The 57,671-nt window shown below is 50.8% G+C and carries 43 protein-coding genes (1 of these 43 running past the window's edge); 16 read left to right on the forward strand and 27 right to left on the reverse strand.

Annotation, left to right across the window (positions count from 1 at the left end):
- Nucleotides 1-134: 134 nt before the first annotated feature.
- The 17 genes from tssJ to tssB form a co-directional block, all read right to left on the reverse strand.
- A complete protein-coding gene (tssJ, locus tag HGO41_RS03480; RefSeq protein ID WP_013577843.1) occupies nt 135-677 on the reverse strand; it encodes a type VI secretion system lipoprotein TssJ in 543 nt (180 codons plus the stop codon).
- Between the two features lie 63 nt (nt 678-740).
- Nucleotides 741-1,823, reverse strand: coding sequence for a type VI secretion system baseplate subunit TssG (gene tssG, locus HGO41_RS03485; protein WP_250980768.1), 1,083 nt, complete (start codon nt 1,821-1,823; stop codon nt 741-743).
- The gene (gene tssF / locus HGO41_RS03490; protein ID WP_250980769.1) at nt 1,787-3,556 is read right to left on the reverse strand and encodes a type VI secretion system baseplate subunit TssF; all 1,770 of its coding nucleotides are present in this window, start codon (nt 3,554-3,556) and stop codon (nt 1,787-1,789) included. The genes tssG and tssF overlap by 37 nt, the downstream gene beginning before the upstream one ends.
- A 99-nt stretch (nt 3,557-3,655) precedes the next feature.
- Nucleotides 3,656-7,072, reverse strand: a complete 3,417-nt coding sequence (locus HGO41_RS03495; protein ID WP_217243751.1) for an ImcF-related family protein — start codon at nt 7,070-7,072, stop codon at nt 3,656-3,658.
- Nucleotides 7,069-8,280 (reverse strand): KPHS_23130 family T6SS system protein, encoded by a 1,212-nt coding sequence (locus tag HGO41_RS03500; RefSeq protein ID WP_013577839.1) that lies wholly within the window; start codon nt 8,278-8,280, stop codon nt 7,069-7,071. Before HGO41_RS03500 ends, HGO41_RS03495 begins: the two co-directional genes overlap by 4 nt.
- Before the next feature lie 2 nt (nt 8,281-8,282).
- Nucleotides 8,283-8,546: a PAAR domain-containing protein gene (locus tag HGO41_RS03505; RefSeq protein WP_013577838.1), complete on the reverse strand. Its 264-nt coding sequence runs from the start codon at nt 8,544-8,546 to the stop codon at nt 8,283-8,285.
- A 61-nt stretch (nt 8,547-8,607) separates the two neighbouring features.
- On the reverse strand, nt 8,608-9,123 hold the full coding sequence (locus HGO41_RS03510; protein ID WP_217243752.1) for a hypothetical protein: 516 nt from the start codon (nt 9,121-9,123) through the stop codon (nt 8,608-8,610).
- A 224-nt stretch (nt 9,124-9,347) separates the two neighbouring features.
- The gene (locus tag HGO41_RS03515; protein WP_250980770.1) at nt 9,348-10,214 is read right to left on the reverse strand and encodes a hypothetical protein; all 867 of its coding nucleotides are present in this window, start codon (nt 10,212-10,214) and stop codon (nt 9,348-9,350) included.
- Nucleotides 10,215-10,227: 13 nt separating this feature from the next.
- Nucleotides 10,228-13,305: a glycoside hydrolase family protein gene (locus tag HGO41_RS03520; RefSeq protein ID WP_250980771.1), complete on the reverse strand. Its 3,078-nt coding sequence runs from the start codon at nt 13,303-13,305 to the stop codon at nt 10,228-10,230.
- Nucleotides 13,306-13,321: 16 nt separating this feature from the next.
- Nucleotides 13,322-15,709, reverse strand: a complete 2,388-nt coding sequence (locus tag HGO41_RS03525; protein ID WP_250980772.1) for a type VI secretion system Vgr family protein — start codon at nt 15,707-15,709, stop codon at nt 13,322-13,324.
- The gene (gene tssH, locus HGO41_RS03530; protein WP_217243756.1) at nt 15,706-18,360 is read right to left on the reverse strand and encodes a type VI secretion system ATPase TssH; all 2,655 of its coding nucleotides are present in this window, start codon (nt 18,358-18,360) and stop codon (nt 15,706-15,708) included. The genes HGO41_RS03525 and tssH overlap by 4 nt, the downstream gene beginning before the upstream one ends.
- Nucleotides 18,361-18,522: 162 nt before the next feature.
- Entirely contained in the window at nt 18,523-19,014 is a 492-nt protein-coding gene (gene hcp / locus HGO41_RS03535; RefSeq protein ID WP_013577830.1) for a type VI secretion system effector Hcp, read from the reverse strand.
- Nucleotides 19,015-19,046: 32 nt separating this feature from the next.
- Nucleotides 19,047-20,588, reverse strand: a complete 1,542-nt coding sequence (locus HGO41_RS03540) for an OmpA family protein (protein ID WP_250980773.1) — start codon at nt 20,586-20,588, stop codon at nt 19,047-19,049.
- Nucleotides 20,589-20,724: 136 nt separating this feature from the next.
- On the reverse strand, nt 20,725-21,399 hold the full coding sequence (tssL, locus tag HGO41_RS03545; protein ID WP_250980774.1) for a type VI secretion system protein TssL, short form: 675 nt from the start codon (nt 21,397-21,399) through the stop codon (nt 20,725-20,727).
- Nucleotides 21,396-22,745, reverse strand: coding sequence for a type VI secretion system baseplate subunit TssK (tssK, locus tag HGO41_RS03550; RefSeq protein WP_013577827.1), 1,350 nt, complete (start codon nt 22,743-22,745; stop codon nt 21,396-21,398). Before tssK ends, tssL begins: the two co-directional genes overlap by 4 nt.
- 15 nt (nt 22,746-22,760) lie before the next feature.
- Entirely contained in the window at nt 22,761-24,308 is a 1,548-nt protein-coding gene (gene tssC / locus HGO41_RS03555) for a type VI secretion system contractile sheath large subunit (protein WP_250980775.1), read from the reverse strand.
- Nucleotides 24,309-24,339: 31 nt separating this feature from the next.
- Entirely contained in the window at nt 24,340-24,834 is a 495-nt protein-coding gene (gene tssB / locus HGO41_RS03560) for a type VI secretion system contractile sheath small subunit (protein ID WP_250980776.1), read from the reverse strand.
- An 847-nt stretch (nt 24,835-25,681) separates the two neighbouring features.
- Here tssB and HGO41_RS03565 point away from each other — a divergent pair.
- Nucleotides 25,682-27,229, forward strand: coding sequence for a methyl-accepting chemotaxis protein (locus tag HGO41_RS03565; RefSeq protein WP_250980777.1), 1,548 nt, complete (start codon nt 25,682-25,684; stop codon nt 27,227-27,229).
- Between the two features lie 72 nt (nt 27,230-27,301).
- Here the strand turns inward: HGO41_RS03565 and HGO41_RS03570 are convergent, their stop codons facing one another.
- Nucleotides 27,302-28,849: a methyl-accepting chemotaxis protein gene (locus HGO41_RS03570; RefSeq protein WP_250980778.1), complete on the reverse strand. Its 1,548-nt coding sequence runs from the start codon at nt 28,847-28,849 to the stop codon at nt 27,302-27,304.
- 404 nt (nt 28,850-29,253) lie between these two features.
- On the opposite strand from HGO41_RS03570, the gene HGO41_RS03575 reads away from it, so the two are divergent.
- A complete protein-coding gene (locus tag HGO41_RS03575; RefSeq protein ID WP_250980779.1) occupies nt 29,254-30,378 on the forward strand; it encodes a tyrosine-type recombinase/integrase in 1,125 nt (374 codons plus the stop codon).
- A gap of 146 nt (nt 30,379-30,524) precedes the next feature.
- A complete protein-coding gene (gene ovoA / locus HGO41_RS03580; protein ID WP_250980780.1) occupies nt 30,525-32,666 on the forward strand; it encodes a 5-histidylcysteine sulfoxide synthase in 2,142 nt (713 codons plus the stop codon).
- A gap of 297 nt (nt 32,667-32,963) precedes the next feature.
- Here the strand turns inward: ovoA and HGO41_RS03585 are convergent, their stop codons facing one another.
- The gene (locus tag HGO41_RS03585; RefSeq protein ID WP_013577820.1) at nt 32,964-33,131 is read right to left on the reverse strand and encodes a YhfL family protein; all 168 of its coding nucleotides are present in this window, start codon (nt 33,129-33,131) and stop codon (nt 32,964-32,966) included.
- Nucleotides 33,132-33,636: 505 nt separating this feature from the next.
- Between HGO41_RS03585 and HGO41_RS03590 the strand changes: the two genes are divergently transcribed.
- Together HGO41_RS03590 and HGO41_RS03595 are read left to right on the forward strand one after the other, a co-directional pair.
- Nucleotides 33,637-35,067 (forward strand): tannase/feruloyl esterase family alpha/beta hydrolase, encoded by a 1,431-nt coding sequence (locus HGO41_RS03590; RefSeq protein WP_250980833.1) that lies wholly within the window; start codon nt 33,637-33,639, stop codon nt 35,065-35,067.
- 420 nt (nt 35,068-35,487) lie between these two features.
- A complete protein-coding gene (locus HGO41_RS03595) occupies nt 35,488-36,354 on the forward strand; it encodes a helix-turn-helix domain-containing protein (RefSeq protein WP_013577818.1) in 867 nt (288 codons plus the stop codon).
- 64 nt (nt 36,355-36,418) lie between these two features.
- Here the strand turns inward: HGO41_RS03595 and HGO41_RS03600 are convergent, their stop codons facing one another.
- Nucleotides 36,419-37,198 carry a (S)-acetoin forming diacetyl reductase gene (locus HGO41_RS03600; protein WP_013577817.1) on the reverse strand — a complete coding sequence of 260 codons (780 nt, stop codon included), beginning with the start codon at nt 37,196-37,198 and terminating at the stop codon, nt 36,419-36,421.
- Nucleotides 37,199-37,427: 229 nt separating this feature from the next.
- Here HGO41_RS03600 and HGO41_RS03605 point away from each other — a divergent pair, with 229 nt between their 5' ends.
- The 4 genes from HGO41_RS03605 to HGO41_RS03620 all read left to right on the forward strand — a co-directional run bounded on the left by HGO41_RS03605 (nt 37,428) and on the right by HGO41_RS03620 (nt 40,654).
- The gene (locus HGO41_RS03605; RefSeq protein WP_119262438.1) at nt 37,428-37,841 is read left to right on the forward strand and encodes a hypothetical protein; all 414 of its coding nucleotides are present in this window, start codon (nt 37,428-37,430) and stop codon (nt 37,839-37,841) included.
- Between the two features lie 158 nt (nt 37,842-37,999).
- Entirely contained in the window at nt 38,000-38,188 is a 189-nt protein-coding gene (locus HGO41_RS03610) for a hypothetical protein (protein WP_037033048.1), read from the forward strand.
- A gap of 611 nt (nt 38,189-38,799) precedes the next feature.
- Nucleotides 38,800-39,957 (forward strand): porin OmpC, encoded by a 1,158-nt coding sequence (ompC, locus tag HGO41_RS03615; RefSeq protein WP_250980781.1) that lies wholly within the window; start codon nt 38,800-38,802, stop codon nt 39,955-39,957.
- Nucleotides 39,958-40,168: 211 nt separating this feature from the next.
- Nucleotides 40,169-40,654, forward strand: a complete 486-nt coding sequence (locus HGO41_RS03620; protein WP_013577760.1) for an RrF2 family transcriptional regulator — start codon at nt 40,169-40,171, stop codon at nt 40,652-40,654.
- A gap of 103 nt (nt 40,655-40,757) precedes the next feature.
- On the opposite strand, the gene HGO41_RS03625 is transcribed toward HGO41_RS03620, so the two are convergent.
- Together HGO41_RS03625 and HGO41_RS03630 are read right to left on the reverse strand one after the other, a co-directional pair.
- Nucleotides 40,758-43,910 (reverse strand): efflux RND transporter permease subunit, encoded by a 3,153-nt coding sequence (locus HGO41_RS03625; protein WP_013577759.1) that lies wholly within the window; start codon nt 43,908-43,910, stop codon nt 40,758-40,760.
- Between the two features lie 16 nt (nt 43,911-43,926).
- A complete protein-coding gene (locus HGO41_RS03630; RefSeq protein ID WP_223509661.1) occupies nt 43,927-45,063 on the reverse strand; it encodes an efflux RND transporter periplasmic adaptor subunit in 1,137 nt (378 codons plus the stop codon).
- Between the two features lie 443 nt (nt 45,064-45,506).
- Here HGO41_RS03630 and HGO41_RS03635 point away from each other — a divergent pair, with 443 nt between their 5' ends.
- The 3 genes from HGO41_RS03635 (at nt 45,507) to HGO41_RS03645 (ending at nt 47,715) form a co-directional block, all read left to right on the forward strand.
- Nucleotides 45,507-45,863 carry a helix-turn-helix domain-containing protein gene (locus HGO41_RS03635; RefSeq protein ID WP_013577757.1) on the forward strand — a complete coding sequence of 119 codons (357 nt, stop codon included), beginning with the start codon at nt 45,507-45,509 and terminating at the stop codon, nt 45,861-45,863.
- 383 nt (nt 45,864-46,246) lie between these two features.
- Complete coding sequence (kduD, locus tag HGO41_RS03640; RefSeq protein WP_013577755.1) at nt 46,247-47,008, forward strand: 2-dehydro-3-deoxy-D-gluconate 5-dehydrogenase KduD; 762 nt, start codon at nt 46,247-46,249, stop codon at nt 47,006-47,008.
- A gap of 68 nt (nt 47,009-47,076) precedes the next feature.
- Nucleotides 47,077-47,715 (forward strand): RpiB/LacA/LacB family sugar-phosphate isomerase, encoded by a 639-nt coding sequence (locus HGO41_RS03645; protein WP_013577754.1) that lies wholly within the window; start codon nt 47,077-47,079, stop codon nt 47,713-47,715.
- A gap of 68 nt (nt 47,716-47,783) precedes the next feature.
- On the opposite strand, the gene HGO41_RS03650 is transcribed toward HGO41_RS03645, so the two are convergent.
- Both HGO41_RS03650 and HGO41_RS03655 read right to left on the reverse strand, forming a co-directional pair.
- On the reverse strand, nt 47,784-48,104 hold the full coding sequence (locus HGO41_RS03650) for a cupin domain-containing protein (protein ID WP_013577753.1): 321 nt from the start codon (nt 48,102-48,104) through the stop codon (nt 47,784-47,786).
- Between the two features lie 3 nt (nt 48,105-48,107).
- On the reverse strand, nt 48,108-49,289 hold the full coding sequence (locus HGO41_RS03655; protein WP_112151357.1) for an oligogalacturonate lyase family protein: 1,182 nt from the start codon (nt 49,287-49,289) through the stop codon (nt 48,108-48,110).
- 292 nt (nt 49,290-49,581) lie between these two features.
- On the opposite strand from HGO41_RS03655, the gene proP reads away from it, so the two are divergent.
- Both proP and amyA read left to right on the forward strand, forming a co-directional pair.
- Nucleotides 49,582-51,084: a glycine betaine/L-proline transporter ProP gene (proP, locus tag HGO41_RS03660; protein ID WP_013577751.1), complete on the forward strand. Its 1,503-nt coding sequence runs from the start codon at nt 49,582-49,584 to the stop codon at nt 51,082-51,084.
- Between the two features lie 122 nt (nt 51,085-51,206).
- The gene (gene amyA, locus HGO41_RS03665; protein ID WP_250980782.1) at nt 51,207-52,688 is read left to right on the forward strand and encodes an alpha-amylase; all 1,482 of its coding nucleotides are present in this window, start codon (nt 51,207-51,209) and stop codon (nt 52,686-52,688) included.
- A 32-nt stretch (nt 52,689-52,720) separates the two neighbouring features.
- Here amyA and HGO41_RS03670 read toward each other — a convergent pair whose 3' ends face one another.
- Genes HGO41_RS03670 through HGO41_RS03680 form a run of 3 tightly spaced genes read right to left on the reverse strand, consistent with a single transcriptional unit; the run spans nt 52,721 to nt 56,355 of the window.
- Complete coding sequence (locus HGO41_RS03670) at nt 52,721-54,064, reverse strand: hypothetical protein (protein ID WP_250980783.1); 1,344 nt, start codon at nt 54,062-54,064, stop codon at nt 52,721-52,723.
- Nucleotides 54,065-54,092: 28 nt separating this feature from the next.
- Entirely contained in the window at nt 54,093-54,665 is a 573-nt protein-coding gene (locus HGO41_RS03675; RefSeq protein WP_153375341.1) for a J domain-containing protein, read from the reverse strand.
- Between the two features lie 4 nt (nt 54,666-54,669).
- Nucleotides 54,670-56,355 carry an Hsp70 family protein gene (locus tag HGO41_RS03680; protein WP_250980784.1) on the reverse strand — a complete coding sequence of 562 codons (1,686 nt, stop codon included), beginning with the start codon at nt 56,353-56,355 and terminating at the stop codon, nt 54,670-54,672.
- 201 nt (nt 56,356-56,556) lie between these two features.
- On the opposite strand from HGO41_RS03680, the gene HGO41_RS03685 reads away from it, so the two are divergent.
- Together HGO41_RS03685 and HGO41_RS03690 are read left to right on the forward strand one after the other, a co-directional pair.
- Entirely contained in the window at nt 56,557-57,168 is a 612-nt protein-coding gene (locus tag HGO41_RS03685; RefSeq protein WP_250980785.1) for a TetR/AcrR family transcriptional regulator, read from the forward strand.
- 113 nt (nt 57,169-57,281) lie between these two features.
- Nucleotides 57,282-57,671, forward strand: partial view of a type 1 glutamine amidotransferase domain-containing protein gene (locus HGO41_RS03690; protein WP_013577745.1) — the 5' portion only. Its footprint extends 291 nt past the window's final position; only the first 390 of its 681 coding nucleotides appear in the window; it begins with the start codon at nt 57,282-57,284; its stop codon lies off the right edge, out of view.

Here is a 57,671-nt window from a genome sequence, read left to right on the forward strand (position 1 = left end):
CTGAGCTGTTCCTCGCCGCGAAAGTTCAGCACGTCCAGACTGTAAGGGCTGTTCCAGATATCAAGTGAGTAGCGGGACAAACCTGTCGCATCAGGGAGAAGATTTTTCAGGATATCAACCACAGAAACCTCCATTTAATCTTTGAGTGGTAACAACGTAAGCTGCCCGTTACTGAGTTCCAGCGTGCGGGGCTTGTCGGGATCAAGCTCTTCCCGTTTCAGGACCACCCGCCAGGTATCATGTTGTCTGTCCGGGTTGCGAAACAACGCCACCACGGCGACAAACTGAGCATCGGGTTCCATGGGCATATCCAGTGATACATCACCGCCCGGCATCACCAGCACTTCCTTAGAGGCCAGGGCATCGGCTTTTAACAGGTTGTCGGCCTGAAGCAGCAGCTTTTCATAATCCGCAGCGTCAAAGGCTTTGCGATCTTTAAGCTGATAAACACGCACCATGGTGGCAAGTGATGACTGATCGCCTTCATCTGTGTTCATAGAAGTGCGCGGGGAAAAATCGAGATGCAGTGTTTTAATTTGCTTATAGAAAATCGCTTTGGTCACGCCTTTGGTGCCATCGACCACTTTCTGAGTCAGGCCACATCCGCTAAGCAGAACCGCGAGCAGAAACAGGCTGAAATACTGCCATCTTGTAGGTGAGGAAATTATTTTTGCCATCAGGGCATCCTTTTTCTTCATTCGCAAAAAATACTGTGTCCCTGCAATGTCTTGATTGCAGGGTTAACGGAACCGGTATTCTCCCGACTCAGCGGGTAGCAAGGGTTCTTCATGTACACCCTGATAGGTGCCGAGGCTGACGGTCATACTTTGCGGCAGGCTGTCACGTTTGCTTTCCTGTAAACCCAGCACACCGGTACGCCCGAGCTGTATCCGTCGGGACCCACCGAGCCGGGGCTCCGGCAGCAAGCGGGTAGGGACGGTGAGTTGCAGGCGGGCATTGCACCGGTAGCCGAGATATACCCGCATCATCACAAGTAAATCGGTATGCAAATGGCCGCCGGGTAACCATCCTTCAGCTTCTTCAGGATCGGAGGTCATCAGACTCACCAGTACCCGGCTATTACCGTCTTTTCCTTTGCGGCCCAGTACGCTGCGCTGTGCCAGCGCAACACGGTTTTCAGCGCAAAACCCGCTGCGAGTACGCATTTCTACTGACACCGGGTCATGCCCCTGAATATAAGCCTGCGTTCGCGGTGCCAGCAGATTCACCAGTGCACGGATCCCTTCTGCCGTTCGTGTCGGCAAACGCATAGTGCTTAAAAGCGCCAGAAATCGGGAAATCGGCGTCGCGATATGTTTGGCCGTGCCGGGTATCCCCAGACCAATCAGACCGAGCAGGCACTGTGATGTCTCATCCGTTCCGCCAGCCTGGAAACTAGCGGGGTAGGCGTATTTACGCCAGATGCGATAGAACTGCGTCATCAGCCGATGGTTGAAAATATCCAGAAAATGCTCAACGCTTTCGTATCCTTCCCGCCGTTGGCTGATATCGTCGAGATAGCCTGTGGGTAAGGGGGCATCTACCCCATAGAGCCCCATAAAGGTGGTGCGAACAGTGGGTGTGGCGTGTATATGTTCCCGGTCGGCTTCTATGGCGCGTATTTCGCTGACCGGAAAACCCATGCCAGGATGCGGGCGAAAACGTATTGGATCTGTTGCGGGAGTGCTGGTTGTACCGAGCAGCGGAGCATCCCCGCCTGCCTGTTCCAGAAGCTGACAAAACCGGTAAAAATTCAGATAGGGCGCCTGCGGACTCAGGGCATCGATCAGCCCGGTACGTGTTGGCTGTGATTCTCGTTCCATCTCAGGCGTTTTCCTGTCGGTTGCAACACCAGCGTCAGCTGATTGAAAAGGTGAATATCGGCGTACAAGGCAAAGAAGCGGTGCAGCATTTCACCAAAGAGATTGACGTCCCCTTCACCCGCGAAGTTGTCTGTATTCAGGGTGATTTCTATATCGACACCGCGCAGCATGAACCCTTTTTCAAATCGCTGGATCAGGTGGTGTTCGACGGCAACAATCGCCTCGAGCCTGCGGCAGTTCATTTCATCATCGGTCCAGTCATACAGCGCCAGCGTGCCTCGCAGCACCTCTGGGTTATCCATCATGCTGAGGAAGCTTGAACCCAGGTGACTCATCACCCGCCAGTGGAAGCGATCATTGGCAGGCGGATATACCGGCATGGTAGGCGTGGTGAGGTTGCGAACTTGTACCGGGACTTTGCCGGCTTTCACAACCCGGTTGAGCAGGGTACTTTCCAGCGCCTTACGTGGAAGCTGGCCGTTGGTCCCGGTAATACGCAGTGAAAGTGCTTCACGCTGTTCAGCAAGCTGTTCTGCTTCAAAGGATTTACCGCCGAGAATTAACCATGTGTCATGCAAGCCAGAAGGCCCGCGCTTAACACGTGTGTGGAAATAGCGTTCGGGAGCATCATGACGCATCATGCCCCCGCGGTGACGGAAACTGGTGAAGGGCACGTAGTCGTGTTTGCCGTTTTTAACGGAACCGTGTACCTGATCAACACTGTAGATTTCTACGTGACCATCCTGCATTCGCAGTGACCGCAAAAGATATTCATTCGCCAGTGGATCAATTTGCAGCGGGTCGGCTTCCAGTGAAAACAGGTTAATGACCGGAACGCAGTGTAACCGGAAGGTATCGGTATCAAACGGCAGGTCATAAGGCCACAACTCACTCAAAACAATATCGAGTTCGAACCATGTCGTTCCCGGTACCAGATGGACATTTTGCAGTCCGTTCAGCTCAACGAACATAAATTTAGGGCGGAAGGTAAAATATTCCAGTAACAACTGATAGCCACTGAACGCCGAGCTCCCTTTAGGCCACAGGCGTTCATTTTCTTCAAATCCCATGGGCTTAAACCAGCTGTCTATCGCACGGCGATCCTGACCCAACTCCGGCTGGCGGATATACATGGCCTGAACTTTGCGGGTCAGGGCCAGATGCAGAGCACTGCTGACCGGACTGTCGGCATCGAGATAGATTGCCACGCGGCTTAAATCTATCTTTCGCCAGTCCGCCAGCGGACCGCAGTCAAAACGCAGGCGTACGGTTGAACGCCCGTCTGTTTCAGTATGCAACTTCGCCTGTGAAATATTGATCGGCATAAGCGGCATATCCCGCGTCACCTGATACTGGCAGCAGGTGTGTTTTTGCCCGACAGGCTGTGACAGGACAGAGAAGCCCCGGGGCACGATCTCCACCTGCTTGAGTTGCCGGTAATCAGGTTTCAATTCAACAATGGCCAGTGAAGGGATTGTCCGCATATAGTGTGGCCACAAGAGGCTGACCAGTCCCTCTGTGAGTTCCGGCAGGTCATCGTCCAGTTTCTCCCGCAGACGCCCCATCAGAAATGCGAAACCTTCAAATAAACGTTCAACGTACGGATCGCGCGCCCCGGACTTATCCAGGTTGAGCATCGCGGCCCGGTCGGGATGGGCATGGGCAAATTCGCGCCCGGCCTCGCGCAGGTAACGCATCTCAGCTTCGTAATAGCGCAGGGTCAAATCATCCATAAACAGATTCCTGACTGAAAATTTCAGTGGTGTTGAAAATAAAAAAATAACGAAAGCGTGATGCCTGTGTTCACACACTGACACCACAAGGGGAGGGTATTACTCATCTCCGGCAGAGCCCGTTCCTGCGGGGATATCCTGATCGTCTGTCAGTACGGGTCCGGGATCGGCGGCAACGACAGAAGAGACAGGCGCATCATCTAAAAATACTTTTTTGGGCAAAGAGAAGTTACGTAAAGCCAGCAATGCCAGCGGTCCATTGCCCATTTCTGTTCTCAGTATGTATTTCAATGGCAGACCATCACGGGTTTTCCAGACCAGCTGGTAACGGCTGCTGTCGAGTTGGGTAACCTGGGCTTTTTCCAGAAGGCGTATTAATCCCCAGTTCCCTGAAAAGTCGCCAAACAGTTGCATACCGGAACTGACACTGCGCCAGCTGAGCTGTACGCCGGGATAGTAGGAATTTCCCGGCCATTTAAAGCTCTGCCAGCTTTCCATCTGGTTGAAATAGTCCAGATTTTGCCCGTCGACAGCGAGTTCCGTGCGGACGACATTTTTTGACGGGCGGGCCATTAATTCAAAACGTAATCCTGCATCACCCTCAGCAAATACGATGTCAGATAACTGGCCCAACTGGTTGATGGCATCAAGGAATGCCGGATTAAAGGTCAGTCCCTGACTGGTAATGGCATCCGGCACCCAGCGGTTACCTTCCTGGTGTAAAATGCCACCGAGTTGAGTTTTCAGGAATTGCGAGATACGTCCGGAGTCGGAACGGAGATATTGCGCGACGACAGGTAAGGATGCATCGCTGCCGGTGCTGGCGAACGGATACCGTCCGGCAAATGAAGTATCCCACTGGTTGACCACGTTACTTTGCCATTGCGCATTCAGACTGCCGGCGGCGGGTTGCAATACCTGACGCCAGGCAAGCTCCATAGGCTCTACAAACATCGCTTTCCCGAAGCCGCTCCATTCCTGACCCAGACTGGCTGCAACCAGACTGCCGTAATCACGGGTGTCGGTTAAATCGACGGCTTTACCCTGAAAGACAGTTTGAGCCAGCATCTGGGTCATCGCCTGCGGATCCGGTGCGGTAGTGACCTGCTGAAGCTTCAGGCGAACCTGTGTTACACGGGTTAAATAGGCCTGGAAGCTGAGATTGCCATTATTTACACCATTACTTTTGCCATCCATGATGGTCAACAAGGGGCCGAAGGCGGCGTCGAGCGGACCTTGGGGGCCGCCTGTTTGTTTAATAACAGGTTGCTGTTTTTTACCCACCAGAACTTTCGCTGAATTCACCAGCGTATCGGCCAGAGCTTCGTTTTTCTGCCCCGTTTTTCCCTGCCAGGCCAGCGTATTCATCAATGCCACCATCGGAGACTGGCGTACATCTGCCATCAGCGTGAGCTGGGAAATAGCCCCCGAAAGAGATCCGGGCTCCTGCCAGCGCAGACTGTTAACCATGTTCAGCCAGGCATTGCTAAAATCAGTGAAATAACGTTCGGTGAGTCGTGCCTTTAGCGCCTCCGGGGAGATGTCTTCAGAAGCGGGTTGGGATTTACTGGTCAGAACCCAGTCAATTTCATTGCGTCGGGTAGTAACCACCTGATCGATAGCATCCTGAACCTGCTCTTCCCACGCCTGACGGGTGAACATTCCCGGCACGACCTCGTCTGTGTTGAACAGATAAGAAGCGTCGGTATCACCCACCATGTCTGTCAGGGTCATATCCGGATAATTATTCGCCACTTTCTTCAGCATGGCCTGATACAGCGATGCTTCCGCATTGCGCTGGCCAATTTGCTTAAGCAGGATCTGCCGGACAGCGGTGACAAGGTTTTTATCCTGCGCTATTTTCCATTCCGGATGCGCGGGCAGGTTCTGCCCCCAGAAGGCGATCAGTTTGGGTCCGACATGTTGCCATTGCCCGTCCGGAACCCCGGTGCGTTTTGGCCAGAGGGTCATCAGTGTCTGGCTTAAAAACGTTGCATCGGCTTTATCCGGACGCGACATCATCAGGTAGGCTTTAAGCTCAGCATAGGTTTGCTGTGTCAGGGCATCACGCTGCGGGCTGCCCGGTGGCAACCGGATAAAGTCTGTTAATTTTGCCTTAAGTTTCGTGGCAGAAGCATCCCGGATTAACACATTATTGTTGGCCTGATACAACGGCCAAAGTGCCGCCAGCTGTGAGGCATTCTGATTCAGGCCAAAGCGGGTATACCAGGGAGAACCGGCGGTTTCCCGGTACTGTAATTTCGCAATTTCCTGTTGAAGTGCCAGCTGATTATTCAGGCGTGAGGCCAGAGGCTGAGTCGTATCGGCTGCGATAGTGGCCTGTTCATGAGAGTCAGCAATCTGATGCTGATTGATAAAAAGCGAAAGCAAAACACCCGCTCCCCAAACTACAGCCAGGGTCAGAAGGGTGCATTGCAATATTTTTTCCCAAGGCCATCCTGTTCGTTTCCCTTGCGCATTCCGGCAATCCTGAAGAATGCCCTGCCACTCAGGCAGAGCCTCCCAGCTATGTGAAGACCCCTTCTCTGCGCTGGATGGCAGACTGAACATCAGCCCGCGCAACATCATCGGAGAGGAACCCCGGGAAACCGTGGTCAGCACATTACTCAGGCCCGCACGCCATTCTTTGCGCAATCTTTCAGTAAGACGCAATAAAAAGTCATATCGGGTGTCCTGGGCAAGCTGGGACATGCCTTGCTCACGTAGCGCAGGGATTAGCGCATCCAGTGCGGTAAGCACAGATTCTGCGGAAGTTTTTCCTGATAACAAACACCCTACGGGTTGTGTTTCCCTGCCTTCCTGTGACCATTTACATCTGTCGAGCACCCAAAAATACACCGGTGCCTGCCAGCCAAGCAGCGCATCGGTTTTTTGGCGCTGGCGCAGGGTTTCATCCAGTGAGGTGGTGCCTGGTAACTGATTACCCTCCAGTACATGAACAATTCCGTCTAACGGACGGCGCGGACGCAATAGTCTTGCGGCTATCGCACGTTCAGGATCAACGGGCACATCCGGTAAGCCGCCCCACAAAAGCAAGGTGTCGTCACCTTCCTGCCAGTTTTGTTCTGTCAGTCCTGGCGCTATCTTTTCAACCAGCTCAGTTTCTCCGGTCAGCCAGAGGATCTGCACTTTCCTGCGCCAAAACCGGCCATAGCGAAAACGCATCTGCTCGTCCAGACCGGTGAAAAACGAAGGGGACGGACTCACGGTATCTGAGACCGCGGGTGCCCCTGTCTGCTGATTTTTCCGTTTACGCCACTGGATACGAACGCCAGCCTTCCCGATGCGATCGAACATACGCTCGATCAGCCAGAAAACCGCCCCCAGCCCGGCGGCAATACTCAGACAAAGTGTCCAGATACCGGAAGGTGATAACGGGCCGATGCCAAAGGTGGAAGCTACCCATTGTGGATAGAAGGTGAGGGTGCCTCCCACAACGATGACGATAAAAATCAAAAACAGAAAGGCGCTGCCTATTAGGGATCTGATTGTCACAGTGAAGTGTCCTGATTGTCCTTAATTTCTGAGGCAGGTGCAGAAACGCAACCTACCCAAATCTTGTCCGTTGCGGTTTGGACCGCGACAGCCTGTGTGATGCCATCTTCACGGCATTGTGTGGCCGCCATGAGTAATGCCAGCCACGGTGCTGTGCATCCTGTAAAACCCGTGATGTTATCGATGACACTGCACTGCTTTTGAATATCCAGCCCGAGTGCGTTTTTCTCACAGGCCGTGCTCCATTCGCTGTCAGTGAGCAATGCACCGCCGGTGAGCCAGGCTTGTCCAACGGACGCTGGCTGAACGTTAGCCCATAGCAGCGCGCGTGAAAGTGTTTTGGTGAGCACGGCGTTTGTTCCGCACTCGGGGCGATGGATGCGTACCGTTTTATGCTCATCAGGCAGCGGACAATTGGTTAACAGCATGGCCGTTGCAGCTTCACCGCTGTTGACCTCAGGCCGATTATTTATCTGAGTACCGATCACCAGCAAGGCAGAAGGGATACCCCAGGTCATATCAATCCATTGGTCTAACGCCGCAAACCCCACTCCATTAATTTGCCGCAGCGGACGGGAAAACATCGCCATGACTTCCTGTGCATGCTTTGCGTTAACTTGCGGATCCTGATCAATGTGAGCATCCAGCAGAACGTAACAGGGCATGCCGGCGGGGAGGGTATCGAGTAAAGCTAATATTCGCTGTTTAAGGTGGCCATGCCACTCCAGCAGCAAACCTGGTGTCGTATTTGTTGTACTGCCAAGCCGTGTATGTCGGACGGCGAAGCCACCGGTTCTGGGGATAACAGATGACATCATCGGAGTATTTTTCAAAACAGCGCTGAGGAGTTTTTCTGTACTTTTGCCAACCGTGGTAAAGGAAACACCACCGTGCCAACAGATATAGCGTTGCCCACGCAGGGTTTCCTCTTCAATTAACTGCTCACGTTCTCTGTTCCATGAAGTGGCCCAGATCTGATCGCATTTGTAGCCGATACGTCGCAGGCTGAAAAGGATGCCCCAGGTTGCTGCGGGTAAGCCAATGGCGGTAAACCAGAATGCAATCCCCGTATGCTCATTTTTCCAAAACCAAAGCGTGGAGGTCGCCCCTGCCAGCAGCATAAATGGCAAGAAAAGAAGCCAGCGGCGGGTACGGGGGCGAACAATGCCGGGCGCTTTGTCGGGAATAACATCAAGATTCACCGGCATAATTATCCTACTTGTGCCGTTGCAAGAGAACTAATCAGCGTGCAACCGCAGGCACATTTATGTCCGTGAAAAGCGACAGGAATACCGTTGTCCAGGTAATTGGGATTGCCTTCGGTAATGAAGGTCGGACCGTGAAAGGGAACAGGGCAAGAGACTTTATCCCCTTTACGGGCAACGGGAATATTACCAAAACTCATGGTACCGGAACCGGTCACTACTGCACCGCCGTGCGTTGTTTTATCGCCGATACGAATAATAGGAAGCATGATAAAGTCCTTTTAGAAAATAATGTCTTATATTGATTACAGAGAGTCTGACGTTGAATAACTACTGCGGCCTGTCGTCGGGAACTTTTTTAATAAGGTTGAGGCTTTCATTTTGTAATACATAATAATTGTAAAAATGTTTTTTTGAGAATTCATTTATTTCATAGGTCACAAGAAGTTTGCTGGATTTATTGATATAGAGTATCTCTTCGCCGACGGGTTTAGAGCCCTCTAACTCTGTGCCATAGGCTGTAAAGGATTCATGAAGCGCACGACCGGTACGCTTATTAATAAATGAAATCATATAGCAACCGGAACCTCCGCATCCCCATTCTGCTCTGGCATACTCTCCTGCAAAAACGACAGGTCCTTGCATGGCCTCCGTGAAACGGGTTCTGAACATATTAGTGAATCCGTCAGTACGATCAACCTGAGCGGCTGATTTCCCCGTGTACAACGGGGCCGCAGGGTAATCCTTTCCTTTGGGGAGCGTAGTTGAAGCCTGACTCTGAACTGAAGAAAATCCAAGTACAGAAATGAGTAATATCTGTGGAAAATATTTCTTATAGTGGTTCATCTTTTTTTACCCACTTATCATCTATTTCGGCATCTAAATCCCAGCGCAGTTTATTCACAGCATGCCGTTTCTCTCTCTCCGTGGGGAGTATTATATGGTTGCTTGTTGTTTTCATCACTTAAAATGCCACTTCGTCATTGGGGAAATTACCCCCTCCCGATTGCTATATACATAAAAACAACATAGTGTAGGAATGAGCAAGATTACACCGATAAATTATCATCTCAATCAGGAAATGAAATTTTTTTTACGATTGTGTCTTCGCTTGCCTTTTTGAAGTTTAATTTCGTTTCACCACCCTGTTGTAATATGTCTATCTCTAGTTCATTATTATTTGACTTCCAGTTATATTGGATGAAAAAATCAGGCAGAATCTTGATTTTTTCATTCTTACCCAGTGTCAACGACTTTTTTAACTGGCTAAATACTTCCTCAGCTTTATGCTCCTCACGAAAACTAAGATAGGCAGAGAGCACATCGGTTTTAGGATAAATACAAGTTACAATATACCCTTCCGTATACACCAAATCCATTTCATTGCTAGTTTCCTTACAGATTATTTTATTGACGCTTTCGGATAACATTTTAACTTTCTTCTGATTCCTTATCTGATTTAGTCTTGCATCATCATCTGTAAAATACCATATTGCTCGATTTTTATAGGTAAGCATTAAGGCGTTATCCGTTTTAATAAATTCTGAAAAGGGCAGTTGACACTGTGAGTTTGGGTCTGTAGTTGTAATTACATCGATTTCATTATCCAGTCGAATACTATATTTTTTCAAAAAATCGCGATAAAACGAGGCCGTTTTAGCACTATGCCAATAATTTACTGGAGTTTCTTTTTCATCCACTATCTCGCATGAAAATAGTCCTTCCACATACAATATATTGTCTTTAAAGGTGATCCCTTTCTTTGAGAAATATTGCTGAGTATTTTCTATAGAATCATTATCAGCTGAGTTTTCTATAATCCCGTCAGAAGCCATTGCAAAAAACCATGATTGAGTAGTGGCAGCCAAAACCTCATTGCACAATGGGCTAAAAAAAACAATTAATGTAATGAAAAACTGCTTATCAAACACCTTCATTTTTTATCCTTAGTTAGTTGTTATTATAAATATCGTTTAAGAAAATATTATATTCTGCATTCCTCCTGTTAACTAACCCACTTTCCCCATCATTGGTAATGTCTAAAAATTCTTTAGCCGCCAATTCATAATTTTCACCGTTAATACTATTAACTAGATTTGGAGCCTTATTAAGGGAAAAGAAATTTTCACCACAGTTAAAAAGCAAACTAACCAATGCATCAAACTCATACTGATACAATTTTACTGTAACTGCCTTCTTTACGGCGCCCTCGAACTTGATAATGTCAAAATTAAAGACCTCATTAGCTTTATCATTCGTTATGGAATCTCTAAACTCATCAGGCAAAGTAATATCCTCACACTTCATTTTGTTAATTAAATGGCCATATCCAATAGTACAATGATTATGCGAGTCATTATAAGCCGTTAATTCCAGCTTCTCCCAACTCTTAATAAACCTCCGACCTTTTTCGGAAGTAACTAAAATATTAACATCAAGTCTGGGGTCTTGGTTATGACCCTCTTGATTATTGAATGTATTATTATACCCCTCAATTAAAAGTTGAATCGGATCTAGAAGATCCTTTCGGCGCTTATAGTGTGATTCACTTGCATCTGTTAGCGGCTTATTCAAGGAAAAGCCTTCCGCGCCTGAAAATAATTCAAAATGCAGCATAAAAACAGTGGTGCCATTCAACTTGACTGTTGGCCGCGTTGAACCATTTGCATTTGTACTAATCAACTCACCTGTTTCACCTAACTCCTGTCCTTGAGAAACCTGATCACCCTTATTAACCTTTATAGTTGTAGGATTAACCTCTCCATAACGCACAATAAACTCTCGTCCATCAGTGGTTTTATGATGCACCGTTATCTGGTGTGTATGGTTATAAAAACTTCTAACTTCTAATATGGTTCCAGGGCAAATAGCGACAACACTTGTGTAAGGATTAGTATAGAGATCTCTGGCAGCATGTCTGCGCCCTTCGCCACGGGGATAATCCATAGTGGCAGCATTTACCATTTTCTTGGCACGCCAGCTATGACTATTTCCCCATTTTTTTCCAGGATCATTTTCTGGCTTAACCCTTAGTGGGAAAATAATCTCATGATTTGCTTGCTGTCTGATATATCCCATAAACATCACCGGATGCATATGCCAGGGTGCCGGCCCCATGTCGGCGACTTTCTTCATCCAGATCATCTTATCCAGAAAGGCCTCGGTATATTTCTTCCACTTCGAAGCATCCGGTTCTAGTTTTTCCAGATATTTCGTCCACTTCGCATCCGTTTTCTCGTAATACCATTCGCTGGGGTGCTGCACTATCAGCTGATAAAGCTGGTCGCGATAGGTCGGGTTATGCGCGGCATTGCGGTATTCGTCGACGGAGTAATACCCGTCGTGGTTCTGGTCGATGACATCGAGCAGCTGTTTGTATTTGTGGCTGGCCAGCGCGTTGCTGAACGCCGGGTCATCCTCTGCCGCGGCTTTGAGTTTTTCAAAAATCCCTTTCACCACGTTCTGCGGCTGGTTCTCGGCATCCAGCAACTGAAAACTTTCGGGGTCGTCTTTGATGATAGAAAAACCCAGTTTGCCGAGGTCAAACTGTGACAACTTTTCGACAGAGTCCGCGGCCAGGAAGCCGCCTTCCGGGCGTATCTGATAGTGTGTAGGCGTGCCGTCTGCAGACACGGCCGGTACGTTAGACAATGTCAGTATTCCCGGTGCTTTTGTTTTGCGCGAGCTTTCTGCCATAGCACCTTTTGCATCTTTACTGAAAAGCTTCGCGTCTGCCGGATACTTCAGGAAGGCAGGACTCTCGCGACCGGCGGCTTCCGGATTGGTAAGAAAACTGGCCACTTTGCTGTCGCTCGTCAGGCATTCAATGTGCACCATATAGCGCGAACGGAAGCCGGTCTCGGTGGGTATCTGAAAGAACCCCAGGTGACCGAGCGCCGCACCGGCCTGAACCGGAATTGTCTGGTCAGTTATCACCTCGTCAAATTTTGGTGATGAGCCCGTCTGCGCGGCAACGGCCTCGAAGTTCCCGCCGTCGGCAACGACCCAGACGCGCTCACCGCGTTTGAGAGGCGTGCCTGCGACGTCAGCGGTCATGGTCATCAGTTTAAATACCCGCTTGTCCGGGCGGGTAACCGTCTGCGCGGCATTATCGGTTTCCATGGTCATCTGCGTGTTGACAGGCAGCAGCTTACCGGCCGGTTTTCCCCATTTTTTGTTCTGTCCGCTGACGACGGTTTCGAACACCACATCTTCACTGCAGCGGTAGTAATTCAGGGCTGTTTTGTTTTTGTATACCGCCGCCGCGGGAGGCGTCACGTTATAAGCCGGCGAGCACTGGCTCCACCAGGGTGGAGGACTTGCTCCGTTACTTTCGGCCATTTTCAGAAAACCGCCGTCGGAAACGGTCCATACCAGCCTGCCATCCTGCATTTTGACCTGACTGAACTGATGGTTATCACTGTTCCTGACCATCGTGTCATCACACAGTGTCACGGCGTTCCCGGCGGAAAATTTTCCGGCGACCTTATTTGAGGCAACATCTTCTTTTGTGAGATAGAACTTAACGCCGCCTTTGGTGCTGCGCTGCCGCGGGTCGGTCTGCGACGCATAGGCGGAGTAGGGGGCGAGATGCATATACAGCGTATAAAACGTCAGGCCGCTGGCTGCTGGGGTGCCCGGCTGAACATAATGGCGCACCAGAACAAAAGAGCCGGAGAGATAAAGCGTCCCTTCCTCCCAGGGGATGGTCGGGTACTCCTTGCACACGCGGAACGCGACGATATCACCGTCGGCCATGCAGCGCAGGTGTTGCTCCCCTTTATGGGGGGTGGGTGCATAAGCGGTTTCCGGTGGAGCATTGCCCGTCAGTGCACACCAGGGTGCGGTGGTATCGGTGATATGAATACCGCCGTGCCACATGCCTTTACCCCCGACCAGATACAGGCCGGAAGCCTCTCTGTCCAGACTCTGCAGCAGGTCACCGGCGGTGGAGAACTCGGTACCGGTGGCACTGGCAGGAACCGGAAAGCTAGTTTTGGGGATGACGGGCGGTGTTTTTTCAGCCATGGTTAACAGGTCCTTGTTATTCAGAGGCAGGATTGCCGGTATTCAGGCTGTCCTGCTTATTCTGCTCATCCGGGTTGCTCTGATTGTTCGGGGAGTTCAGAGACAAGTTCACTTTACTAAAGCTGGGTACGTGATAACCCAGCACAGCCCCAACCATCGGCACCAGGTAGTTCGTGCACTTAATCGTCATATCGCCGGAAGACCCGTGCTCGATTTTACTTGCCTCCAGCGTCAGATAAGAGCCGCCGCCGTTGAGGGTCAGTTTTTTCGGAGTGGTAATGATGATTTCATCGTCCGAGCTGGTGATGGTCAGGGTTTGTCTTGCGGTCAGGGACATGGCGTTGTTTTGCGCCTGGATAGTGACCTGTCCCTGATTGGCAATCAGCGTGGCATCCTGCTTATGTACAAACATGCTTAACGCTTCACCTGCGCCGATGAACAGGTTTTTCATGACGCCAACGTCGGCATTGTTACCGGCGTTCACCATCAGATTCTGTCGGGCTGCCAGCTGTAAATGCTCACCGCTGGTAAGCGCCACGCCCATCGGGGCGCTGGCTAAAATGGCCGCGGACTGCAACTGCGTCAGGCGGTTATCGACAAAGCTGAGCTGCTTTTGAATATCTGATGCCAGCGCGGTAGCCTGCATGGCGGCATCACTCAGAGCCTGCATCTCATTGTTGGCCTGATGGATTTGACCGAGGGCCGGATCCATATCCAGCACTTTTCCCTGCGCCTTGAGTTGTTCTTCTGCACTGACAAATATCCCTTTGCCCGCGCGCATCACGCCGTGTTCATCCGTCCTGATTTCAAAACCGGCACCGCGCTGTGCGCGTTCCGCATCCACCAGATGCCCCATGTTCAGCTGCGTTTTGCCAAACTCGGTCGCAAGCTTGATGTGTTCCTCTGAGCGTTTGTCTTCCATCCGCAGCTTGTTGAAAGACGGAGTACGCAGGACATTGCGCGTATGGTTGTCGTCGGTGACATGGTCACTGTGTGCTGAATCATGCAGGGCATACGCGATATAAGGCCGGTCACAGTCGCCGGAATCGAAAGCGATGGCGACTTCAGTGCCATCGAGTAAAGGCGCGTGCCAGCCGTAGGTATCACCGGCGTAAGGTTTTGCCATACGCAACCAGAGACAGGCATAGCCCTGTTCCTGTTCGTCGCGGTCAAAATCGAGCTTCACGCGGTATCTGCCCTGATTATCCAGCCAGGAATAGATATCGCCTTTGGTGGTGCTTTCAACCCGGGCAGGAAGGGTACCGGCGATTACCGGGCGCTCTGGCAGAACAGGGCGGAAGCAGAGGGTTTCACTGTAAGGCTGACCGGTCAATTGTGCGGTAAAACGACTTTTGCGTGAACCGTAGGTTTTTATCCCCGTCAGCAGGATGCCTTCATTTAACACAGAAGGAAGTGTGCCATCGACTTCCAGCACCTGACCCGGTGCCAGATGAGGGCAACTGCTGTGGCCGGTGACGGTCTTCTGAGCATTCATTATGCGTTCATGACGCAGGCGGGCATAAAATGCACCGGTTTCAACCCCGTCTTCGGATCCGGATTGCAGAAAAGGCTCCGCGTACTGATAGACTTCGCCAGTGGTAGTTTCATCACCTCCTGCCGCACTGGCAGTGGTGTCCATCGGACTTAACGCTTCCCGGTAGTTGTAATCGCGGGTGGAAACCTGTTGCGTGACGACCTGATGCTGCGTGCTCAGCCCCCAGACGCTTTCGGTACCGCTGTCGCTCATGCCAGCCTGGTTGCGTAAGGGTAAACGGACTCCAAATTTATATTGTTGCTGGCTGTCGGCAAATATGATGACGTCATGCTCAAGGCGGGTGTCCATCTCGAGATGCCAGTAAATTCCGACTTCAGCCAGTAAACGCTGGATGAAAGCTAAATCTGTTTCCCGCCACTGGGTGATAAGCTCACGTGCCGGGTATTGCCTGGAAAGCTGGAATTCGAAGTCCGGGCCTTCCAGGCCGTGTGCCCGAAGAACCTTTTCAACCACTTCCTGCACTGACTGATTTAGATAAAGTGCGCACTTTGCAGTGTGGTCCAGTAAGGCTACGCGCGGAACCAAAACCAGCCGGTAAATCGTCTGATCCGCAGAGGTAGAGATACGTGAAAAATGTTGAATCACACCGTGTACAGCCCGGACCGGCTCCGCAACGCCTGCAATATCAAACACGGGAGCCTGCATGGTAAAGGTAGCCGGTTTGAGAACCAGTTGTTCAGCGGTTAAATCGGTGGCCGTGCTGGTGACATGAATAATATATTCAAAGGGTTTGCTAAGTTGCTCTTCCCCTTCGAAGCGCAACACGTCGAGAAATGCAGGACTTTGCAAAACGTCCAGACGATAGCGGGACTGGTTTAGCAATCTGTTGATAACATCGGAGGTGCTCATTTCTGTTCTCCGTCAAATTCCAGCGTGATCCCTTCGTCTTCATCCCAGCCCAGCGCCAGCGCAGTAGTGGGCTGTTGCCCGGCCATGCGCTGCAGCAGTTGCTGGCTCAGCACCGGCAGTATCTGCTGATTGAGCAGGCTGTCGATGTTGCGGGCGCCGGTGTCCGGCAGCAGGCAGGCGGCGACCAGCGTGTCGTACAGACTTTCTTCTATGGAGCAGGTCAGGCCATAGTGCTTGTTCAGACGTTTCGCGACTTGTGCCAGTTTCATCTCAACGATAGTGCGCAGGGCAACGGCATTCAGCGGACGATAAATCAGCGTCTGGAAACGGGCGAGCAGGGCGGGCTGGAAATGATCGCGCAGGATCGGGCGCAGCAGTTCCTGCAAATCGCTGTCGGTGGCTTCCGGCTGTTCATCCAGCAACTGCATGATGTGGTCGCTGCCCAGATTCGCAGTCATCAGAATGACGGTGTTACGGAAGTCGATTTCGCGGCCTTCACCATCTCGCATAAAGCCGCGGTCGAATACCTGATAGAACAGGTTAATGACATCCCGGTGGGCTTTTTCCACTTCATCAAGCAGGACGACGCTGTACGGTCGTTTACGCACGGCTTCCGTCAGAATACCGCCCTGACCGTAACCGACGTATCCCGGAGGTGAGCCTTTCAGCTGGGATACGGTGTGCGCTTCCTGGTATTCGCTGAGGTTAATGGTGATAAGGGATTTCTCGCCGCCGAACAGGCAGTCCGCGAGGGAAAGTGCGGTTTCCGTTTTACCGACACCGCTCGGACCGACCAGCAGGAAGACGCCCAGCGGGCCATTCTCAGACGTCAGGCCGGTTTTGGCGGCACGCAGGCGTTGCGCCATGTCGGTCAGGGCATGATCCTGTCCGACGACCCGTTTGTTCAGGTGGTTTTCCAGTTGCAGTAAATCGGTCTGCTCATCTTTCAGCAGGCTGGTGAGCGGCACGCCGGTCCAGTCAGCAATCACCGTGGCGACGGTACGGACATCCACGTCCAGCGACAGCAGCGGGGCGTTGCCCTGCAAATCACTCAGATGTTGTTGCAGGCTGGCGATTTCTGCCTGACGGCTGATGTCCTGACGGATTTCCAGCAGCTTATGCGTCAGGGCTTTTTCGGCTTCGTACTGCGCTTCGAGAGCGGAAAGCTGGGCATTGAGTTCGCGCTCAAGTTCGCCAATTTTCTCCAGACGTTCGCCGTGGCTCTGGCTGCCGAGCGCGATATCTTCCAGCAATGCCTGCTCCTCCATTCCCAGTGCGGCTATCTGCGCCTTAAGGCGGGTCAGCTCTTCCGGCAGGGTATCGAGGCTCATGCGTACACGGGCGGACGCGGTATCGAGCAGGTCAACGGCTTTGTCCGGCAGCTGGCGGCCGGTGATGTAGCGGCGGGAAAGGCTGACGGCGGCTTTGACGGCTTCGTCGGTGATGTGAACGCCGTGGTGCTGCGCGTAGCGGGATTTCAGGCCGCGCAGCATCAGGCAGGCCATCTCGTCGTCCGGCTCATCGACTTTGACAATCTGGAAGCGGCGCTCAAGGGCGGCATCGCGCTCAAAATACTGTTTGTACTCAGACCAGGTCGTGGCGGCGATGGTGCGCAATTCACCACGGGCGAGAGCGGGTTTGAGCAGGTTAGCAGCGTCGGCGCCACCGGCCTGATTGCCAGCGCCAATAATAGTGTGCGCTTCATCGATAAACAGCAGAACCGGTGTGGGTGATTTTTGCACGGCGTCGATGACGTTTTTCAGGCGTTGCTCGAACTCGCCTTTTACTCCGGCACCGGCCTGTAGCAGACCTAAATCCAGCGTGCGCAGGCTGACGGTTTTCAGGCTGTCCGGCACGTTGCCTTCACTGATGCGCAGTGCAAGACCTTCCACCAGCGCGGTCTTACCGACGCCCGGTTCACCGACTAAAATCGGGTTGTTTTTGCGACGACGGGACAGAATGTCCACCATCTGACGGATCTCGTTATCGCGACCAAACACCGGATCAATCTGTCCGGCTTTAGCTTTCGCGGTGACATCCAGCGTGAATTTATCGAGCGCGGCCTGCAATGCTTCGCTTAACGACTGGCCGGTAACACCAGACTCTGCATTTTGTGTCGCTGAGTTTTCAGAAAGTGCGGAAGGCGTGCGGCTAAGGCTTTCCTGTCGTTGCAGCTCCGGGCGCTCTTCGGACAAGGCATCCAGCACTGGCTTGAGGCGACGGATATGTTCTTCGCTCAGGCTGAACAGCGGCCATAAACCTTCGCAGCGCAACAGGCGTGGTTGCGCCATCAGCGCTTCCAGCAGATTGACACTGCGGATGCTCTGGTTGTCATCCTGCAGCGATGCGGCCAGCCAGCCCGCTTTCATCAGCGATTGTAAATCTTGGGAAAGCTGCGGACGCGAATGCACGGAACGCGGCAGGGCATCGAGATGTGCCAGCAGGCTTTGCCACAGCGCATCCATATCCCATTCATAGCGGCGGGCCAGCACGGTGATGTCGCCTTCGCCCAGTTCCAGCAGTTTGAGCAACCAGTGCTCGACGGTAATTTCATTGTGGGCGCGGGTCTGGCAGAGCGTCGCGGCGGCTTCCAGCGCTTTCGCGCAGTACGGATTTAAGCGGCGAAGTAAGACAGCTGACTGATGTTCCATGCTAAATTCCTTTTTTAGGTACGCTACCGCCCTTAGCCTTTTCCTTTGCAGGAAACCCCGGCCCATAAGGTCGATGTCCGGTTGTGTTTTTGTTTGCTCAACCGCCAGGCAGCGGCTCAGGAAACAAAAACAGCAGACGGCGAACCGTCTGCTGATAAGGTCTTACGCGGTAGTACGTTCGTTCCAGGAATCGGAATGAATGATGTTGCCGTCTTTGTAGGTCCAGGTGATTTTTTCGTAACGCAGCTCGATAGCTTCGAGGTGGTTGTGTTTCTCTTTAGCCGGATCTTTGATGTCGTGCATTTTTGGCGCGACTTTTACCAGCTTGACGTTTTCGAGTTTAGTGTTGAAATACTCCACTTCCTGGCCCGCGTCATTGATGCGATACCATTTGAACTCAGCAGATTTAAGGGTCTGGCCAGTGGTCACCGCTTTGTACAGGTACGGGCTGGAGGAATCGATTTCTTTGGTAAACAGGAACGGGGTGTGAATACGAGTACCCGTCAGTTTGCCGGTGTTGTTATCGGTCGGGATATACAGGTTGTGATCCTGTGCAACCACTTCGATGCTGCCTTCGCGATCTTTAACGTCTACGGAGCCTTTAATGTCCGCACCGCCGTCGTCTTTCAGCCACAGATAAACAGGAATTGCCATGGGTAGTTCTCCATTTCTAAGGTAAACATTCATCAATCATTTGATGAACTTGGGGTTGCTGATGCTTTGCAGGCATCTGCCTGTGGCACCAGACTGATTTCGACACGACGGTTAGCCGCACGGCCTTCCGGGGTATCGTTTGTTGCAACAGGGCGTGTTGCGCCGTAGCCCTGTACGGCAAAGCAGGTCGGCGAGACATCGCTGGTTGAGAGCATCCAGTCACGCAAGGATCCCGCACGTTTTAGCGACAATGTCTGGTTGGCTTTCGCGTCACCGGTAATGTCCGTGTGTCCGGCCACCACAATCAGCCAGCCTGGTTTGGCCTTGATATCGACCAGCGTATTCACCAGCATTTTGAGTGAGCCCGGTTTAAGCTCGTACTTACCCGTATCAAACAGCGACAGGGAATCAAGACGCACGGTTTTAGCTGTGTGTTTCTCAGCCGGTGGCGGCGGTGGAGGGGGAGGAATGTAACGATCAATTTCCTGCTGCAGAGTCAGCCAGAGTCGTTCACCCTGATAAAGTCCCAAACCCAGACGTAAAGGCTCGCCCTGGCGGTGATAACGCTCAAGCAACTGAGCATCTAGTTTCAGCACGGCAACGGCTTGTGCTTTCGGAACGTAATTGTTCACAGGAATGATCAGATAGCGCTTCAGATCCATACCGATACGCGTAATGAGCCGGTGGTTGTTGTTAACAACAAAACCAATGGCCGTTACCGCAAAACACATCATGAGAATGACGGCGATTACCGGTGCCAGTCCGGCCCTGATATGTCGGGTAGTGCCGGACAGCAGCGGTAACAAGGGATCGGGAAAAGGCAGAGTTGCCACGCTCTCTGATTGCAAGGGCATCAGCGCATTCAGTGTGGTACGCCGCGTCAATGCTGCAGACCAAAGGTTATCGGGCACACCCGACACGGCGTCAAACCTGACACCCACGGCCACGGGAAGAACCGGCATGCTCAGGGTTTGAGGATGCTGCATTTCATCAAGCACAACGTCCCGAAGCCATGAACAGGCTGCCTCAAGACAGATAGCCTGAGACTGGCGAGCGGGCTGCATATTGATGTCTGACGAACTCAACCAGTCACTCAGCAGTGTTGCGCCTTCATCGTCGTCCCTGACGATCATTTTTCCGTCGGCAGCGCCCACAAACCAGGGCGACGCCGTTCCGTTCAGCCAGCAACTGACCAGCACGGGAATGCGGCATCCGATGCGCTTTTGCAAACGATAAAACTGCTGACGCCAGCTTTTAATCGCGGCACGGCAGACAGCTTCATCGGCATGAATTTCCGGCGAAACGCTGTACAGTACGGCCATCTGGCGGATCCAGCCGGGACGTTGTGATAGCACCGCATCAACGAAAATGGATAACGGTTTTGCGATGTCTGTCTTGACATAACAGGCAAGTGGGGTAATCCGTACCGTAGTTTCACCAAACAGCGCATCCAGCTTGTCCCCGCAAACAAGAACGACCGGCTGCGAAAACGATATCTCCGGCAGGTTTTCCAGTCGTGTCGTCTCATCGACGAACACATCATGGCGCCTTCCCCACAGCATCAGTCCAGCCATTAAGATCACTGTGATGAGGGTAATGACTGATTTTGTGGAGGCGGCAAATGGGCTGAATCCCCAGCACAACAGAAGTGCCAGACATCCTGTCATCCCTGTCAGGCAGTAAACTGATAAACGAGAACCGATGCGCATATCAGAACTGCCCCGGCAATTGCTGATTAATCAGATGTTGCAGCCAGACATGCCCGCCCCACCAGACACCGGACACGATCACAATAGCAACCAGAACCCAGAACCAGAGTGAGCGGAATAATGCCCCGCCACGTACCCGTCCTGTTTTACTGAGCAATGCACCCGGGAGCACCACGTTGAAGGGCGTGACCCGCCCGGCAAGTGCGGCGAGGGTTTGCTCACGTTGCTGAGGGTTGATGGTTTGAGCGCTATATTGCCCCTGAAAGCCCAGCAATAAGACCCGATGAAAACAGCTCAGCACAGTGATATCGGGAGCCGGTTGACGCAGCACAGAGCGGATCCGTTCATATAACGCTTCACCTGCCTGAAGAGAGCCAAAGAAACGTGCCTGTAACGGTGCCCGCTGCCAGGCAATATGTCCGTTATCAGGGGCCTTGTCCTCACCCTGTCGACCGAGTGCGGTTTCATCCAGCAATGCACATTGGGCATAAGTGATATGTTCAACGCTTTCGCTATCGTAACCGGCCAGCTGTAATTGGTCCTGAACTCGCTCTACCTGAGCGCGGCAGCGCTCGTATAAAGCTTCGCCTTCTTCTGCAACCACGCCGTTACGTAACTGCACAACGGACAGCCAGGTATCGGCCAGTAACTCATCAATATCTATTTCATTTCTCATGACCGAAGCACCGCATAGAGTTCCAGTTGCAGTTCACCGAGAAGTTCCGGTACATAGAACATGCACGTACCTGAATCCAGCATGGCCTGCGCAGAGGGATGTTTGAGATCCAGGGCGAAATATTGATTTTCCAGCCGAAGAGGGATTGCCGCAGGGACATGGCTTAAAGCGATCAGTGGCACGCCATTAAGTGCGACGTTAACAATATTATTGACATCGTCCGGAGCCCCGACTTTACACAAGGCAGGGAACTGGGAAATCAGCTGATAAGCGGGCAGTGTTGAGCGCACTGACAGGTAGAAGTCCGCGTCTTCACGCAGGCGACTGTCATTAAGAGGCGCTTTCCACTGCTGGCCATTGATCTTGTGCATTTCCAGCGAGATAACGCGCGAGGGAAGGCTGGCTTCCAGTAGCTCCCCGATCAGGTCAAGTAAAGGCGGGAAAACGGTCTCTGGGGACGCATGGTCGTAAGCCGGTATCGCTTCGATATCATGTTCCAGGGAAAACGTCAGCAGACTCCCCGCCAGTTTCGATAATTCAAACCAGACTTGTTCAGGGTGTCGCGCCGGATTTTTAACCAGTTCAGATAATGCCGAAACGTGCGTATTGAGGGCATTAAGCAGCCAGAACAGTGATACATCTGCGACGGCAAAATCGGCCATACGCTGATTGCTCTCACGGCGCATGCCCATCAGGCGGCGGCGTTTAGCCTGTAATTGTGTGAGAATTTGTTCCATGTCCAATACCAGCCCGTGATGAGCGGACATTGCCAGCAACGGAGGAATAAACGTATTGTCATTTCTCCAGCCGCCTTGACCGTCGCGAACCAGACGTAATACAGGACAGATCAGGTATTCCTCGTTCTGTTCTATGTCAAAACGCAGAGACAAGGCATAACGGGCCACCGCCATGGACTCTTCTTCCTGACCGAATGCATCCTGAACCTTCACCCATTCCTGACGATAACGAAGCGGGCGATCCCCTGCGTTGTCAGTGAGTTGCACGTTGCTGCTGTTTGCCTGCAATAACGGCATCGCCAGCATCACCGTAAGCTCATTGACTTGTGCCGGAATATCCTGAGATAAATCCCGGGCAGGGGGGAGAAGATCGCTGCTCCCGGTATCTATCAGAGAACCGTCAGGCAGACGCACGGTCAGCTGTAGTGCTTGCAGGCGTCTGACACTCAGCAAGCCTTCATCAAACTCAGCTGTGGCTACGCCCCAGGGATTAACAACGGACAGGTGGGCAACACATTGATTACTATGTGCTTCCCATAAAGCCTGCTGCTGGAACTGCTGAGGGGACAGCAATGCCCCCTCACTCCATAGTGGTCGATAAATTTTCATTACCACTCCGGCCTCTTACGCTTTCGCTTTAGGCATCTGAGAAACCAGTGACAGATTCACGTCCATCCCTTCCACCTGGAAGTGCGGTACGGCGTACAGTTTCACGCGGAAGAAGCCCGGGTTGTCTTCGATATCTTCGACGGTCACTTTGGCGTCACGCAGCGGGTGAGAGGCTTGCAGGTCGTCGCCCGGGTCAGTCATTTCAGTGACCAGCGTACGGATCCAGGTGTTCAGTTCCAGTTCCAGCAGACGACGGTCTTTGGTGGTGCCGATATTTTCCCGCTGAATCAGCTTCAGGTAGTGTGCGATGCGTGAAAGCAGGAAGATGTACGGCAGGCGTGCATTGATGCGGCTGTTTGCAGTGGCATTGGCAGTATCGTACAGCGCCGGTTTCTGCGCAGAGTTCGCGGAGAAGAAGCAGGAGTAATCGCGGTTTTTGTAGTAAGACAGCGGGATAAAGCCCAGATTGGCAAATTCAAATTCGCGGGTTTCAGGGATCATCACTTCTGACGGGATTTTCACCTGATTGCCGGTGCCGAGATCGTACAGATGGATCGGCAGATCAGTCACTGCACCGCCCGCCTGCGGGCCGCGGATTTGCACACACCAGCCATTTTTGATGAAGCTTTTCACCATGTTGGCCGCAAAGGCGAACGCCGCGTTTGTCCAAAGATATTTCTCGTGATCCGGACCTTTCACTTCTTCAACGTAGTTGAAGCTGCGAACAGGAACGGTATCCGGACCATACGGCAGGCGACCGAGTACGCGCGGCATGGTCAGACCGATATAGCGGGAATCGTCAGAATCGCGGAAGGATTTCCACTTGATGTATTCCGCACGGTCAAAGTAGTTGCCGATATCTTTAATCGCCGCCACTTCTTCCATGGAATCTTTCAGGAAGAATTTAGGGCCGACCGCACCGACGAATGGCATATGCGCAGCGGCAGATACTTTAGAAATGTTACGCAGCAGGGCGACATCTTGCGCCGACGCGTCAAACTCGTAGTTGGAAATCACAGAACCGATTGGCTCGCCGCCCGGAGTGTCATATTCCTGAATGTAGGTATGGCGGTACAGGCCGCTCTGGATGATCTCAGGACAATCTTCGAAGTCCTGACGGAGGTCGTCTTTAGACACATCCAGCAGTTCAATTTTTACGTTCTGGCGGAAATCAGTACGATCAACCAGGAACTTCAGACCACGCCAGCCGGATTCAATACGCTGAAATTCCGGGTGATGCATGACCACATCCAACTGACGGCTGATCTGGCTGTCGAGTTCGGCGATATGATGATCGAGCAGGGTTTTGTCCAGACGTTCAACCGTCTGACCGGACAGCTTCAGGCGCTCAAGGAAGACCTGTACAGCGGCAGTGACACGCTGATCAGCGGTGACATCGGCCAGCGCAGACGTATCCTGAAAATCGTTCAGATCACCCAGTGAGGACACAGGCGTCAGGTTGATTTTATCAAACAGGGAAGCGTATACCGTACCGGCTTCAGGGCGCTCCAGAACCGTTGTCTGGCTGGAAGAAGAGTTTTCAGTGTTGACTGACATGAGCATTATCTCGCATTAATCCATTAAGTGGAGGCAATTACGCCTTTGGCGCCAGGGCATTAAGTTCAGTGCGCAGTTCATTGCTCAGCGCAGGATCTTTTAGAATGGCTTCGAGCTCTTTACGGAAGGTGACGTTGTCCAGAAGATTGGATTTGAGATCACGCAGCAGGTTGCGCATGGCCAGCATGGCGCGCAGTTGGGGGATCTGACGGGCAACTTGTTCTGGTTCGAAATCTTTCATTTCGTTGAAATTCAGAGAAATGTTTTCTTCACTGCGATCGCCTGCCAGCGTGTTTTCAACGGTCAGATTCAGGGAGGGACTAAATTCGGCCAGTACGCTGTTAAAGTTATTCTTATTGATGTTAACTTTTTCGCGTTCTGATAACGGACGATTCTCTTTCCCGTTACTATAATCACCCATTACCATTAATTTTAAGGGTAACTCGACTTTCTTCTGAGCGCCGCCGGTATGTAGATCAAGTTTTATGTTAACGCGCGCTTTCGGAATTTCATTCTGGAAGCTATTAGACATGCTTATCCCTTACTTATAGAGTGATAAACGCTGCCAATGATTCTTAAAATATGATATTGGCAACCCTGCCAAAACTACATCCTTTTCCGAGGAAAACGTCGGAATAATTCAGGGTCACAAGCGATTCAAAATATTTATGAGAAACATTTCGCAGTGTGTTTTGAATTTTTCTGAAAATAATATTGCAGGTAAATACCTGTGGTGACATTTTAGGTAAATATTACGCAGCATTGACATTTAAATGGTGTAACAAAACATTTCTATTGGTGCGGCGTGACACACTCACTTATGTTCATTGATATATATTAGTTTTATCCAAACTTGCAGCAGGCCTTATAGAATGCGGGTGTGACTTAAGTAAGATTTTATGAGGGTCTGCAGTTTCAAGTAAAAAGTGACAAAAAATAAATTAACTATTCTTTTAAATCGCTTCATTAAAACCATTCAACTTAACTCAGTATCGTATTTAATTCATAATCATTTCTCTATAAAAACAATAATAGTATTCACAATGGTAATGTTTACAATGATTCTTTAAAAATAGCTTCATGAAAATTTTTTCATTTTTCGTGGGGGTTAGTTGTATTAATAACGATAAGCAGGGGGGTAAGTATCCTGCATGAGGTCATATTTATATCTTTAATGTAAGTGTTGACAATAATTTTTTGGAAAACACTCAGATTACTCACAGGTGTTTTGACTGCAGTAAACGTCTTTAAAACATGTTCGGAAATTTCTCCTACGGTCGATCATCGTGCCACAAATTGCAGATAGTGCGCTGGAAATATTAAATATTTGAACAGGAATGCCGATAAACAGATTCCCGCTTTGTTTTGAGAATCTCCCGATGTCGCTTAAAAAGTCGTCTTTACTTGTTCTTGTTATTCTTTTCGCACTCTTTTTCACCAGTATGCTTTCGAATGTTTGGCTGCTCACCCGGAGTAATCATTCACTGGATGATGTGAACAAGGAAATCCGTGTGGTGCTTTCTATTATCGACCCCATTAACCACAGCCGAACCTCGCGTGTTCGCGTGATGGAATATATGAAAGAAATTGAAAATGGAGACGGTCAGCAGTCAAAATCTGCTCTGGACGGAGTCACTGAGGTCATCGGTAAAGCCGATGCGGCGTTTCAGACGTATCTTGATGTGCCGAAATTGCCTGGTGAAAGTGAACTGGCCGATGAATACCGCAATACGTACCAGGACTATCGCCAGAACGGTATCCAGCCCTTGATTGACGCTGCAAAGTCCGGTGATCAGGCAGCGTTCAAAGCCCGGATCCCTGCGGTGGTGAAACTCGATCGTCAGTATGAAATCGTGTTGGATAAAGTGTTGGCCCTCCATGAACAGTACGTAAAAAATCTTAATAATGTTGCACAAAGTCATTTCAAATTTGGTATCGGTTTGACGGTCGGTTTTGGTTTGTTATTTCTGATCATCATTATCAGTGTTCTGGTGTTAATGAAGCGCTTTGTTCTGCTACCGCTGCTGAGTTCTCGCGATCACTGCCGTCAGATTGCTGAAGGTTATCTCGATACGCCAGTACCGGTGAAGGCCAAATCCCGCAGTGAGATTGAAGAGTTGATGCAGTCGATAGAACATATGCGTCAGTCGCTGACCAGAATTATAAGGCAGGTACGCGACACCAGCCATACCGTGGCGCATGCATCGCAGGAAATCTCCGCAGGTAATATTGATCTGGCTTCCCGCACTGAACAACAGGCCGCAGCGCTGACACAAACCGCCGCCAGCATGGAAGAACTTGGTGCGACGGTAAAACAAAATACCGAAAATGTCTCCCGGGCAAGCAGTCTGACACGTGAAGCTGTCCAAAACGCGCGCGCAGGCGAGAAAGTCGCTCAGGACGTGATTGGTACGATGGGGCGTATTAACAGCAGTTCGAAAAAAATCGAAGATATTACAGGTGTGATCAATAGTATCGCTTTTCAGACAAACATTCTGGCGCTCAATGCCGCTGTTGAAGCGGCACGCGCGGGTGAGCAGGGGCGTGGATTTGCAGTGGTGGCCAGTGAAGTGCGCAGTCTGGCGCAGCGCAGCGCCATGGCAGCAAAAGAAATCGAAAGTCTGATTTCTGAATCGGTGGCGAATATTCGCGAAGGGTCGGATGAGGTCTCACGCACCGGCGATTCCATTTCAGCGATCATTTCCTCTGTCACTCAGATTAATATATTAATGGAACATATCTCGATAGCCTCTGATGAACAAAGCCGCGGGATTAGCCAGATTGAACAGGCGGTGACAGAAATTGATGGCGTGACGCAACAAAACGCAGCGCTGGTTCAGGAATCGGCTGCCGCAGCGGCCTCGCTGGAAGAACAGGTTCTTCATCTGACCCGCTCAGTATCAGCGTTCAGACTGGCAACAGTGTAATCAGATCGTTGTAATGACATAGCTTATTGAAATAGATGCGGTGATTAGCCGCCTCTATTTTACTCAATAACGTTACCGGAACACCCCCACGGCTTCAACCAGACGGTCGGCCTGTTGCTTCAGACCTGAAGAAGCATTGGCACCTTCCTGAACCTGAATGGAATTTTGATGTGTGATGCGGTCCAGTTCTTCAATGGCTTTGGCAATATCCAGTAATCCCTGATTTTGTTCGCCAGTGGCGCTTCGGATTTGCCCGATGAGTGACGTCACATTTCGCACCTGAGAGACGATGTCGGCCATCGTTTTCCCTGCCTGATCAACCTGCTTCGATCCCGACACTACCGTTTCCACACTGCTGTCGATCAGGCGTTTAATTTCGCTGGCTGCGCTGGCACTTCGTTGCGCCAGGCTGCGCACTTCTCCGGCAACCACGGCGAAGCCTTTGCCTTGTTCACCCGCGCGAGCCGCTTCAACTGCGGCATTGAGCGCCAGAATGTTCGTCTGGAAAGCGATGCCATCAATAACATTGGTGATGGTGGCAATTTGTCGCGAACTGCCGGTGATTTCCTGCATAGTGCCGACAACTTCCTGCATAGCATTGCTGCCTTTTTCTGCCGCCGCACTTGCTATCAGTGAAAGTTTGTCGGCTTCGGCTGCCGTCTGTGTGTTGCTTTCAACTGTCGTGCTCATCTCATTCATTGCTGCAGCAGTTTGTCCAACGTTAGCGGCAGTTTGTTCAGTACGTTGACTCAGGGCTTCATTACCATTCGCCAGTGACTCACTGGCCGTGCGGACTTTGTGCGCCTGATCGTTGACATCATCCACCATCCAACGGCAAATCAATCCGAGCTGGCCAACAGATCGTAACGTCATACCAATTTCATCGACCCGCTCCATTGGCGTGATCGTATGACTCGCGCCCCTGGCAACGCGCAAGGTCTGACTGCAAAGCTGTTCGACCGGGCGGGTAATCTGCCATTCCATCCAGAAATTCAGCAACAGAATGAAAAATGCATTGAGTGCCAATGCGGTATTCATCTGTATCACGGGCAGGGCAGTCAGCGCAGAAATGACGAGTGAGTTAAGGACGAGTAAAACCAGCAAACCGCTGCGGATCCGCCAGCGCACAGAAAGCGTTTTTAAAATAGAAAAACTGCGGGTAATGCCGGTACGGATCAACAATCCCCGATGCAAGCGGCGGTTGTTCAGTTCACCGCGATTCATTTTGTCATAAAGCGCCTGGGTTGCATTAATCTCTGCAGTAGTCGGTTTGGTGCGGACAGAAAGGTAACCTTTGGTTTTACCGCCACGAATGATCGGTACGACGTTGGCACGTACCCAATAATGATCGCCATTGCTGCGGCGGTTTTTCACCAGTGCTGTCCAGGGGAAACCCTGTTGTAATGTAGCCCACATATCATTGAATGCCGAAGGAGGCATATCGGGATGGCGCACAACATTGTGAGGCTGCCCGATAATATCTTCACTGGCAAAACCGCTAACTTCTATAAATGCATCGTTGGCGTAGGTAATACGGCTTTCGGCATCTGTCGTTGACATCAATGTTGCGTCGTCAGGGTATTGATATTCCCGTTGTGATATTGGCTGATTATTGCGCATAGTGACATTTCCATGGCCAGACTGCGGTTTAAGTGAGATTAAGGATCCTTAACTATTAACATTTCGGCATAAGCAAAATTTTCTTTAGGGAAGCATGACGTTATTTATGACGACAACCGTTATTAGGGCGAATGCATACGGGTGAAAACGTCGGTTTTTTCGCCAATCCATAACGTATAACGAAGATATGAGTAAAAAATATGCGTTATATCATTATGTCTGTTGCTTTTATGAACAACACACAACGGCTGGCTCACCATAATCCCCTTCATAATCGCTCTATTTTTCGTTATTAATGATCTGTGTGACTCCAGACTTAATAGGTCTGGAGTCATAAACCTTTTGCCTAAGATCCTCAGGCTTGTTATAACTCCGGCCTGTGATTTTTGAGGTGAATTGGGCAGATGAGTAAGATCGGATCCGTAACAACAGTCGAAGGAGATTTTGCTGCCGGAAATGTTGGTCAGCATGTTTTGGCTTATCTGCAGAAGGTGAAAATGACACCGCTTGCCAAACTGGATGATTTTGATGAGGAGGGCAATGCGACGGTCGGGCAGGTGATCAATATCTGGATCCGGCTTTCACTGATCCTGACACGACGCCGGCCAGAAATTGCTGTTTCATCCCTGATGAAACATGTGTTGCCAGTGATCGGCGAAGTGCCTCTGAATAAAATCACCCGTTTACGACTGAACCGTTTGTTTAATGTACTGCTGGCGGACGGGAAAGTTTCAGAAGCAAAACGGGTATTCGCGCTTTGTAAGCAATTTTTTGGCTGGGCAGAAACCCAGGGATATCTGGCACATTCGCCACTAAGTACCATGAAGCGCCGCGACGTCGGCGGCCGGAATACCCCGCCACGCGAACGAACGTTAACCGATGCTGAAATCTGGGTTTTCTGGCATAGCCTTGATTTATGGGATATTTCTGAACAATGTCGCTGGGCATTGCGCTTGTGCCTGCTGACTGCACGACGACCAGATGAAGTGGTGCGCGCCAGAAAAGATGAGTTCCATTTGCAGATCGGCATCTGGCGACAGGGTACGCGCAATAAATCGGCCCGTGATCACAACCTGCCGCTGACGCCATTAATGATCACCTGCATCAATGCTCTTCTATCAGCCAGTCCGAAACACAGTCCCTGGCTGGTGCCTTCACCGCTCGATGCACAAAGACCGTTATCACGCGGTGCGGTGACACAGGTTATACGCCGCCTGCTACGTGCGGAACAGGGGCCGGGGATTGATGCTTTTACCACCCGCGATTTACGCCGTACGGCGCGTTCCAAGTTATCCTCCCTGAATGTGCCGAATGATGTTGCGCGCAAAATTATGAATCATTCGCTTGAAGGGATCGACCGTGTTTATGACACTCACGATTATCTGCCGCAGATGAAACAGGCGCTGGAAGCATTTTCTGACAATATTCAGGGCATCATTGATGCACCAGATTACTACGATTTACGTCATCATTTTGAGGGCGAATCTCTGCATGTTCGTGAAAGTTCGCTGTTGTTTATGGAGAGATAGCGAGCATAGGCCCGATTTTAAGGTTATGTTAATGTCTGACGATTGGGAATATAAAGCCGGTAAAAACCAGACCGGGAATAAGCCAAAGATGTGACCTGCTACAATTGTGTATTGATTTGGCAACGCAAGAAGACAGAGGACTAATAATGCTTTCAACACAAAACAAGGTTATCGGGTTGCCAGAACCGACGCAGACCATTTTGCTAAGCACCGGAACAGCGGAAGAAAAACGTCAGGAAATTCGCGATTATTTCATTCAAACCTGGGAGCTGTACGAGAGCCTGTTTGATTGTCTCGCTGATGAAAGAGCCTATTTCAATAAGGCAATTTCGCTTCGCCACCCGCTGATTTTTTATTTCGGTCATACCGCCACTTTTTATATTAATAAGCTGATGGCTGCGGGGCTGATTCCTCAACGTGTTGATTCACACATCGAAGCGATGCTGGCGATCGGTGTGGATGAAATGAGCTGGGATGATCTCGACGATCAGAACTATAGCTGGCCATCTGTTGTTAACTTGCGTCAATACCGCGACAAAGTACGTGAAGAAGTGCTCGGTATTATTGACACCATGGCGCTGAGTTTACCCATCGGATGGGACAGCCCTGCCTGGGTGATTCTGATGGGCATTGAACATGAGCGCATTCATCTGGAAACATCCAGTGTATTGATCCGTCAGTTGCCGGTGGAATGGGTTAAGCCACAATCTCACTGGCCGGTGTGTGGAATCGCCCGTCATGACCGCAACAGCGTACCTGATAACACTATGCTGGCGGTGAAAGGTGACATTGTCACGCTGGGTAAGCAGGATGATACCTACGGCTGGGATAACGAATACGGCACATCTCAACAGAAAATTCAGGCATTTAGTGCCAGTAAGATGCTGGTCAGTAACGCTGAATTTTATACTTTCATACAGGCGGACGGCTATCACGATGCCCAGTGGTGGGACGAAGAAGGGCTTGGCTGGCGGGATTTTGCGCGGGCTGAAATGCCCACTTTCTGGGTGGGTTCGCCCCGGGAACCTGAACGGCTGAAACTTCGCCTGATGACGGAAGAAGTGCCGATGCCATGGGACTGGCCTGCTGAAGTTAATCAACTGGAAGCGGCAGCATTCTGTCGCTGGAAAGCGGCGCAGACCGGTGAATCAGTACAGTTGCCGACTGAAGCTGAATGGATGATTCTGCGTAATCAGGTGCAGGGTGATCAGCCAGACTGGGAAACAGCACCGGGAAATATCAACCTCGCATGGTGGGCATCATCCTGTCCGGTTGATCATTTCGAACAAGGTGATTTTTATGATGTTGTGGGGAATGTCTGGCAATGGGCGTCTACGCCGATCAGTGGATTTGACGGCTTTCGTGTTCATCCTTTATATGATGATTTTTCGACGCCAACATTCGATGGTAAACATTCCATGATCAAAGGCGGAAGCTGGATTTCAACGGGCAATGAAGCGCTAAAATCTTCGCGTTATGCTTTTCGTCGCCACTTTTTCCAGCATGCCGGTTTCCGCTATGTGATTTCCAGCCATCAGGAAGTGGTGAAAGTGAATCCTTATGAAACTGACGGGCTGGTGGCGCAGTATCTTGATTTCCAGTACGGTCCGCGTCATTTCGACGTAACGAATTATGCAGTTCAACTGGTTGATATTGCAGTTGAAAATACAGTTAATCGTGGCAGGGCGCTGGATATCGGGTGTGCTACGGGACGTGCCAGTTTTGAACTTGCACGTCATTTCGACTCTGTGGTTGGAATGGATTATTCCGCGCGATTTATTGATGTCGCTCTGGCTCTGGCACGCGGTGAAGCCTGTCGGTATGTAATCCCGGAGGAGGGCGAACTGGTGGATTATTGCCAGGCTTCGCTCGCTGATGTCAATATCTCAGCAGAGCAGACAGTGCGGGTGAATTTTGTGCAGGGTGATGCCTGTAACCTGAAGCCGCAGGCGGAATTATACGATCTGGTCCTGGCGGCTAATTTGCTGGATCGACTGCGTGAACCTGCACGTTTTCTGACAGATATTACGCCAATGATTCGTTCTGGCGGCTTACTCATGCTTTCTTCACCTTACACCTGGCTCGAAGAGTTTACACCGAAAGAGCACTGGCTGGGCGGGTTCCGGGAAAATGGTGAAGCTGTTACGACGCATCAGGCGTTGAAACGTTTGCTGGCGAGTGGATTTGAAGAGGTTAGGCAACCGGCAGATGTTCCGTTTGTGATCCGTGAAACGGCGAGGAAATTCCAGCATACCGTAGCGGAACTTACACTGTGGCGTAAGCGGTAAATTCTCTATTTCTGAAAGAGGTTAATGGTCGCTTATGCGGCCATTTTTTTATCCGTGCTGATGGAGGCTGGTCAATAAATCTAAGACACGTTTGTCCTGAAGAAATACAGAAGACACTTTTGGTTAAGTTTTTGGTGTTTTGATTTATCTGAATATATGTATGTTGTAACTAAAATTGGCTGGTATGATCTTATGGCTCGGTAATGAAAAAAGGGGGAAACGGTAAAGATTATGAATTCAGGCGTTGCAGAATAGCAAATGCCGGACACTGAGGTCCGGCATGACAAAACTCGCTACTTATTTCTCTGCCGGACCACAACCCCCGATCATTTTAGAAATTGAAATCGCAGGGTGCAGCAAATAAGTATAGTCACAATTTTTCTCTTTATTAAAAACGCTACCGGTACAGCCTGAAAGTGTCGTAACTACCGCAGCGAGAAGAGCTAACTTAAATAAGTTTTTCATATAAATTCCTTTTTAAAATAGATGATTATGTATATAGGCCGTCATTTTAAATTCAGGCAAACGCGAATATACCCTTAACATCCATAACAGGCAAATAAATACCCATCACTGCGCATTTTTAATATTACCCTGCCTTGCTTTACTTTAAGATATTCATTATTAATATGTTTATAAACTCAATGATGTCGATAATTCTCCGAGAGATTAATATTCATCAGATATATAATTAATGCATATTGTGACCATTTTTTTAAACACTGAATAGTCAAAAGACTTCTTTAAAAGGTCATTTAATGACAAACTGCCGCTACTTAGCCGCCGGAATGAACGTTGTCTGATGAAAGCTCCCTTCTGCCTCTGCTTGCTTATGCTGTTCACCGCTACTGTTTTAGCTGCCCCTGAAAAAGGCCTCACCGAAGCACAGTGCGTCGCCTTAAAAAATGTGCATATCAATGCAGACGCAATCGGGCTTCCGACAAGGGGGGCGCGGGTCACCACAGTGGCAATGGCGGGCCATCCGGGTAATCAACATTGCAAGATTGAAGGGCAGATCAGGCCCGTCGATCTCAACGCGCCCGATATTAATTTTCAGCTTTACCTGCCGCTTGACTGGAATGGTAAAGCCCTGCAACTGGGTGGCAGTGGTTTTGACGGTGCGATTAAAGACGCTGATACAGCACGTCTGGCGCCGGCAGCAACACCCGGCGCAATAAAGCAAGGTTATGCCACGTTTGGCAGTGATTCAGGCCATCAGGGTGGAGTATCCGATGCTTCCTTTACCCTTAACGGGGAAGCCTGGGATAACTTTGCCGGTGGGCAAATCAAGAAAACACACGATGTGGCCGTTGCCTTGATCCAACAGGCTTATGGTCGAAAACCTGCTCACATGTATTTTCAGGGTAATTCGCAAGGCGGCCACGAAGCGCTTGCGGCGATCCAGCGCTTCCCGCTTGACTATGACGGCGCGATTGCCATTCATCCGGTGTATAACGTCGTTGAACTGCACATGGCCGGGATCAGTATCGGGAAGGCAATCTACAACACGCCGGGCGCGTGGATTTCGCCGGCCAAAGCCGCACTGATTGCCAATGCCGTTACCGGTGCCTGTGACAAACTGGATGGTCTGGCTGATGGTGTAGTCGCCAATCCGGATGCCTGCAGTTCGACATTTAAACTGGCTCATCTGCGCTGCCCGGATGGGAAAGATATAGGCGCCAACTGCCTTTCAGATACGCAAATCGCGCTGGTCCAGATGCTTAATAAACCGGTGCCTCTGGGTGTCAACCTGCTAACTGGCGATCACTTTGCCCCATGGCCAATTTTACGTGGTGCAGACGCTTCTGCGTTGGTCAGTGTTTTTGGTTCCGGTGCAAACAAGCCAAAACCAGAAGCCAGTAATATCATTATTTCATTCCCTTACATGATGGGCGATCAAGCTGTCCGCTACGAAGTGATGCGAGATGCAAATTACGACTCTCTTCAGTTTAATCCCGCAGCCCATGAGACGAGGCTGAAAGAACTGGCGGCACAAATCGATAATGATAGTGCCGATATTCACACTTTTGTGCAGCATGGAGGCAAACTTTTACTGATGCATGGCACGGCGGATATGGCTGTTCCGCCGGGAAACACCGTAGCGTATTACGAGAAGCTGAAAGCTGAATTTGGTGAGCAAGAACTTCATCAGTTTGCCCGTTTCTACCTGGCACCGGGTTTCACGCACAGCAGCGGGGCATATCGGGTGAGTTGGGATTCATTAGGAGCCCTGGATAAATGGGTTGTTCATGGGATAGATCCGGGTCAGCAAGTGATGATTGATACAAACAAAGCAACTGCCGGGCGCGAAATGCCGTTGTGTGATTATCCGTTATTCCCACGATACAACGGACAGGGTGACACGAAAATGGCCTCCAGTTTTACCTGTTCCGCCAGATAATATTTCTCATATTCACTTTTCTGCCTGCCTCGGCGGGTATGCTTTTGCAGGAGATTGCAAGTCATTTACCTATATAAATTCACAGGTGAATGAGCGTTCTCAAATAACTTGAACATCCGTTCAAGTCTTGGCATTATCCTCAGCTATCTACTTTTCTTCGGTTACTCCTGTGGCTTATCTGTGTAAAGCAGCATGGATGCCATGTCACGCCTGGAAACGCTCGGGCTGAGCGCAGGCTGTGCAGAATACAATCTTAACCGCGCCATCGAAAATGAGCTTTACGCCTGCCGAACGGTATGTGAGGAAACCTCTGATGTTTAAAAAACGTTAGCCAGAGCGCGGATGCCATTGTAGTGCATATGATTTCAAAATCTGTCGCGTCCTAATCACGCGACTTTATTGCAGCACAGGGAGTTCATTTTGCAGAGCGAACAAAAACCTGATTTTCATGACGATTTGATCAAAGAGTTACTCTACTGGATCGAAGTCAACTTAAGTGATCGTCTGACCATGGAAAAAGCCTCAAAAAAAACCGGCTATTCACCATGGTATCTTCAGCGTTTGTTTAAAAGTAAAACGGGTTACGCACTAGGTAAATACATTCGTGACCGCCGTCTCACGATGGCCGCTATCGCGTTGCGTCTGACCAATATGCCTATCCTCGATATTTCGTTGTACTACTCGTACGATTCGCAGCAAACGTTCACCCGATCGTTCAAGAAGAATTTCGCCGAAACTCCCGGTACGTATCGCCGCAATGCATCATGGACCATGAACGGGATCACCGCGCCGCTTACCGTCGATGAGTTTCCGCAGCCGGAATATGAAATCGTAGAGTTACCGGTGATGGCGTTTGAAGGGGATACGATCTCGCATTCTTACCCCATTGAAGCCTTATTCAACAGTAAGAATCACGTTCACCGCGCGGAGTTGCTGCGTTATCTGGAAACACCGGAATCTCTGCGGGCACCGGTCTGGGGATTGTCGGACTGCCGGCCTGATACGAATGATGAAGTGGCGAATGCGTTGCAGATGGATTATACAGTGGCGCATCAGGTACACACCAGCGACAGCCACAACATCCTGGTTCCGGCCAGCCGTTATCTGAAGATCAACTATCCGTACGATCTTAGCCGGTTGAACGATTTTATTCTTTATCTGTATTCTGTGTTTTTGCCTACGCTGGGTCTTGAATTTATTATGCAACCGGACCTGGAGAAGTACTCGCGTGAATCTGCGCTCAAAGGCGTGACCTGCGAATACTATATTCCGCTGGCCACACAGTGATCAGGTAGAAAAGAGAAACAAAAAAGCCCCTCATTATGAGAGGCCTGACGGGCGGGAAAGGGGATCAGTTGAACACCATACCGCCGTCGATCAGCAAAGCCTGACCCGTCATGTAATCAGAATCCGGCCCGGCCAGATAAGAAACGCAAGCCGCGACATCTTCCGGCTCAGAAAGGCGTTTCAGCGTAATATTCTTGGCGAATTCTTGTGTACCATAGCCCGCCGGTTTTCCGGCTGCCGCTGACACCTGACGGTCTATTTCTTCCCACATCGGCGTTTTCACAATCCCAGGACAGTAGGCATTGACAGTAATACCCAGCGAGGCCAGGTCACGCGCTGCAGTTTGTGTCAGCCCGCGCACCGCAAATTTACTCGAACTGTAGATCGCCAGTTCAGGGTTACCCACATGCCCGGCCTGTGATGACGCATTAATAATTTTGCCGCCATGCCCTTGTGACTTGAACGCTTTGACTGCCGCCTGAATGCCCCAAATGACACCTTTCACGTTGATATTATAAACTTTATCGACGATTTCCGGGGTGATGTCTTCAATCAGTGTCGTCGGCGCAATCCCGGCATTATTAACGATGACATCAAAACCACCGAGTTGCCTGGTGGCCGCTTCTACGGCAGCAAAAACTTGCTCCCGGTCTGAAACGTCCGCCAACTGAGCAATGGCTTTACCACCGGCATGATTAATTTCTTCGGCAACTTTTTTCGCTGTTTCCCCATTAAAATCCACCACGGCCACAGCAAAACCATCCTTCGCCAGACGCAGTGCAATCGCGCGGCCGATCCCCTGACCACCACCTGTCACTAAAGCCACTTTTCCATTTTTAGACATACGACTATCCTCTATGTATTCGGTATCTTCTTCAGGTGCTGCGCGCAAGACACGGTCTACCCGACCAGGTGCCGTTGCGTGAGCTATCCACTGGTTTACGCCTGCCGCTCCCAATGTGCAATTGTTAAGCACGGTCATTAACTTTTTCTGATTTGGTCAAACGCAAATGGCTGTTCCTGCCAGCAAGTCGTTTAGAATGGCATACGTGTAAGAGAGTAAGGATGCAGAAATGACCGGCAATAATATTGTTCTTTTCCGTGAACGCCTGACTGCACTGGTGCGTTCATTACAGATTGCGCCTGACGTTGCCGAAAATCAGGTACTGGACCGGATGGCGCTCTGCTTTCGCAAGTTGCTGAATTTTTTCGCTGAAAACAATGAACTGACGCAGCAGGTGTTTTTGCTGCCACCTCTGGCGCAAGAGACACAGCGTTTGCTGATCAACCTGATGGCAGAAAACCTCGTGCAAAATCAGCAAAGCAAACTTTTCCGCAAAGAAATTTCTGCCGTCATGCTCGCGCAATGTTTTACCGGCATGCTTGTACAATTCGCGCAAGATCCCGCAGATCCGGCATTACGTCATCAGCAAAGTCTGGCCTGTGCAAAACTGTTCTGCGAAGGCGTTTGGCTGCGGGAGTTATAGTTCAAAACTTCATAAAGAAAGCAAAAATGGTTGGTTCAGTTTGCCGTTCATAAAAGGTTTACTACGTTCATTCCCGCGGCAGGCATCGTTTGCCACGATTTTGAAACCAGCGTTAAAGAAAGCTTTGATTTTGAAGCTGCGATTAACCGGAGGCCTGTATGTCAATCACTGTACACACTGCTGAACGCCGTTCGCTATGGCAACGTATCACGCACCGCAAGGTCAGTCATCCACCAGCGGAGAGGGCGCAGGATACATCCCGTCTGCTGGAAAGCTTTCTCGCCACAGGCTGTCTTTACGGTATTGATGTGGGGAACAGTGATCCGGCCTGGTTTCGCCGCTCCTGATCGTTATATCCGTTTATTGCGGTTCAGTTACTGGAACGAGCTGTGCCATGAGAGAAGCCTTCTCCTGAAATTATGTGCTGTACCCTGAATAGCCGGTGTTTCCGCTGCGGATAACGCAACCGTGACATCTGTTATGCAGGTTGTTGTGGAAAGTCTCTCTGACCTCGTCGTAGAAATTTTAGTTCTCTCTCTCATTTGTTGAGCCCATAACTTTCGCCGGTTATGGGTTTTTTTATGCAAAAAAAAGCCCCGCAGTCAGGCGGGGCGACATACTAACGCCGTTAACAGGGGTAAAACGGCGACTAAAAAGAATATAAGTAAAACCAAGGAAGGGTAAATAGGATTGCAGTGATGATTCCACAACCCGGAAATAAAGTACCACAGAAAAATATATAATTATAAATACATATTTTATATGAAATTAACTATAACATTCATTCGAAATATTGATAATACCGACAGAAATAATTAGTAATAAATAATAAAATTAAAACCGATAATTTATCTACAGAACCACGGAACTCTGCAGGTAATATTAATACGAGTCTAACTCATTGAAAATATATATATAATAAATTCAAGTATCCAATTAAATGATAAAGGAATACATCATGAAATTAAAAGCATTGGCACTTATTATCCCGGCATTACTGGTTGCAGGCGCAGCTCATTCCGCAGAAATATATAATAAAGACGGCAATAAACTGGACCTGTATGGCAAAGTTGATGCACGTCACCAATTTTCAGATGATGCAGGTCAGGACGGCGACGTAACGTATGTTCGTGTAGGCTTTAAAGGTGAAACCCAAATTACCGATCAACTGACCGGTTACGGCCAGTGGGAATACAACGTCCAGGCTAATAATTCTGAAAGTACAGGTACATCAGGCAACGCCACCCGTCTGGGCTTTGCAGGTCTGAAATTCGCTGACTTCGGTTCATTCGATTACGGCCGTAACTACGGCGTTGTGTATGACATTGAAGCCTGGACCGATATGCTGCCAGTGTTCGGCGGCGATACCTACACCTCTTCTGATAACTTTATGGTTGGTCGTACTAATGGCGTTGCGACTTACCGTAATACAGACTTCTTTGGTGAAGTAAAAGGCTGGAACTTTGCACTGCAATATCAGGGTGCGAATGATGGCGATAACAACAGCGAAGACATTAACTATACACCAGCAGGTGAAGGCACGAATAATGGCCGCGATGTTCGTCATCAGAATGGTGATGGCTATGCTCTTTCTACCACTTATGACTTCGGTATGGGTATCACTGCGGGTGCCGCGTATGCCTCATCTGACCGTACAAACGATCAGACGACTTCTGCAGGCGAGAATTTTGCAGGAGGGGATAAAGCTGATGTCTGGACTGTGGGTACAAAATATGACGCAAACAATGTCTATCTCGCTACGATGTATTCCGAAACGCGTAATATGACAATGTTTGGTGAGAGTGGTGTTGCAAACAAAACGCAGAACTTCGAAGTAACCGCACAATATCAATTTGATTTTGGATTACGTCCTGAAGTGTCTTACCTGCAATCTAAAGGTAAGGATTTGACTGCAGACGGCAGTAATACTTCTGATAACAACGATAAAGATTTGGTTAAATATGTTTCTGTTGGTGCGAGTTATTACTTCAACAAAAATATGTCCACCTACGTTGATTACAAAATTAACCTGCTGGACAACGATGATAATTTCTACGAAACCAACAAAATCTCTACCGATGATATCGTGGGTGTAGGCTTACAATATCAGTTCTAATCTCCGAAACTTCTCATAAAAGAATCTGAGTACCAAAACCCATCTCCGGATGGGTTTTTTTGTGCCTTAAATCGTGGCTTTCTGTGCGTTTAAGAGGTGTCTGCCTTCAATAATGCAACAGTGTTTGTTATATTATTGACCAGATCACGTATAGGGGATTTCCTCTGTGATACGGTGCTTCACCTAAGACTTGGTTTCTCAGGACAATGACATGTTAGATTATCGCTTTCCGACAGCTATGCAGATGGTGTTTTGTATCGCTCAGTCCCAAAAGGCTGGCCAGCGCTGCACCAGTGCGATTTTAGCAACGGGTCTGGAAGCCAACTCCAGTTTTATCCGCAAACTGATGGTGCCACTGACTCAGCATGGCATTATCGTCTCCACACTTGGTCGCACCGGCTCAATTACACTTGGCCGTCCGGCGGAAGAAATCACACTTCGTGATATTTATTGCGCGGTGATTGAAGATAAACGTCTGTGGGCAGCGCGCCCGGACGTGCCCGCCCGCTGTGTGGTCAGCGCCAATGCCTGCACCTATTTCAAAAACATTGTCAGCGAAGCTGAAGAAGCGTCGTTTCAGGTGTTAGCCCGTCATACCGTTGCGGATGCCCTGGCTGAGTTTGAACGCGGTGGCAAATACAAATGTACCAAAGATTTAGCGGCGCAAAACCCAGAAGATTCGCTCTGTTTGAAATAGAGCGCTGATACGCAAGACGCTGCGCACCGCTCTTAATAAAGCATATAAAAAAAAGCCGGGAGATCATTCTCCCGGCTTTTTGCATTCTGTTGATCTTAACGGTTTACACCGTTTGCGTTTCTAAAACGACTTTCTTACGCGTCACCAGCTTGCGCAGTGCGACGTAGAAAACAGGCGTCAGGAACAACCCGAACAACGTCACACCCAGCATACCGGAGAATACGGTAATACCGGTGACACCGCGCACTTCCGCACCCGCGCCGTGACCCAGAATCAACGGGATAGTCCCGGCGATAAACGCAATCGAGGTCATGACGATAGGGCGCAGACGCAGACGGCATGCCTCAAGCGCAGATTCGATAATCCCTTTACCTTGCAGTTCAAGCTCGCGGGCGAACTCAACAATCAGAATCGCGTTCTTACATGCCAGTCCCATCAGCACCACCAGTCCGACCTGTACAAACACGTTGTTGTCGCCACCGGTCAGCCACACGCCAAACAGGGCCGATAGCATGGTCATTGGCACAATCAGGATTACCGCCAGCGGCAGCGTCCAGCTCTCATACAGGGCGGCCAGCACCAGAAACGCCAGTAACACGGACATCGGGAACACAATCAGTGCAGCATTGCCTTGTGTGGATTGCTGATAGCTCAGGTCGGTCCATTCGATATTCATGCCGTTCGGTAACAGGTTTTTCGACATTGCAGTCAGCTCGGTCATTGCCTGCGTCGAAGAAAGCACGCGGGGATCAGCGTCACCGATTAAATCTGCTGCCGGATAGCCGTTATAGCGGATCACCGGATCGGGACCGTAAGTGGTGGTGATATTCAGCATACTGCCGATTGGCACCATTTCACCTTTATCGTTACGGGTACGCAGATTGGCAATGTCTTCCACGGTGTCACGGAACTGGCCATCGGCCTGTGCCATTACTTTCCAGGTACGTCCGAACCGGTTGAAATCATTGATATAGGACGAGCCGAGATACACCTGCAGCGTACTGAACAGTTCGTCCAGCGATACGCCCTGCGCCTTGGCTTTATCACGGTCAATATGCGCGTCCAACTGCGGCACGTTAGCCTGATATGAAGAAATCGGATACCCCATTCCCGGCGTTTGCATGATAGCGCCGGACATGGTGTTAATCGCGGTTTGCAATGCACCGTAACCCAGCCCTGCACGATCCTGTATATACAGAGAATAACCTGATCCCTGACCCAATCCGAGGATCGGCGGCGGCATAATGGAGAAGGCGAACCCTTCCTGGATCTGCGAAATCTTGGCGTTGATTTCCGCATTAATCTCCGCCGCTGTACGGGTACGTTCGCTCAGTGGTTTCAACGCGAAGAACACCGTACCGGTATTCGGCGTATTGGTGAACTGCAAAGCGTTCAACCCGGGGAACGCCACCGCATCAATTACGCCATCAGTACTTAACCCCATTGCGCTGATTTTGCGGATCACCGCATCAGTGCGGGATAAGGACGCGCCTTCCGGCATTTTCACGCCCGCGATCAGATACAGTTTATCCTGCGTCGGGATAAAGCCCCCCGGCACGGCTTTGAACATAAAGGCCGCCGCGCACAACAACAGAATGTAAACCACAAATACCGCGCCACGACGCCCAAGTGTTTTAGACACTGCATTCTGATAACGATGTGAACTGGCATTAAAGAACCGGTTGAACGGTCGGAAAATCCAGCCGAACAGGCGGTCGATAAGCCGCGACGGCATGTCTTTCGGTGCACCGTGCGATTTCAGCAATAATGCCGCAAGAGCAGGGGACAACGTCAGTGAGTTGATGGCCGAGATCACGGTTGAAATGGCGATGGTCACCGCAAACTGCTTGTAGAACTGACCGGTCACGCCCGACAAAAACGCCATCGGCACGAACACCGCACACAGCACCAGCGCGATAGCCACTATCGGCCCTGAAACTTCCCGCATCGCCTGGTGCGCAGCGTCCCTTGGCGCGAGTCCCTCCTCGATGTTTCGCTCGACGTTTTCCACCACCACAATGGCGTCATCGACGACTATCCCTATCGCCAGCACCAGCCCGAACAGACTGAGTGTATTAAGCGAAAATCCGAGCAAATACAGAATGCTGAATGTCCCGATCACAGATATCGGTACCGCCAGCAAAGGAATGATTGATGCGCGCCAGGTTTGCAGGAACAGAATAACCACCAGTACGACCAGCACGACGGCTTCCAGCAATGTGTGAACCACCGCACTGATGGAATCACGGACAAACACCGTCGGGTCGTACGGCGCACGCCAGGTCATGCCTTCCGGGAACCGGGTTGCCAGTTCATCCATTTTGGCTCGCACCGCGTCTGACAAATCGATCGCATTCGCGCCAGGCGACTGGAAGATACCGATCCCGACTGCATCTTTATTATTAAGTTGCGCGCGCAGGGCATAACTGCCGGACCCCATTTCGATACGCGCCACATCACGAAGACGGACAATTTCGCCATTATCACCGCTTTTCAGGATGATTTTGCCGAACTCATCTTCATCTTTCAGACGACCCTGGGCATTGATGGAAAGCAGATAATCACTGTCTTTCGGCATCGGCTCTGCGCCCAGCTGACCGGCAGACACCTGTACGTTCTGTTCCTGCATTGCCTTCACAATGTCAGAAGCCGTCAGACCCCGCGCCGCGACTTTGTTCGGATCCAGCCACACGCGCATGGCATATTCGCCTGCACCGAAAATCTGGATCTGCCCGACACCCGGCAAACGTGCCAGCTCGTCTTTCACCTTCAGCGTGGCGTAGTTGCTCAGATACAGCGAATCATATTTACCCGAAGGTGACACCAGATGCACCACCAGCGTCAACGTTGGCGATTGTTTCTGCGTGGTCACGCCCTGACGGCGGACATCTTCCGGCAGACGGGCTTCGGCCTGGGCCACACGGTTTTGCACCTGAACCTGGGCCTGATCCGGATCGGTTCCCGGACGGAAAGTGACTGTCGTCACCAGCACACCATCAGAACCGGCCACGGATTTCATGTACACCATGTTTTCAACACCGTTGATCGCTTCTTCCAGCGGCGTCGCCACGGTTTCAGCAATCACTTTCGGGTTAGCACCCGGATATTCAGCGCGAACCTGCACGCTTGGCGGTACCACGTTCGGGTATTCGCTGACCGGCAGCAGGGGAATGGCAATCGCCCCGGTGACTAAAATCAAAATCGACAAGACGGCCGCAAAAATCGGCCTGTCGATGAAAAAGCGGGAAAAGTCCATGAGTCAGGATTCTCTTTTATTGAACGGCAGGAGCGGCTGGCGTGACAGTATTAGCCGCCATGCTGACGGTTTTGGCATTGACCGGCATGCCCGGCATGAACACTTTCTGTACACCATCGATGATGACGCGATCGCCTGCTTCAAGGCCTTTCTGCACGATGCGTAAGCCGCCGTATATGCGGCCAATTTCAACATCACGTCGCTGCGCCTTGCCATCTTTATCCACCACATAAACGAATTTACGATCCTGATCGGTAAGGATGGCTTTATCGTCCACCAGCAGGGCGTTGAACTGTGCGCTGCCTGGCATTTGAACGCGGGCAAACAATCCCGGCGTAAATGTGCGGTCGCGGTTATCCAGCAGAGCACGCATGCGGATCGTGCCTGTGCCGGAGTTCAGCTGATTGTCAGTAAAATCGACGACGCCCTGATGCGGGTAGCCGTTTTCACCCACCAGCCCGACATGAACCGGTAAGCGACTTTGCGGGCTGTCATTGAATTTCCCTTCGCGGGCCTGCGCCTGATAGCGCAGGAACGTCCCTTCATCGACATCGAAATACACGTAGACCGTGTCGAGTGACACCACCGTGGTCAGTACACTGGCACTGTCGCCCGCTGTTACCAGATTGCCGGTCGTGATCATCGCACGGCTGGCGCGACCATCAATCGGGGAGATGACACGGGTGAAATCAAGATTCAACTGTGCCATGTCCAGCTGTGCCTGAGCTGCCAGCACATCTGACTGTGCCTGCGAAGCGGCCGAACGACGTTGCTCCGCAGCTTCTTTCGACACAGCCAGCGAACCGATCAGCGCTTCCGTACGGGCGGATTCACTTCTCGCCAGACTGGCCTGATTGCGCGCACGCACCAGTTCAGCCTGCGCCTGTTCCTGCGCAGCGCGGTAAGTGCGGTCGTCGATGGTGAACAGCACCTGACCCTTTTTCACTTCCTGACCTTCCTGATAATTCACTTTATCGATATAGCCGGACACGCGGGGGCGCAACTGAACACTTTGTACCGCTTCCACACGTCCGTTAAACGCATCCCACTGGCTGATTGGTTTGATTAACACATCTGCCGCGCTGACTTGCGGAGCAGGTGGTGCAGCATTTTGCGCCACGCTGTTGTCACACCCGGCGAGCAGGGCAACCATCAGCGCAACCCCTGAAAGGCGCAACGTCAAAGGCGTACCGCCGGAGCGGCCGCGTACAACAACCTGTGATTTTTGCAGGTTCATCATTATTTTTATTTCCAGTGAGTAAGTACTGCCAGGCAATACACCGGCCTGTCCGCCGGGTAACGTCCTTTGCCTGATCTGACTTTTTTGGGACTTGCGCCGTTCATCAGCACAATAATGTATCAAATATTGATACAATTGATTCGAGGGGATTGTAGGGATGCGCTTACTAAAGTGCAAGAATTACTGTTACACTTTCTGTGCTATTTTACAGAACGTTTACTTCGGGAAAGAGACTATCCGGTAACGGCCAATTAAATGCAATAGTAAAACTTGCATTTAATCGAAAACTGGGTCAACGTATTAAAAGACGAGTCGCCCTCGGGGGGCGCAAACAAAAAAGAAGCAGGAGACTTGCCATGAGAACCGAGGATTTCATTCACGACCTGATCGAGTGGATCGATCACAATCTGGAAGAACGTCTGGATATTAAAACTGTTGCCAAACGGGCAGGGTATTCCCGCTGGTATCTGCAGCGTATGTTTAAAGAGCACACCGGCTTGCCGATGGGTGAATACATTCGTGAGAAAAAACTGAAGAAATCTGCCGATATGCTGGCCAGTAGTGGCGAACCTATTGTCAGCGTTGCGATTTCTCTGGGCTTCGACTCACAGCAATCTTTCACCCGCAGTTTCAAACGCCAGTTTGGTCAGACTCCGGGCGACTGGCGTCGTGGTCTGAATCTGGCAACGGAATGTCAGGGCTGCCTGCACTAACGGTTGCCTCTGCTTACCTGGTGAGCGTGTACCGCTGGCCCGGCTTCCCTGCCGGGCAGTGAATTTTTCTCTCCCTCATAAACTTCCCTTTCCTCTCCAGAATTCCTCCGGATGATTAATTTCATCAGGCGCTTTGCTGCGCATTTTTCCTGTTTACAGCGTTCAGTTTCTGGCATTTGCACGACCCCCTGCGTCAGGACGTGATCAACCCAACAAAAAACGACATCAAAGTTCACATAAATTGAAATGACGTTTCAATTTCTTGAGTTGCGGGAGTTTTATCGCTAAACTCCTTTTATCATTTCGGCGCCGGGCACAGCCCGACAACCAATAGTCCTGCGGAAAAGCGTATTCGCCTCCGTTTTATGCATAAAGGAACCATCATGATTCTGGATAATTTCTCGCTTCAGGGAAAAGTCGCGGTAGTGACCGGTTGCGATACCGGTTTAGGTCAGGGTATGGCAATCGGCCTCGCCGAAGCCGGTTGTGACATTGTTGGGATCAACATTGTCGAGCCCACAGAAACTATCGAACGCGTTGGCGCAACAGGCCGCCGTTTCCTGAGCCTGACGGCTGATCTGAGCGACACGAAAGTCATTCCGGCGCTGCTCGAACGCGCTGTCGCAGAAATGGGACATCTGGATATTCTGGTCAATAACGCCGGGATCATCCGCCGTGAAGATGCCATCGAGTTCAGCGAAAAGAACTGGGATGATGTGATGAATCTGAACATCAAATCCGTGTTCTTCATGTCACAGGCTGTCGCGAAGCAATTTATTGCTCAGGGCACCGGCGGCAAAATCATTAATATCGCGTCGATGCTTTCTTATCAGGGCGGTATCCGCGTGCCTTCTTATACCGCATCGAAAAGCGCCGTCATGGGTGTGACTCGTCTGCTGGCCAATGAATGGGCGAAACACAACATCAACGTGAACGCGATTGCACCGGGTTATATGGCGACCAACAACACCCAGCAACTTCGTGCCGATGAAGCACGCAGCGAAGAGATTCTGGGGCGTATTCCTGCTGGCCGCTGGGGCTTGCCATCTGATCTGATGGGGCCGGTTGTGTTCCTGTCTTCACCGGCTTCCGACTATATCAATGGCTACACGATTGCCGTTGACGGCGGCTGGCTGGCGCGTTAATCACGCTAATTACTGACAAATATTCACCGACAGCAGCGGATCACACCGCTGCCCAAAGAGGAAATCTCATGAAAATTGCATTGATGATGGAAAACAGTCAGGCCGCTAAAAACGCGATCATCCTGAAAGAACTCAACGCCGTGGCATCGGAAAAAGAGTATCCGGTCTACAACGTGGGCATGTCTGACGAACAGGATCACCACCTGACATACATCCATCTGGGCATCATGGCCAGTATTCTGCTCAATTCTAAAGCTGTGGATTTTGTCGTTGCAGGCTGCGGCACCGGTCAGGGCGCACTGATGTCTCTGAACATTCACCCGGGCGTTAACTGCGGTTATTGCATTGATCCGGCGGATGCCTTCCTGTTCGCGCAAATCAACAACGGCAACGCCTTATCACTGCCATTCGCTAAAGGCTTCGGCTGGGGCGCTGAGCTGAACGTGCGTTTCATCTTTGAAAAGGCCTTTACCGGTGTGAAAGGAGAAGGCTATCCGGCTGACCGCAAAGAACCTCAGGTGCGCAACGCCGGTATTCTGAATCAGGTGAAAGCCGCAGTGGTAAAAGAAAACTATCTGGATACGCTGCGTGCTATCGATCCTGAACTGGTAAAAACCGCTGTCACCGGCGAACGTTTCCAGAAATGTTTCTTTGAAAACTGCCAGAACAAAGAGATCGAAACCTTTGTGCGTGAAATCCTCGCATAAGATTTTGTTTTCTGTGGGGTCAAAAAAACCGGTGCTCATGGCACCGGTTTTTTTATGATCAGAAAGAATTATAAAAAATCTTGTCGTTGCGGCGTGAACGTGTCGAGCAACACACCTTTTTCCAGACAGACGCAGCCGTGCATGATGTACGGTTTTTTATACAGCGTATCGCCTGCGCTTACTTCACGGGTTTCTTCACCGATCGTGAATTTAAAGCGACCGGACAACACATATGTCAGCTGTTCATGCACGTGGTTATGCATCGGTCCAATGGCGCCTTCTTCAAAATACACTTCAACGGCCATCATGGTGCCGTCATGCGCCAGAACGCGACGGCTCACACCGTCACCCAGATCCTGTAAGGGAATATCTTTTTTAAACGTAAACATCGGTTAGTCCTTGCGTAATGAACTGAGGAGGGCATCCGGGATTTCCGCCAGATACAGTGCCGGTAAGCCTTCGTAATCGGTGGTGAAAAGCACGTGACGGTCATCGGGCGAGAAAGATGGGTGCGGATGCGTCACCTGCCGGTCGCCATCAAGCACTTGCCATGAACTGTTATGCGCGGCCAGAGGAGCATGCTGACGGGTTTTGGCATCGAAAATATACAACCACGGATCGTTTTCAATCGTATGGCTGGCAGTATCTTTCACATCTACCGGCGTACCGGAACCGTCACCGACCAGCAGCGTACCATTCTCGTTGCTCATCAGATGCGAACAGGCCGGCATAGTCATCAGACAGACATCTTCACCAGTTTGCGGATCGAACCGGCGGATGTGGCGGTCATGCTGGCCTTTCAGATAAGACACATACATCAGCGCAGAACCGTCCGGTACCCAGAATTCATGTGTGCAGCTTTCGCCTGGCGCATGCTCTTTCACTTTACGCACATTGCTGCCGTCTTCATTCACCAGCCACATGCGTGCATCAACCAGATCGTGAGGGCCTTCGTGGCAGAAAGCGACGGTGTTGTCATCAAACGGGCGATAAATCGGATGTCCGAGCCATTCGTTTTTCTCGTGGATCACACGGGATTTCCCGCTGAGTAAATCGACGCGCAACAGACGGCAGTGCGGATTGCTGTGATAAAACGCCTGGAAGATTTTCCAGTCTGACAGGGGCGTCCAGTCCTCACGACTGATCTCGATACCCACCAGACGGGTGCATTCGCTGTTGGCCACCCAGGTGCCGTAGCCAACCCATTCTTCCGGCACCTGATACACGGTGTGCTCACTAAAATCAGCCAGTTTTACGCGCTGCAGGCTACGTTCATTTTTGACGTAGTAAAGATACTGATCATCCGGAGAGAGGAAACCGCCAAAAGTGTTATCGCCTTTGCCTTCCGTCAGTTGCACCGCTTTCTGTGTTTTCAAATCCAGCAGGTAATAGTTGCGGTTGCCGTCAAACTCACCGGCAAACAACAGTTTATTGCCATCACGGGTAAAGCATTTTTGATAGAAATAATTGCGATGACACAACACATCGGGCGGCGTTAAACGGGTTACCCGCGCACCGGTCTGAGGGTCCTGAACGGTATGGAAATTAAATTGAATCTGAGAACCTTTTGCCATGATTCATCCCACAAGTAGTTTGAAATCAGCCGGTGTTCTGGCTTCCTTTTCATTAATTAAAATGCAGTTTCATTAATTTGAAAACACATTACCACTTAGTGAGATAAAACGGCGTCGGGTGAAAACAAAAGTGCAAAGCTGATCACAAAACGGTTGGCTTTTGCCACAGCGTAAAACCATCCTATAATGATAGAGCTTACTCAAATGCTATTGATACTCTGGATGATTAAAGAGTACGAACAAAATATCTCACGCTTACACGGTGGAGTATTTTAGAAAAGGGATGTAAAAGATGAGATTAAGAAAAAAACGTGTGAAACCTATGCAAATCAATGACATTACTATCATTGACGACACCAAACTGAAAAAAGCCATTACCGCCGCAGCACTGGGCAATGCGATGGAATGGTTTGATTTCGGTGTGTATGGATTTGTGGCCTTTGCTTTAGGGCAGGTGTTTTTCCCGGGTGCAGACCCGGGTATTCAAATGATTGCCGCCCTGGCAACCTTTTCCGTACCGTTCCTTGTCAGGCCTCTGGGCGGCCTGTTCTTCGGTGCGCTTGGCGACAAATTTGGTCGCCAGAAAGTCCTTTCCGTCACCATCATCATCATGTCCGTCAGCACCTTCTGTATCGGGCTGATACCCGGTTATAACTCCATCGGTATCTGGGCGCCCATTTTGCTGTTACTGGCAAAATTAGCGCAGGGTTTCTCGGTGGGTGGCGAATATACCGGTGCAGCGATTTTCGTTGCGGAATATTCTCCTGACAGGAAACGCGGCTTCCTCGGTAGCTGGCTGGATTTCGGTTCCATCGCCGGTTTTATTCTCGGTGCGGGCGTCGTGGTATTGATTTCCAGCATTGTGGGTGAGGCGAACTTCCTCGAATGGGGCTGGCGTATTCCGTTCTTCATCGCTGCGCCGCTGGGCCTGATCGGTATTTATCTGCGTCATGCGCTGGAAGAAACCCCGACATTCCAGCAGCACGTGGATAAAATCGACAGTGATGCACGCAAAGACATCGCTGAACCGCCAAGAGTCTCGTTCCGTGAAATCCTGACCAAGCAATGGCGGCCTCTGATTATCTGTGTCGGCATGGTGATTGCCACAAACGTCACCTACTACATGCTGCTGACCTACATGCCGAGCTATCTGTCCCACAGCCTGCATTACTCTGAAGATCACGGTGTGCTGATCATCATCGCCATCATGGTCGGTATGCTGTTTGTACAGCCATTCATGGGGATGCTGAGCGACCGCTTTGGCCGTAAGCCTTTCGTGATCATCGGCAGCATCGGCCTGTTCATTCTGGCTATCCCGTGCTTCATTCTGATTAACAGTGATGTGATAGGCCTGATTTTCTTAGGTCTGCTGATCCTCGCGGTGCTACTGAACTGCTTCATCGGTGTGATGGCGTCAACGTTACCGGCAATGTTCCCGACGCATATCCGTTACAGCGCGCTGGCGATTGCTTTCAACATTTCAGTACTGATTGCGGGTCTGACGCCCACGATCGCGGCGTGGCTGGTAGAAACAACCAATAACCTGTACATGCCCGCGTATTACCTGATGGTGGTGGCGATGATTGGTCTGGTGACCGGTATCTTTATGAAAGAAACCGCCAACCGTCCGCTGAAAGGCGCCACACCGGCGGCCTCAGACCGTGCGGAAGCGCGTGAAATCCTCCAGGAACATCACGATAACATCGAACAGAAAATTGAAGATATTGATGCGCAGATTGTTGAACTTGAAGCAAAAAGAAAAAATCTGATTGCTCAGCATCCTGATATCAACTGATTCCGTTTTCCAACATGCCCATAGCCGGTCACTTTGCTGACCGGCTTTTTTTTGCCTTTTACCGCATTTTTTTCGTTCCTGCTCCATACTTCATTTCCTGGTCATCTGAATGGAAAGTCTGTATGCAGAATCCTACGTTGTTTCAGTTCTTTCACTGGTATTACCCGGATGGGGGGAAGCTCTGGCCGGAGGTGGCCGAAAAAGCGGCCTGGCTGGCTGAGATTGGCATTACCGCTGCCTGGCTCCCGCCCGCCTATAAAGGCGAATCCGGGGGATATTCGGTTGGCTATGACACTTATGATTTGTTTGATCTGGGCGAGTTTGAACAGAAAGGCTCCCGAGCCACCAAATATGGAGACAAAGAGGGATTACTTGCGGCCATCGGCGCACTGAAACAGCATAAGCTGGGCGTCATTCTTGACGTGGTGCTCAATCATAAAATGGGGGCGGATGAGAAAGAACGCGTGCAGGTTAACCGCGTTAACATTGATAACCGTGAAGAAATCAGTGATGACATCATTGAAGCGGAAGCGTGGACACGTTTCATTTTTGCCGCCCGTGAGGGCCGGTATTCGAAATTTATCTGGGATTTTCACTGCTTCAGCGGTGTCGACCATATTGAAAACCCGGATGAACAGGGCATTTTCAAAATCGTTAACGACTACACCGGCGGCGGCTGGAACGATCAGGTCGACGACGAGTTTGGCAATTACGATTATCTGATGGGAGCCAACGTCGATTTTCGCAATAACGCGGTCAGCGAGGAACTCAAATACTGGGGCCGCTGGATCATGGAACAAACGAACTGTACCGGTTTCCGTCTTGATGCAGTGAAACATATTCCGGCCTGGTTCTATAAAGAATGGATTGACCATATTCAGGCGGAAGCCGAACAGCCGATGTATCTGGTCGCGGAATACTGGTCATTCGATGTCCAGACGCTGCAAAATTACATCCATCAGGTGGAGGGCAAAACCATGCTGTTCGATGCGCCGTTGCAGCTGAATTTCCACCATGCTTCGAAGCAGGGAGCGGATTTTGACCTGACCACCATTTTTGATAACACCCTGGTTGCCGCCGATGCGGAGCATGCCGTGACCCTGGTGGCCAATCACGACACGCAGCCGTTACAGTCTCTTGAAGCACCGGTTGAGCCGTGGTTCAAACCGCTGGCCTACGCGTTAATCCTGTTGCGGGAACAGGGCGTGCCGATCGTATTTTATCCGGATTTATTCGGCGCAAGTTACGAGGATGAAGGGGACGACGGTAACAATTACACGATTGAACTGCCTGCGATTGTGCCACTGGAAGCGCTGATCAGAGCCCGTCAGCGCTACGCATGGGGGGCACAAACCGATTATTTCGATCACCCGAACTGCATTGCGTTTTCACGCAGCGGCACCGCAGAACACCCGGGCTGCGTGGTGGTGATGTCCAACGGCGAAGCAGGTGAGAAAACGATTGATCTGGGCGACAACTTCGCCGGTAAAAAATGGCGGGACGTGCTGGAAAACCGCCAGGATATCATTACAACCGACGAGCAAGGCAGCGCGCAATTTTACTGCGCTGCCGGAAGCGTCAGTGTCTGGACTCTGGCAGAGTAAAACAACAGCGGGTGGATTAACCACCCGCAACCTTAACGGAAGCCGAAAGCAATCAGCAGGGAATACCCCCCCAGTAATGCGATAAACGCTACAGCTCTGACGATTCCGGCACTTTTTCCCATCAACTGCCGCGGCAGCATCGCCAATATGATAATCGCGTTTAACGGCACGCCGTACCATTTCCTGTGTTTTGGTGCCATCATCCAGAGCACGCAAAAACTGCTGGCACTGAGTACACCATAATTGGTGAATGCCATAACCATATTTCCTGCGTCAGGCTTAAACATCGTGAAGAAGCCCAGCATTATTTTCACCATAATCGCGGTCGAGAGCACCGACAACACACATTCTGTCGCGCACAACATACGCGGGCGGTAACGCAACTTTCGCTCCAGGTAACGGTAACCGTGAATATACAACCCGATAATCGCGATGAGTAAGATACGCGAGCGCCACGGCTCTGGATGCTCACGCGTCGCCAGCATGATCAGCAAAAGCCAGAAGCCGTTCAGGAAAACAGTTCCCCAACTTAGCGCTACCCGGGTTTCAGACAGGGTTTTCAGCAGCACAGAATTTAAATAGGGTAATAACGCAGGATGATACATTCTGATCTCTCTGAGTTTATTGCTCAGTGATGTCATAAAATCGGGCACCAGCTTTGCCCACCAGGGCACGCTTGCACCTTCAACCGTGAGTAACCGCAAGCGCAACCGATTCAGTGTTGAATCCTGATATGCACGTACCATCACCGACCAGTAACGTTTCGCACCAGTCATCTCAACCTGACGTTGCAGGGCCGCCAGCCTGTAAGGTGAGATGCCACCGGGCTGATAATGGTCGACATCCCAGCCCATAATGTCGGAGACCTTGATCAGAAGTGCGGAATATAACCCTTCACGATCACTTAATTGCGCTGCCAGTTCCTGACTGAACAATTCGTGCAGTTCAAGGTTTTGCAGCACATTGCTCTTGAGAAAAACATCCAGACGCTTAAGGCCGGCAGTTTCATCGTCCATCATTTCATCAGTAATTTCAGTTGCCTGTGAAATGATTTTTCGCCGTAGCGCAGTATCACGATAGGTTTCCTGCCTGATCTCATTGACGGGGTTAAACGGAGCAGGTTTTTGCAAAAAGGTCTGTGGGACAACCTCAGCAGGTGGCTCATGTATTGTGACAACGTCACTGATTGTCGCGTCATTCCCCTGATTTTTCGCCGCATCAAAGGCTTCACGCAAACGTTGATACCCTTCCGGGTCCTGGTCCGGACGGGTATTTTTCAGCTGTCGGGCATAAGCCCGTTTAATCACGCTGAGATCCTGAGTGGGCTCAATGCCTAAAACTGACCAAATTCCCTGGCTGCTCATTCCATCGCCCACGTCATTAATCCTGAATTCAAAAGAAACATCAGTCTTCACCCCATCGTGTACCGGAATCATCCCGGCAACAACTTCCGGCAGTATTTTCAATTTGCTGATGCAACGCATCAAGCTGACAAAGCGAAATCCCGACGGGCTGATAATGGTCAATTTCCCATCCCATCAGCGCGGCAACGTTCACCAGCACCGGGCGGGTCAGTCCTTCACGCTCCGCCAGATCCCACGCCAGCTGCTGACTGAACATTTCGCGCAACTGAAGATTTTGCAGCAATTCTTCTGACAGACAAACTTTCAGCAACGCCACGCCAGCCTGTTCATTTTCCAGCAGCAGGCTGACGGTATCGGATACCAGATGGTGGACCTGCGTCCGGCTGATTAATGCGTCATCAGTCATCGGCAAAAGGGGAGATGAATAAGTGACAGCGTCACTGGCATTCCACACATAATCGCCGCGCCGGGCTGATTCAAACGCTTCCCGCAGACGCTGATACGCTTCGGGATCCTGATCGGGTCGCGTGTTTTTGAGCTGCCGCGCATAGGCCCGCTTGATCGCGCTGATGTCCTGCGTGGCTTCTATCCCCAAAACTGACCAGATCGCCATCGGGCTATTCCCACTCACTGCGCAGATGCACCAGCAGCGCCTCAAATTCCTTACGCGCTGCCGCAATCTGCCGGGCATCCTGCGTGTCGAGCACATGTTCAAAGCGATACAGCTGAGCAGCGATAAACTGCCGCTGGTCGCCAAGGCTTTGTTCATAATACGCGTTGGCTTCTGCTACCAGCTGGCGGTTTACCAGTTGCTCACGGGGATGCTGTTTGATGTTTTCCAGTTTCAGCAGACTTGCGGTAATTTGCGCAGGTGTCAGGCTGCCCGGCGCTTTCTCAATCACCAGTTTTTCCACCTGTCCGGTGCTGGTGATTTTACATTCCACTTCCAGAATGCCGTCGAGCGTGTAAGTGAAACGCACCTCGGCGCTCATTTCACCTGCCGGGCGCGGAGGCACATCAACGGCCAGCGATCCGAGCAGTATATTGTCGGCGACCCGCCGTGCTTCACCCTGATAAATGGACAGATTCAGGTACTTTTGCTGATCGGAGATCGTGACAATCGTTTCCACGCGACTCACCGGTACAAAGCTGTTTCGCTCAATCAGCGGCAGAAAATGACCGTCTTCGTAGCCGTCGCCTTTAGGGCGGGAAATTCCGATGCCGAGCGTAAACGGCATCACATCGGTCAGCACGATGTCATCGAGCGCCTGATCCTGCAAGACCAGTCCGGCCTGAATACCGGCACCGAGCGCCACGGCTTCGTCCGGTTGTAACTCACTGCGTGGGAAGCGCCCGAACAGACGGGCCACCGCCTGACGCACCAGTGGCATTCGCGTTGCACCGCCCACCAGCACCACATGATCCACTTCATCGGCGGAGAACCTGGCATCGCGCAGCGCCTGAATCACCGGTTTTTTCATCCGCTCCAGCGTACTTTCACAGCATTGCGCCAGAATTTCAGTGGTCAGCGTCCAGTTCAGCGATCTGTCATTCCACTGGTATCTGAGTGGCGTGCTGTCTTGCGTGGTCAGCTGGCATTTCGCTTTTTCCGCCAGCGTAATCAACTGACCGAAAAGGGCGTTATCGTCTTTATCCAGCTCCGGATACTGCGCCAGCATCCAGCCTGCAAGACTGCGGGTAAAATCATCGCCCCCGAGGAACACGTCGCCGCTGCTGGCCCGCACTTCAATCACGCCTTCGAACATATCGATAATTGAAACGTCAAACGTGCCGCCCCCCAGATCGAACACCAGGAATTTCTGCTCCTGCTGATTCACCAGCCCGTAGGCCAGTGCCGCCGCCGTCGGTTCATTGAGCAGACGTTCAACATGCAGTCCCGCCAGTTCACCGGCAGCCTTCACGGCCTTGCGCTGAATATCATTAAAATAAGCAGGAACGGTGATAATGGCGCGCTTCACCTCACAGCCACAATGTTGCTCAACATCCGCTTTCAGACTGCGCAGCAGAAGGGCGGAGAGCTCTTCCGCGCGAAAGTTTTGATGTCCAAGCCGGAACTGATGCTCCGTGCCCATGAAACGTTTAAAACTGGAAAGGGTGAGGTCAGGGTGGGTAAATAACCGCGCCTGTGCAGGCGCCCCGACCAGGACATGACCGTTATCATCGAGACCGATCACTGAGGGTGTCAGATTTTTTCCATAGACGTTAGGAACCAGAACGGACTGACCGTCTTGCCAGATGGCAACTGCGCAGTTTGAAGTGCCTAAATCTATTCCTATCAACATCCGTATCACCCCAGAAGCGTAAACTGTATATAACCGAAAGAACTTTCATCGGCCAAATTTACAGAAAGTTGAGGAGATTTTGTAGATTGCCGGATTTAATTCCTGACGAAAAACCGACATTTACCGGCACTGAGGAACAGTGGACCTCAATTTTTTTCTTAACCACTAGACGACTGGTCTAATTCAATGTATTGTCAGCCCATGAACACGACAAAAGCATCTGACACAGGCAAAATTGACCAGCGTAAACACATTCTTGCTGTGGGGCAGTCCCTCATGGCGAAGAAAGGTTTCTCGGCAGTCGGCCTGAATGAAATTCTGACCACCGCGTCCGTACCGAAGGGGTCGTTTTATTACTACTTCACGTCGAAAGATGCATTTGGTGAGGAACTGCTGAAAAGCTATTTTCAGGATTACCTGTCTGCGATGGATGTTACCCTGGCCCAGCCGGGGCTGACGATGGCGCAGCGTCTGATGAATTACTGGCAGCAATGGCAGGAGAGTCAGTCATTTTACGACTGCCAGGGTAAATGCCTCGCCGTGAAACTGGGTGCCGAAGTAGCCGATCTTTCTGAACCGATGCGTCAGGCGCTGAATGACGGCACTTCCGGCATTATCAGCCGCATTGCCCGGGCGATTGAAACGGGAATTAAAGAAGGATCGATGGCCGTCAATGATGCACCGCTGATTGCCGCACAAGGGCTGTATCAGTTGTGGCTCGGGTCAAGTGTGATGGTGAAAATTTTACGTAATACGCAACCTTTTGACGCCGCCATGACGATGACACAACAGATTATCCATCAGCCGCAGTAAGCTGATGCGTAACAAATGACACCTCACGTTGAGGTGTTTTTTTGAAAGTGATTACAAGACGACTGGTCTACTATACAAACATTTCAACAGCATCAACAACCTGGATAAACAACATGAAAATTCTGATGGTTCTGACTTCGCACGACAAACTGGGCAACACGGGCCGTAAAACGGGTTTCTGGCTGGAAGAGCTGGCAGCACCGTATTACGCTTTTAAAGATGCAGGCGCAGAAATTGTGCTGGCGTCCCCGGCTGGCGGCCAGCCACCGCTGGATCCGAAAAGTAACGAACCGGATTTCCAGACGCAGCAAACCCACCGCTTTGAAGCCGATGAACAGGCGAAGGCACAACTGGCCTCCACCGTGCGTCTGGACAGCATTTCTCAGGCTGATTTTGATGCAGTCTTTTATCCGGGCGGTCATGGCCCGTTGTGGGATCTGGCGGAAGATACAACCTCCATTGAGCTGATCCAGTCATTCCAGGCTGCGGGTAAACACGTTGCG

This window comes from Rahnella sp. CG8 (assembly GCF_023701875.1).
In the GTDB taxonomy this organism is placed as follows: domain Bacteria; phylum Pseudomonadota; class Gammaproteobacteria; order Enterobacterales; family Enterobacteriaceae; genus Rahnella; species Rahnella aceris.

What these genes read in the sequence shown, in the direction of transcription:
- proP (WP_013577751.1), top strand. Translation starts at nt 49,582, where the DNA reads ATGAGATTAAGAAAAAAACGTGTGAAACCTATGCAAATCAATGACATT.
- tssC (WP_250980775.1), bottom strand. Translation starts at nt 24,308, where the DNA reads ATGCTCATGTCAGTCAACACTGAAAACTCTTCTTCCAGCCAGACAACG.
- hcp (WP_013577830.1), bottom strand. Translation starts at nt 19,014, where the DNA reads ATGGCAATTCCTGTTTATCTGTGGCTGAAAGACGACGGCGGTGCGGAC.
- tssJ (WP_013577843.1), bottom strand. Translation starts at nt 677, where the DNA reads ATGGCAAAAATAATTTCCTCACCTACAAGATGGCAGTATTTCAGCCTG.
- HGO41_RS03675 (WP_153375341.1), bottom strand. Translation starts at nt 54,665, where the DNA reads ATGGCGATCTGGTCAGTTTTGGGGATAGAAGCCACGCAGGACATCAGC.
- HGO41_RS03520 (WP_250980771.1), bottom strand. Translation starts at nt 13,305, where the DNA reads ATGGCTGAAAAAACACCGCCCGTCATCCCCAAAACTAGCTTTCCGGTT.
- amyA (WP_250980782.1), top strand. Translation starts at nt 51,207, where the DNA reads ATGCAGAATCCTACGTTGTTTCAGTTCTTTCACTGGTATTACCCGGAT.
- HGO41_RS03610 (WP_037033048.1), top strand. Translation starts at nt 38,000, where the DNA reads ATGTCAATCACTGTACACACTGCTGAACGCCGTTCGCTATGGCAACGT.
- HGO41_RS03500 (WP_013577839.1), bottom strand. Translation starts at nt 8,280, where the DNA reads ATGCCGGTGAATCTTGATGTTATTCCCGACAAAGCGCCCGGCATTGTT.
- HGO41_RS03625 (WP_013577759.1), bottom strand. Translation starts at nt 43,910, where the DNA reads ATGGACTTTTCCCGCTTTTTCATCGACAGGCCGATTTTTGCGGCCGTC.
- HGO41_RS03635 (WP_013577757.1), top strand. Translation starts at nt 45,507, where the DNA reads ATGAGAACCGAGGATTTCATTCACGACCTGATCGAGTGGATCGATCAC.
- tssB (WP_250980776.1), bottom strand. Translation starts at nt 24,834, where the DNA reads ATGTCTAATAGCTTCCAGAATGAAATTCCGAAAGCGCGCGTTAACATA.
- HGO41_RS03515 (WP_250980770.1), bottom strand. Translation starts at nt 10,214, where the DNA reads ATGAAGGTGTTTGATAAGCAGTTTTTCATTACATTAATTGTTTTTTTT.
- ovoA (WP_250980780.1), top strand. Translation starts at nt 30,525, where the DNA reads ATGCTTTCAACACAAAACAAGGTTATCGGGTTGCCAGAACCGACGCAG.
- HGO41_RS03540 (WP_250980773.1), bottom strand. Translation starts at nt 20,588, where the DNA reads ATGGCTGGACTGATGCTGTGGGGAAGGCGCCATGATGTGTTCGTCGAT.
- ompC (WP_250980781.1), top strand. Translation starts at nt 38,800, where the DNA reads ATGAAATTAAAAGCATTGGCACTTATTATCCCGGCATTACTGGTTGCA.
- HGO41_RS03505 (WP_013577838.1), bottom strand. Translation starts at nt 8,546, where the DNA reads ATGCTTCCTATTATTCGTATCGGCGATAAAACAACGCACGGCGGTGCA.
- HGO41_RS03655 (WP_112151357.1), bottom strand. Translation starts at nt 49,289, where the DNA reads ATGGCAAAAGGTTCTCAGATTCAATTTAATTTCCATACCGTTCAGGAC.
- HGO41_RS03570 (WP_250980778.1), bottom strand. Translation starts at nt 28,849, where the DNA reads ATGCGCAATAATCAGCCAATATCACAACGGGAATATCAATACCCTGAC.
- HGO41_RS03600 (WP_013577817.1), bottom strand. Translation starts at nt 37,198, where the DNA reads ATGTCTAAAAATGGAAAAGTGGCTTTAGTGACAGGTGGTGGTCAGGGG.
- HGO41_RS03680 (WP_250980784.1), bottom strand. Translation starts at nt 56,355, where the DNA reads ATGTTGATAGGAATAGATTTAGGCACTTCAAACTGCGCAGTTGCCATC.
- HGO41_RS03650 (WP_013577753.1), bottom strand. Translation starts at nt 48,104, where the DNA reads ATGTTTACGTTTAAAAAAGATATTCCCTTACAGGATCTGGGTGACGGT.
- HGO41_RS03510 (WP_217243752.1), bottom strand. Translation starts at nt 9,123, where the DNA reads ATGAACCACTATAAGAAATATTTTCCACAGATATTACTCATTTCTGTA.
- HGO41_RS03565 (WP_250980777.1), top strand. Translation starts at nt 25,682, where the DNA reads ATGTCGCTTAAAAAGTCGTCTTTACTTGTTCTTGTTATTCTTTTCGCA.
- HGO41_RS03575 (WP_250980779.1), top strand. Translation starts at nt 29,254, where the DNA reads ATGAGTAAGATCGGATCCGTAACAACAGTCGAAGGAGATTTTGCTGCC.
- HGO41_RS03585 (WP_013577820.1), bottom strand. Translation starts at nt 33,131, where the DNA reads ATGAAAAACTTATTTAAGTTAGCTCTTCTCGCTGCGGTAGTTACGACA.
- tssK (WP_013577827.1), bottom strand. Translation starts at nt 22,745, where the DNA reads ATGAAAATTTATCGACCACTATGGAGTGAGGGGGCATTGCTGTCCCCT.
- HGO41_RS03645 (WP_013577754.1), top strand. Translation starts at nt 47,077, where the DNA reads ATGAAAATTGCATTGATGATGGAAAACAGTCAGGCCGCTAAAAACGCG.
- tssF (WP_250980769.1), bottom strand. Translation starts at nt 3,556, where the DNA reads ATGGATGATTTGACCCTGCGCTATTACGAAGCTGAGATGCGTTACCTG.
- HGO41_RS03525 (WP_250980772.1), bottom strand. Translation starts at nt 15,709, where the DNA reads ATGAGCACCTCCGATGTTATCAACAGATTGCTAAACCAGTCCCGCTAT.
- kduD (WP_013577755.1), top strand. Translation starts at nt 46,247, where the DNA reads ATGATTCTGGATAATTTCTCGCTTCAGGGAAAAGTCGCGGTAGTGACC.
- tssL (WP_250980774.1), bottom strand. Translation starts at nt 21,399, where the DNA reads ATGAGAAATGAAATAGATATTGATGAGTTACTGGCCGATACCTGGCTG.
- HGO41_RS03685 (WP_250980785.1), top strand. Translation starts at nt 56,557, where the DNA reads ATGAACACGACAAAAGCATCTGACACAGGCAAAATTGACCAGCGTAAA.
- HGO41_RS03630 (WP_223509661.1), bottom strand. Translation starts at nt 45,063, where the DNA reads ATGGTTGCCCTGCTCGCCGGGTGTGACAACAGCGTGGCGCAAAATGCT.
- HGO41_RS03620 (WP_013577760.1), top strand. Translation starts at nt 40,169, where the DNA reads ATGTTAGATTATCGCTTTCCGACAGCTATGCAGATGGTGTTTTGTATC.
- tssG (WP_250980768.1), bottom strand. Translation starts at nt 1,823, where the DNA reads ATGGAACGAGAATCACAGCCAACACGTACCGGGCTGATCGATGCCCTG.
- HGO41_RS03605 (WP_119262438.1), top strand. Translation starts at nt 37,428, where the DNA reads ATGACCGGCAATAATATTGTTCTTTTCCGTGAACGCCTGACTGCACTG.
- tssH (WP_217243756.1), bottom strand. Translation starts at nt 18,360, where the DNA reads ATGGAACATCAGTCAGCTGTCTTACTTCGCCGCTTAAATCCGTACTGC.
- HGO41_RS03590 (WP_250980833.1), top strand. Translation starts at nt 33,637, where the DNA reads ATGGCGGGCCATCCGGGTAATCAACATTGCAAGATTGAAGGGCAGATC.